The following is a 56,706-nucleotide window of genomic DNA, read 5'->3' on the forward strand; positions in this document are numbered from 1 at the left end:
CGAACCTCGGAATCCTCGTCGGTTACGACGGCTCCGAACTCGCCGCGCGCGCCCTCGAGTACGGGGCAACCGAGGCCACTCGCCGCAGCGCCGCTCTCACCGTCGTCGCCGCTTATACCGTTCCTGCGATGATCTATCCGAATATCGCATCAATGCCGGAGGAGAACGAGGAGCAGGTCTCACTCCGAGCGGTCGAGAAACTCCTCGGTGAAGCGGCCGAACTCCTGCGAGACCATGTAGGCAGGGTCTCCTACCGCGCCGATCGGGGAGACGCGGCCGGGGTGCTGAAGGATCTGAGCGCACACGCACGGACAGTGGTCGTGGGAGCGAGAGGCCGCGGCGGATTCATGGGCCGAATTCTCGGCTCGGTTTCCACAGCACTGCCTGCCCACTCCCACTGCCCGACAATCGTGGTCCCAGGCCACCGATCGGAGGCGGACGATGCACCGGTGGTCGTCGCCGTCGACGGCTCGGATGCCGGACGTCTGGCGATGTTCACCGCCGCCGAGGTGGCCAGCTCGCGAAATGCCGCACTCAACATCATCTGCGTCCTCCCAGCCGGCGAGGAATGGCTCTACTGGTACCCCGAACTGGAGCTGAGCGCCGAGGTCTCCGATCGGAGGAAGAAGCAGCTCGAGGAAGCGCTCGAGGCCGAGGTCGCGGCAGTGGCTCAGCAGTTTCCCGACCTGCAGGTCGAAGCCGAGGTGCCCATCGGAGACCCGACCGAGATTCTCGTCGAAGCCGCAGCGACCGCACAGTTGACCGTCCTCGGTTCCCGCGGACGTGGAGCAGTCCGAAGTGCACTTCTGGGCTCAGTTTCACGTGGAGTCCTCCACCGTGCGGACGGTCCGATCATGGTCGTCCCGAGCTGAGCTGGCGGCGTCAGCGCAGATCGCCGGCGTCCGTCTCTGGAACGTCATTTCCGGCGCGAGTGATCTCAACATCGTCGATCTTCTCGGACGCTGTCTGCGCTTCAGGTTGCTGTGCGCCGCCTGCTGGGACCTCATAGGTCGTTGCCTGCAGCGCTCCGTCACTCACCCGCACTCGGGTGAAGGCTGGGGTGTCGTTGTGGACGCTCTTGGCCTCCCACTCCAACCCCGGAACGTAGTCGTAGAACTTCGAACCCGAGGATGAGGTCAGCGTCAGGTACATCGTCTGCCCTTCCTCCTTCTCATGCTCGAAGCCGGCATCGGAATCTTCGACCTTCTTACCCTCGGAGTCCATGAGGAACGTCCGGTTGTAGATGTGGTCGTGACCAGACACCACGAGGTCGATGTCGTTGCGCGCAGCTACCGGTGGAATCGCATCACGCAGCTTCTTCACATCAGGGTCGCTGCTATGCGTCGCGGTCGAATAGATCGAGTGGTGGAAACCGAGGACCTTCCACCGGGCGTCGTCGCCGTGCTCCTTGACGACTTCGTCGATGAATTCGGCATGCTCGTCGCTGTCGCGACTGTTCGAATTGATGTTGATGAACAGAACCCCGGAATCGATGAACCAGTAGTCCCCGCCGGAGGTGATGGCTCCACCTTCGCCGTGGTCCTGGCTGACGTTGGGTCGGTTGAAGTGCTGCTCATAGGATTTCGAAGCGACATCATGGTTGCCGATCGTCGTCGCCTGCGGAACGGTTGTCGTCGCCTCGGGTGCCAAGTACTCCTCGTACTGGCCCTGATCATCGGCAGAGTTCACCTGATCGCCCAGGGAGTAGATCAGCTGCGGTTCCTGTGCAGTCGCCAGCGCCGAAGTGAGCGTCCTGTTCCAGCCGGTCGCATCGTCAGGGTTGCCGCCACCGGCACCGATCTGCGGATCGCCGAAGACAAGGAATTCGCTGTCCCCGCCTGCTGTCCGTGTAGCGAACCGCGCCACTGATGAGAAGCCGTCCTCCTCACTTCCGACCTGGTAGACGTATTCGGTGTCCGGCTCCAGCCCGGTCATGCTCGCATGATTGTAGTGGCGCTTGAGATCAGTTGAGAGCCCGGACTTCGTGGTCGCGGCGCGCTTCGCGTCGGCGGGAAGGTCCCGACCCTCAAGTTCGGAAGCCTTGGCCCAGCGGACCTCTCCCCCGCCGGAGCTCTCACTCATCCACGACAGGTTGCGCGTTCGCTCGTCGGCTCCGATGTGGAGGACGGGATCGGTGATCGCTGATGTCCGTTCCTGGCCCTTCGCAGTGGAGTCACTGCCGAGCGTCTCGTTCTGGGCACGTGCCGGAATCGGGGCCGACACGAGCGCCGCCAGCAGCGCCAGCGCGGACAGGAAACTCAGTGGCCTGATCAGATGATGTTGTGCTTTCACCCGATCATTCCTCCCCGTCGGTAATGAAGGTTCCACCCCCGACGGGCGGCTGCCGAGTCAACGGCAGGTGAAATTTCGCCACGGGCCGTTGCCGTGAACTGTTGTACAGTTGGCCCTACACGACAGGGGAGCGCCGACAGGGGCGCTGAGAGTGCAGATGAAGCTGCAGACCCTCGAACCTGATGCGGCTAGCACCGCCGAAGGAAGTCGAGACTCTTCTACCCCTCCTTGATATGAGGAGGCACAATGCCAGAAACAGCCGCGCCTGAATCCACTTCGAAGACCGCGCGAAAGCATTCCCACGTACCGGCGACGAAGCAGTGGCGGGTCGTTGACTATGTCGTCACTGCAGTGCTCGGGATCAGCGTCGGGCTCATCTTCTGGGTCCTGGCCCTGAGCTGGAAGGTCCTCGAACTCGGGTTCCAGGCCTTCCCTCCCTCGATCGGCCTCATCGCCGGGCTCTGGGTCCTCGCCGGGCCGTTGGCCGGTGCCATCATCCGCAAACCGGGTGCCGCCCTGCTGTGCGAGATGATCGCCGCCATCGTCGAGGCAGTGCTGGGCTCCCACTTCGGCGCTACCGTCCTGCTGTCCGGATTGGTCCAGGGCCTCGGCGCCGAACTCATCTTCGCAGCCTTCGGCTATCGCAAGTTCACCCTGTGGGTCACGAGCCTGGCCGGCCTCCTGGCCGCCGCGTTCATGTCCGTGAGCGAGAACATCATGTACAACGCCGAATGGCAGTTCGGCTTCCAAGCTGCATACACGGTGTGCGCCATCGTCTCCGGCGTCGTCATCTCCGGCATCGGCGCCTGGTTCGCCTACCGCGCGATCGCGAAGACCGGGGCGCTGAGTTCCTTCGCCTCCGGTCGCCTGCGCTGATGGCCCTGCCGATCGACGCCCACAGCTTCTCGTGGCGCCACGCTGATCGTGAGCAACCTGCATTCGTCCCCCTCGACCTGCACATCGACGCAGGTGAGAAGGTGCTTCTGCTGGGCCCGTCCGGGGCTGGCAAGACCACCCTGCTGCATGCGATCGCCGGGGTCCTGCCCGCCGAATCCGGCGACGCCGCAGGCGAGCTGCTCGTCGGTGATCGACCACCCGATCCTCGCCGAGGTGAGACCGGGCTCGTCCTGCAAGATCCCGATTCGCAGGTGATCTTCTCCCGCGTCGGCGACGATGTCGCCTTCGGAATGGAGAACCTGGGACTGCCTGCGGAGATCATCGATTCCCGCATCTCCACCTCGCTGCGAACGATGGGCCTCGATCTGCCTCATGACCATCCCACCGCAGCGCTGTCCGGGGGTCAGAAGCAACGGCTGGCGCTGGCGGGAGTCCATGCGATGGCACCACAGGTGATCATCCTCGACGAGCCGACTGCGAATATAGATCCGGATTCGGCCGCGTCCGTTCGGGATGCCGTCCTCGATACGCAGGCGGCCACCTCGGCGACGATGGTCATCGTCGAACACCGGGTCGAACTGTGGCTCGATCACGTGGACACAGTGATCGTCCTCGGACCAGATGGGCTGCTCGCTCAGGGCATACCGAGTTCGGTCTTCGGTGACCCCGAACTCGCCGAGGTGCTTCTCGAGTGTGGAATCTGGGTGCCGGGAACGACAGAATCCTTGGCCGGAGACGATCCGAATCCGGTGGAGTCTGTATCAGGCACTGCTGCGGTGTCTACCGGAGAGCTCGTCCTCAGGACCGAGCAGCTCAGCGTTGCACGACCGAGGGTGAAGGCCCCGGCCGCGACCGGTCTCGATCTGTCCATTCGGGCTGGTGAGGCCGTCGGCATCGTCGGCGCCAACGGGGCCGGCAAGTCGACGCTGGCACTGACCTTGGCCGGCCTCATTCCCGAGTTCGCTGGAGAAGTCAGCGCGCTGGGCTCTCTGCGGGCTGGGGCCAAACATGCCCGGCCCTTCCGCTGGCCCTCAGCTTTTCTGGCTCCTCGTATCGGGCTGGTGTTCCAGGAGCCTGAGCATCAGTTCCTGCGCTCGAGCGTCGCCGAAGAGCTGGCGCTGGGTCCACGTCTGGCTGGATGGTCAGAGGATCAGGTCGAGGAGCGTGTCGCCGAGCTGCTGCAGGCGCTTGGCCTTGAGACCCTCGATGAGGCGCATCCGCAGGGGCTTTCAGGAGGCGAGAAGCGGCGCCTGTCGGTGGCGGCCATGATGGCTCCCCGGCCGCAGGTCCTCATCGTCGACGAGCCGACCTTCGGTCAGGACGCCCTGACCTGGGCAGGATTGGTCGAGCAGTTCCTCGATGTCCTCGCACGCGGATCAACGGTAGTCGCCTTCAGCCATGATCATGCCTTCCTCGAAGCGATCGGAGCCAGACGCGTCGTCCTCGGCGGTGCCAAGCAGCCCAGAGTGGAGAAGACCGGAGCTGGAGACACCCGTGAGAGGCGAGAGAATTGAGTGCGGCAACACCGTCACCGGTCGCAGTCCACGACCCTGGTCAGCTCATTCCGCTTAAACGCAGGACGGCGCTGGTCAGGTGCAATCCGCTGACGAAGATCGTGGTGGCGCTCATCCTCATGGTCGGGACACTGCTGAGTATCGACATGGTCTCGGCGGGAATCGTCCTCGGGTTCTGCCTGCTTGCGCTGCCGGCGACGGGACTCGATCTGCGGGCAGCGCTCCTGCGGTTGTGGTTCCTGCCTCTCGGCGCACTGTTGGCCGCGTGGGGCACGGCGATCTTGGCGGAGAAGTCCGGCGCGGTGGTCATCGACGTCGGTCCGATCCTGATGACAACTGGTTCGCTGGGTGCCGCGGGGGCGATCTTCCTGCGAGCTCTGGCTCTGGCGATTCCGCTCATCGTGCTCGCTTCGACCATCGATCCCCGTGACCTGGCAGATGCGCTCGTCCAGCGGCTGCGGCTGCCCGAGGTGGTCGTCGTCTCGGTGCTGGCGGCCAGCAGACTGCTCGGTCTGCTCGTCAGCGAATGGCAGACCCTGGCGATGGCCAGACGAGCCAGGGGCGTAGCCGGCGGTTCGATCATCCGGCGCACGCGCAGTCTGTTCGCCGGCATCTTCGTGCTGCTGGTGCAGTCGATTCGTCGCGGCACCACCTTGGCGATGGCGATGGAGGGCCGTGCGTTCGGTCGTCCTGGGCGGACCTGGCGTCGAGAGTCGACCTTCGGCTCCGGTGACCGTCTGGCGGTGGCGGCGTCTCTGGCAGTCTGTGCTCTTGCCATCGTGGCCGCACACATGCTCGGAACCTGGAATCCGATCGTCGGCGGGAACTAGATCTGGGAGAGAAGTCCCTTCAGGTCTGACCGCCATTCCTCGAGCCTCTCGGCGCTGGGCAGTTTGGAGACTGTGAGGACGAGGAGTGTTCTGTTCTCGTCCTTCGGTTCGGCCGCTGCCTCGAACTTGGTTCCGTCCTCGAGGTTCGCCCGCCAGAAGGAGCGCTTCTCCGTCTTCGACGTGCGCGCCTCACCGTCGAGGGCCAGGCCTGCCAATGTTCCCTCATCGATGAGGAAGGCGAATCGGGTGATGACGTCATCACGCTGACCGGTCACGGTGCGTGAGACCGCCACGTCGAAGGTGCCGTCGGCCCGCTGGCCCGGCACCCGTCTGCCGATCTCCTGCTCGTAGGCCACGACCGCGCCTTGGACCCACCAGCCGTGCTTCTCGACGACACCGTCGAACTGCGGGTAGAGGGCGTCGGCAAGTTCCTTGTGACTCGCCGACGCTCCCCCGGCCGCTTCAAGGCGGGCCCTGGTCTCCGCCCAGGGTTCGCCGAGGGCCTGCTCGATCGCCTGCACATTCATCGCTTTGGTCGCCATGAGTGAAGTCTAGGCAACTATCGCCCAGCCGTGAATGCTCAGCGGGCCGATAATGCCCAGAGCTGCAGAGTGGCCTCAGTCGATCTGCAGTTCGCCCATCTCGTCCCAGCCTTCGCCGTCGATCTTGCGGGAGATGATCTTCGGCGTCGACGCCAGGTGCGGACGCATAGCCTCGAGGCCGGCAGCGAAGTGGTCGCTCTTGACGTGGGGCTCGGCCCCTTCGTCGGTGAATGCTTCGATGAGGACGAACTCGTTGTCCTTCTCCAGGCTCTTGGACCATTCGAACCACAGGTTGCCCGGCTCCTGTCGCACTGCCTCGGTGAAGGTGCGCACCGCCTCGGGGAACTTCTCGACGCTTTCGGGCTTCACGTCATACTTCACAACGATGAAAATCATGCTGACCGCTCCTGTGTTTGTGCGAGTTGAGTCGAACCGTGTCCGTCCGACGCAACCAGCCAATCATGTTTCCCGCGCAGCACCAAGAGCCACCCTGCCTTCACAGCTTCGATGATCGTCCGCGTTCACGCACGTTCGGCAATGAGCACGAGGAAGCCGGAATCAGGCTCGAAGGGGTGGAGTTCCCAGGTCGAGAGCTGGAGGTTGACGAGCATCCCGGTCGACTTCACATCGTCGATGAAGTCCGCGAAGTCGTAGCCGCGGCCGGCCCCGAAGCCGGCGACGAAGCGTCCGCCGGATTTCAGCGTCGATCTGATGTTCGACAGAGTCTGGCGACGTGAGGCGGGATCGAGGAAGGACAGGACGTTGCCGGCGCAGAACGCCACGTCGATGTCGTTGATGCCCGCATCTGCGAAGTCGAATTCGGCCAAGTCGCCGGTGTGCCATTCACCGCTTGGGAAGTCCTCCTCGGCGACTGAGATGAGGAACTCATCGAGGTCGACGCCGTAGACCGTGTGCCCTTCGCTGATGAGCAGGCCACCGGCACGACCGGTGCCGCAGCCGGCGTCGAGGATACGTGCCCCACGCGGTGCCATCGCATTGACGAATCTCGCCTCTCCCCCGATGTCGTGGCCGGAGGCGGCGAGTGTGCGCCACCGCTCGGCATAGTTTGCGGAATGGTCGGGATTGGTCTCACGGATGCGGTTCCACTGATGATCGAAGCTCATGGCCCCATCCTAGGACGAAAGACTTCGGCCACCACCTCGGCGACGGCGGCGACCGGATCTGCCGGGTCCGGGGAGGTCAACACGATGATCTCCCTGCCGCCCGCCTCGTCGATGGGATGGAGGTCGACGTCGGGCCCGCCCAGGGACATCATGTTCGGCGTCGCCAGGGTCAGCCCGAGTCCCGTGCCGGCCAAGGCGAGCGCGACGGCTGTGTCGGTGACGATGTGGGTCTCCTTCGCAGCGATCCCCAGCGCCGAGGTGGCCAGGCGCATAGCTCGGCCGAAGAGCTCTTCGGCCGGCGGCAGAATCCAATCGGCTTCGGCCAAGTCCTGCCGTGTGGGACCCGGCGCGCCCGCGGGCACGACGATGCCGAAGTCCTCACTGGCCACTGTCGTCCACCTCAGGCCCCGCATGGGCGGCAGCGGCACGGCCGGATAGTTGATCCCGATCCCTAAGTCGATGGCTCCATCGATGACGGCCGCCGACATCGTCTCGACATTGATCTCGCGGGCCCGGACCTCGATGTGCGGGTGCTGTTGGCCAAGGAGGCGCACTATGGACGGCAATGCCCTCGTCGATGCCGAACCGAAGACGCCGAGCGTGACGATGGCCTCGCTGCGGAAGTCTCTGCCCAGCATCGCCATCTCTGCCTGCTTCTGGGCGGCGAGGATGCTTCGGGCGCGCGGGAGCAGCGTTCTGCCCGCTTCGGCAAGGACCATCCCCCTGCCTCGGCGAACGAACAGCTCGGAACCGACCGCGCGGCGCAGAGCGCTCATGTGCTGCGAGACCGCCCCGATGCTGTAGCCCAACTGTTCCGCGGCTCGGGTCATCGACCCAAGTTCGGCCACCGCGACGAAGGTGCGCAGCTGCCCCAGAGTCCATGCCATGGCCACAGCCTAGCTGTTTTCAGGTTACCTAAAAACAGTTTTCATAAACTCGCCCTTGTCCTTAAACGTGACTGGAACCACAATGGGCAGTGAGCCGCAATACGCCGACATCGACGTCGGCGCTCCCCGTTGCCGCGACGACCAAGGACGGGCGTTCGCAGCAGAAGACAGTGAGGTGGAAGTTGGAGAGCACATCACCGACAGGTACGGCCCCGACGAGCGCCGAGGTGGTCATCATCGGTGCCGGGGTCATGGGAGCATCCATCGCCTATCACTTGGCCGAACACGGCGTGAAGGACATCGTCCTCGTCGAACGCGACGTCCCCGGTTCGGGGTCGACGTCGAAGGCCGCCGGCGGGGTGCGCTGCCAGTTCTCCGATGAGGTCAACATCGCCCTGTCCACACGCAGCCTTGAGGTGCTGCGCAGCTTTCAGACCGAATTCGGCGTCGACATCGATCTGGTGAGCAATGGGTACCTGTTCCTGCTCGACTCCGCCGAGGATGCCGAGACCTTCGCCGCCAACGTCGCACTCCAGCAGCGGATGGGTCTGGATTCCCGGATGCTCACCGTCGCCGAGGTGGCTGAGTTGGCCCCGTACATCGATACAGGGGGACTCGTTGCCGGTGCCTTCAATCCCGGAGACGGTCATTGCACTCCTGAGGCCGTGGTGTCCGGGTACGTCAATGCCGCACGGAACCTGGGTGTGCAGGTGCTCAAGAACTGCGAGGTCACCGGGTTCGAAACCGCCGGCGGTGACGGTTCGGTGGGCAGCGCCGGTTCGAACAGCGGTCACAGAGTCAGCGCGGTGACGACGAGCAAGGGCAGGATCGAGTGTGCGCAGGTCGTCTGTGCCGCCGGCGCCTGGTCCGGTCTCATCGGTGAGGCGGCCGGGGTCGATCTGCCGGTCAGACCCCTGCGCCGCGAGATCATGGTCAGCGAACCCGTGGATGAAACGCAGCTGGGCATCGACCTGTCGCGGATGCCCTTCACCATCGACTTCTCCACGAGCTTCTACGTCCATCCGGAGGGTCCGAGCCTGCTCTTCGGCTGCCCGGACGAGACGGACGTGTGGGAATTCGATGACAAGCGCAACCCGGACTGGCTGCCCACCCTGGCAGAGCTCATCGAATCTCGGGCTCCGGCCCTAGGCGATGTTGAGGTCAAGCGCGGCTGGGCGGGACTCTACGAGATGACGCCCGATCACAATGCGCTCATCGGTGAAGCGGAGGAACTCACAGGCTTCTTCTATGCCTGCGGATTCTCCGGCCACGGGTTCCTCATGGGCCCGGCAGTCGGGGAGGTCGTCGCCGACCTCATGACCGGCCATCAGCCCTTCGTCGACGTCTCGGGCCTGGACAAACGACGCTTCGCCACCTCCGGTCTGCGCAAGGAGCTCAACATCGTCTGACACCCAGCCCCCACCACTGCGATCGACCGTGACTCACACATCATCAGATTCCCGCTCATCAGAAGCACCAGCGAAAGGACAGCAATGACTGCATTGCCCACCGACCAGACCATCTCCGATCTCCTCACCTCCGGACTCAAGGCCTGCGGAGTAGACGCCTCCGTGCTGAACGCAGGGTCCACTGACTCGGCGAACCTGCCTGCCCGCTCCCCCATCACCGGCCAGAGCCTGGGCACACTGGCTGCGGACACCAAGGAGTCTGCTGCGGACAAGATCGCCGCAGCCGCCGAAGCGTTCGCTGCCTGGCGTGACGTTCCCGCACCAGTGCGCGGCCAATTGGTGCAGCGCTGGGGGCAGCTGTTGGCTGAGCACAAGGAGGATCTTGCGAAGATCATCACGGTCGAGGCGGGCAAAACCCCGTCCGAGGCCGCTGGAGAGGTGCAGGAGATGATCGATATCTGCGAGTTCGCGCTCGGTCAGTCCAGGCAGCTGTGGGGCAAGACCATGCCCAGCGAACGCCCCGGGCACAGGCTTATGGAAACCTGGCATCCGCTCGGCGTCGTCGGAGTCATCTCGGCCTTCAACTTCCCCGTGGCCGTCTACTCCTGGAACACTGCTCTGGCCCTGGTAGCCGGCGATGCCGTGGTGTGGAAGCCCTCGGAGAACGCCGTGCTCGCAGCCCTTGGCGCCCAGTCCCTTCTGGCCCGCGCCGCCACCGAGGTGGGTGCACCGGAGGGACTCGTCCCTGTGCTCGTCGGCGGCAGGGACATCGGCGATGTCATGATCCGCGATGAGCGCGTGGCCCTCGTCTCGGCCACCGGCTCGGTGCGCATGGGTCGTGAGGTCGGTCCTGTCGTGGCCGAGCGCTTCGGTCGAGTCCTCTTGGAACTCGGCGGCAACAATGGAGCGATCGTGGCCCCGAGTGCGGACATCGACTTGGCGCTGCGGGGTGTCGTCTTCGCCGCTGCGGGAACCGCGGGGCAGCGCTGCACCACTCTGCGTCGCCTCATCGTCCATGAATCCATCGCCGATGACTTCGTGGACAAGATCGTCGCCGCCTATAAGACGCTGAGCATCGGGTCTCCCACCGAGGACGGCGTGCTGGTGGGTCCACTCATCAACGAGGCCTCCTACGATGCGATGCAGGCGGCCCTGAAACAGGCCGAGTCTGAAGGCGGCACCGTGCTCTGCGGTGGTAGGCGCGTCCTCGACGATGATCGACCGGACGCTCACTACGTGGAACCGGCTGTCGCGCGGATGCCTGCCCAGACCTCGGTGATGGAGTCGGAGACCTTCGCCCCGATCCTCTACGTCGTGACCTATAACGACCTCGACGAGGCACTCGAAATCCATAATGGGGTACCGCAGGGACTGTCATCAGCGATCTTCACCTCGGAGCTGGCCGAGTCGGAGAAGTTCCTCTCCCGATCCGACTGCGGCATCGCCAATGTCAATATCGGCACCTCCGGTGCAGAAATCGGCGGCGCGTTCGGCGGTGAGAAGGAGACCGGTGGCGGCCGCGAATCCGGCACCGACTCGTGGAAGGCCTACATGCGGCAGGCCACGAACACGGTCAACTATTCGGGTGAGCTCCCGCTGGCCCAGGGAGTGGAGTTCCTCTGAAGTGGAGTTCCTCTGAAGGCAATCTGTCGGGTGCGATAGTCTGCTGACATGTCTGAGACTCCCCTGTTGCCAGCTTGGTACGACTTCGCCTGGACCGCGATCCTTCTCGTCGTCATCGGTCTGGCTGTTTGGTCATTGGTGTCGTTGGCTCAGTCGAAAGTCGATGCGCCCACCAAGCTGGCCTGGGCAGTATTCATCATCGCTGTACCGATTCTCGGTTCGGTCGTCTGGCTCGTCTCTCGCCGCAGAAGTTTGGCGCAGCGCAAGCATTCCGAGGAGTTGGCGTAATAGTCAGCGACCCTGTTCTGCCTGTTGATCAGAATCGCAAGAATCCGGGCGTCGGCTTTGACCCGACGCCCGTTTTCTGTCCTTGAGAAGCAACGATGTCTCTCATGTCGCGGAATCTACCTCGCAACAAGCCTCCTTGCAATCAGATTCGCTCGCAACTGTCTGCTTGATCACGGAATGAAGGTGCGACCGCGACGGAAGGGACCGGAACGACTAAAGTTGCCAATGAGCCCGTGATGATTGAAGGAGAACACCTGTGATTGAGTTGAAGACACCCGCCGAGATCGACAAGATGGCGGTCACCGGTCGATTCGTCGCGAAGACACTGGCCGAATTGTCTTCGATCGCAGAACCGGGCATGAACATCATGCATCTGGAGAAGCGCGCCAGGAAACTCATCGAAGAGGTCGGCGCCGTCTCCTGCTATTGGGACTATGCACCATCATTCGGTGAGGGCCCCTTCCGAAACGTCATCTGCCTCTCGGTCAACGACGGGGTTCTCCACGGCAAGCCCCACGACCACGTGATGAAGGACGGCGACCTTCTGACCTTGGACTTCGCCGTGTCCATCGACGGCTGGGTCGCCGACGCAGCACGGTCCGTCGTCGTCGGGAACGGCAGCGAGGAGGACCAGCGCCTCATCGACTCAACCTGGTCGGGACTCGAAGCCGGCATCTCCGCTGCACAGCCGGGCAACCGCCTCGGCGATATATCGAAGGCCATCGGCGATGTCGCCGATGAGCAGCGCATTCCGGTCAACCTCGATTTCGGCGGTCACGGACTGGGACACACGATGCACGAGGATCCGCACGTGGCCAACCGAGGCAAGGGCGGACGCGGCCTGGTGCTCAAGCCCGGCCTGACACTGGCGATCGAACCATGGTGGTCGTTCACCTCGAAGAAGCTCTCCGTCGACAAGGACGGCTGGACCCTGCGTTTGGCCGACGGATCCAACGGCGCGCATTCGGAGAACACGATCGCCATCACCGAGGATGGCCCAAGGGTCCTCACCACCCTGGACTGATGTCTGCGAACAGCATAATCGGGCTTCCGGCGAATCATTCGTCGGAAGCCCGATTGCATGTGGGGCGGTCCCGCCGGTGGAGGACAATGGTGGGATGAGCGTGACGATCCGGAACATGGTGGACGGTGACTGGTCAGCAGTGGAACGCGTCTATGCGGCCGGGATCGCCGGCGGCAGCGCAACCTTCGCCTCGGAGACTCCGACGAAGCAGGACTTCTTCGCAACGAGACTCGCCGAACTCAGCTTCGTGGCCGAGCTCGACGGCAGCGTCCTCGGTTGGGCAGCGGCCACACCGACCTCGGATCGCGACGTCTATCGCGGTGTCATCGAGCACTCGGTCTACGTCGATCCCCACGCCACAGGTCGAGGACTCGGCTCGGCCCTTCTCGAATCGCTCATAGAGCGGGCGCGTGGCCTGGGTTTCTGGATGCTTCAGGCCTCCATCCTGCCCGAGAACACCGGCAGCCTACGGATCCACGAGAAGGCCGGATTCCGTCGGGTCGGCCGCCGCGAACGCATCGGCTTCATGACCTTCGGCCCGCACGCCGGCACTTGGCGGGACACTGTCCTCATCGAGAAGCGTCTCTGAGTCCTCTGCTGTCCTCCTACCTTCGCGAGGTGCAGCACATAGTCGTGTCAGTAGGGCGTGCCAGAATTGTCCTATGTCTTTCACCTGCACCGAATGCGGCTATTCGACCGTCAAGTGGCTGGGCCGCTGCCCCGAATGCCAGGCCTGGGGCACGCTCGAGGAGAAGGGCGCCGGCAAGTCCTCGGTCAAGACGAAGGTCAAAAAGTCCAGCGGTGCGAAGTCGATCAACCAGATCGACTCCACACTGGCCCAGGCGAAGACCACCTATGTCAGCGAATTCGACCGCGTCCTCGGTGGCGGCATCGTCCCCGGTGCCGTCGTTCTCCTTTCTGGTGAACCGGGTGTCGGCAAGTCGACGCTTCTGCTCGATGTCGCCTCGCGCGTCGCGAAATTCGGAGCCAAAGTTCTCTACGTCACGGGAGAGGAATCGGCTGGGCAGGTACGGCTGAGGGCCGAACGCATCAACGCGCTCGAAGACTCCCTGCTGCTGACCGCGGAGACCGACCTCGGCGCGGTTCTGGGAATGATCGAGGCGGAAGAGCCCGAAATGCTCATCGTCGACTCCATCCAGACCCTCGCCTCATCGGAGATAGACGGGGTTCCGGGCGGGGTCACCCAAGTCAGAGAGGTGGCTGCGGCCCTGATCCGTGAGGCGAAAGCCAGGTCACTGCCCACCGTGCTCGTCGGCCACATCACGAAGGACGGCACGATCGCCGGCCCCCGGCTGCTCGAACACCTTGTCGATGTTGTGTGCAACTTCGAAGGGGAACGTCACTCCCGACTGCGTCTTCTTCGAGCCGTGAAGAACCGGTTCGGTCCGACCGACGATGTCGGCTGCTTCGACATGGAGGAAAACGGCATCAAGAGCCTCGAGGACCCCTCTGGCCTCTTCCTCTCCCGCAGCGGCAGCAATCCCCCAGGGACCTGTCTGACGGTGACGCAGGAGGGCAAACGACCGCTCCTCGTCGAAGTTCAATCACTGATCACAGAATCCGCCGGCGGACAGTCGCGCAGATCCGTCTCCGGAGTGGACTCCTCCCGCGTGGCGATGATGCTCGCCGTGCTCAGCCAGAAGATCGGAAACATCAGTCTGGCCAAGTCCGATGTCTTCACCGCAACTGTCGGAGGCGCGAAGCTGGCAGAACCGGCCAGCGACCTGGCGATCTGCCTCTCACTGGCCTCGGCCGCGATCGGAAAGTCGCTGGCCGCTAAGTTCGTGGCTATCGGTGAGATCAGCCTCTCGGGCGAGATTCGCAATGTTCCCAACTTGGGGCAGAGGCTCAATGAAGCGTCGCGCCTGGGCATCACCCATGCGATCGTGGCCCACGGTGCGCTGCGCAACGTCTCCACACCCCAGGGCATGCGCGTGAAGGAATGTGAACACGTTTCAGAGGCCGTCGAGTTACTTTTGGGAGGTAATCGGTAAAAAATCCGGGACATCTGCATCAAAATGGCGCATCCTGGAAGTATGACCACGACAGTCTTTCCCGCAATGAGGACCACAGATGCGGCCGCCACGACCGCTCTGTTGATCGCGCTCGGTTTCACCGAGAGGCTCATCGTCAGGGACGAGTCTGATTCCGAGATCGTCGTCTACGCCGAATACGCACTGGGCGAGACGGGTGGAATCATGTTCGGCTCCGTCCGCAATGACGGTTCCGCTTTGGACAGCGTCGGCGGGAGCTCTATCTACGTCGTCGTCGACACCGAACGGGAGGTCGACCGGCTCTACGCGAAGATCGTCGACATGGGCCATGCGATCGTTCGCCCCGTGGCAACGCAGCCTCACGGCGGTCGGGAGTTCGACTTCCGTGACCATGACGGCAATTCCTGGGGCGTGGGGTCCTACCGCGGAGCCTGACCAGCAGCCGGCTGTGTCAGCAGGGATCTACTCGTCTGTCGACTTCTCATCCGATGGCTTCTCGTCAGGCGCCTCGGACTCCTTCTCCTCCGACTTCTTGTCCTCGGCTTCTTTCTTCTCTTTGGCCTTGGTGGCGGCGTCCTTCTCCAGTTCGAACTTCGCCGGTTTGCTCTTCTCGTCGCCGAGTTTGACGACGAGCTCGTACTCCCCCGGCCCGAAGGCCTTGTTCGTGCGATTGCAGTTCTTGTCGACCTGCACCCGGTTCCATTCGAACTGAGCAGTCTTCTCAGACTCGGGCGCGAACTCGGTCGAGACTTCAGCGTTCTCGTCCTCATCGGCGGCGCAGAACGTCGATGACCAGACGACGTCACCGTTCTTCTCGACCACGAACTCCTGATCCTTGGTGCCGACCTCGATCAGGCATGTGGCCGTGTGGTTGTTCTCGATCACCATTTCGAACGTGGGCTTGGCCTCTTCTTTGAAGCTCTTCTTGTCGACTTTGGCTTTGAGTCCGACCTTCTCCTCGGGGCACTTCCCACTTGCGGCCTTCTCATCTGGGACCGGTGCTGCCGACGTCGTGCTTGCCGACGGAGTCTCCTCGGCGACAGGATCGTCTTTACTGCCCCCGCCCAGTCCTTTGACGATTCCGAGGACTCCGAGCACCAATAATGCGACCACAACGAGGCTGGCCACCAACAGCGCGTAACGCCGCCGACGGTACACGTGTGCTGGCAGCTTCCCGCTAGACTGGCGGGGCTGCCTGGCGCCGTTCTTCGGCTGCGAACCACGATTGGAAGGAGTCATCGCTTTGAGCCTAGGCCGAAGCGATTGAGCATCCAAATGACACACCGAACCTCTTCCGAATCGAGATCTTCGCGCCGCGACTCTCCGTTCCCCGCAGTCGCGAACGCGGACATCCACCACGTTCGCGAGACGATCATCACCTGGTTCGAAACCGCTGCTCGCCCTCTGCCTTGGAGAGATGCAGACACCAGCGCCTGGGCCGTGCTCGTCAGCGAGATCATGTCGCAGCAGACTCCGGTCTCCAGAGTCGAACCCCGTTGGTGGGAATGGATGCATAAGTGGCCGACGCCTGCAGATCTGGCACAGGCACCCACCGCCGAAGTGCTCCACAGTTGGGACCGCCTCGGCTACCCACGGAGGGCACTGCGACTCCAAGAAGCCGCGCGGGTCATCGCCGAGGAACTCGACGGTCACGTGCCGCAGACTGCGCAGGAGCTCGAGCGTCTCCCCGGCATCGGTTCCTATACCGCAGCGGCAGTGGCCTCATTCGCCCACGGTGAGCGCACCACTGTGCTCGACACAAATGTGCGACGTGTTCTCATCCGGCTCTTTGCCGGCCGCGATCGTCCCTCAGCTTCACCGGGTCGCGCAGAGACCGATTGGGCCAGCCAGTTCGTTCCTGAGACGAACCACGAGAAGTGGAACGCCGGGGTCATGGAATTCGGGGCACTCGTATGCACGGCCAGGAACCCCCGTTGCGAGACCTGCCCGCTCAGCGACATGTGCGCCTGGCAGAAGGCGGGAAGACCAGCTTCGGAGGTGAAACCGAAGACACAGAAGTGGGCGGGCACGGACCGTCAGCTGCGCGGTGCCATTATGGATGTGCTCAAGTCCGCGCACGAACATTCCGCCGGCAGCGACAATTTCGGCTCCGTCTCTTTTGATCTCTTCACCGCATCCATCACCGAGGTGGATCCCGAGCTGCTCGACTTGCTCCCTTCGCACACGTCGACGAAGCTTGCACAGGTACGGGAACTCAGCGCAGATGCCGAACGGATCTCCCGTCTCATCGGTGATCTGATCTCTGATGGTCTGGCAGCTCAGGACGGTGAGATGCTTCGTCTTCCCGGGTGAGCGCCGAGGATACAGCAGACCGGGTTGCTACACTTCGGACATGTCTGGTCGACGCAATGTCCCTTCGGCTGCTTCGTCAGCCGATCACCGCGACGGGGTGGGACGATTCAGGTCAGCAGAGGCGCGCGGACGGTTCCTGGAGCAGCTGAATGCCGTACTCGAGTCATGGCCAGAGCGCACCGACTTGTCAATAGAGACCTCTTTCGGCACGACTGCGTACTCCACCATCTCCCCCTCCGGCCCATCTGCCCTCGGTGAGTCGAGCGTGACGCCGCTGGTGCTCCTCCAAGGCGGCAACAGCACCATTGCCGGCTGGTCGAAGCTCATCGGACCTTGGTCGAGGACGCGCACTGTCGTTGCGATCGACACGGTCTGGGAGGCCGGTCGCAGCGTCCAGCTGGCCCCGATGAACGATGGTGAGCTGGTCGCGCAATGGCTTGAAGAGGTCATCGACGCCTTGGGCCTGGAATCGCTGCACCTGATCGGCTATTCATACGGGGCGTGGGCGGCGCTCAATCACATCCTTCATGCCCCCGATCGTCTGGCGACTGTCACTGCCATCGATCCACCGGGGGCGATCACTGGGATACCCCTGCGTGCTTGGGCCCGACTGATCAGGCTGATGAGAGGCGGCCGAGAAGAAGCACTGGACTTCCTTGCCTGGGTGAGGAACGGTGAGCTGCCGCCCCCGCCGATGAGGGATCTGCTGCTGAGCTCGACGCTGGACTTCGTCAAACGGGGCAGCCCCCTGCCGAGAAGGCTGCGAGCCGACGATTGGGCGGGCATCACAGTCCCGTTGGAGGTCATCGTCGCAGGCAGCAGCCAGTTCGTTCCCCGTCGCGCACTGCGTACGCTTCGCCGCCATGCCCCTGACATCGACGTCCACGTCCTCGATGGGATCGGTCACGCTGTACTCTCAGATGCGCCCGAGGATACGGTCTCCATAGTCGAAGAGTTCATCTCGAGGTTCGAGGCCCAGTGATCTTCACAGGAACTTGATCATCCGGGCGTTGCCCAAGGTATTGGGTTTGACACGGGCCAAGTCCAGGAACTCTGCCACACCTTCGTCGGCGGAGTGCAGGAGTTCGACGTAGACCTCTGGGGAAACTGGAATGCCCTTGATCGGCTCGAATCCGAGTGCACCGAAGAATCCGGTCTCGAAGGTCAGGCAGAAGACCCTGTCGACGCCGATCGCCACGGCGTCTGCCAGGAGCTGCCGGATGAGGGCCTTGCCCACTCCACGCCCCCGATAGGCCGGCGAGGTGGCAACGGTGCGCGCCTCCGCAAGGTCTGCCCAGATGATGTGCAGTGCCGCACATCCGGCCAGAACTTCGGTTCCGTCCGGCTGCGGATCCACCACCAGCCAGAATTCCTGCAGGGTCTCGAAGTAGGTGACGGTGTCCTTGGCCAGCAGGATGCGCTGTTCGGCCAGCGGTGCGACCAATGCCTCAATCCCCTTGACGTCGCTCGTCCGAGCCCTGCGCAGGTAGAGCCCGCCGGGAAGGGAATGGTTGAAGTGGTGGTCTGCGGAGACCTGTTGATGGTCGAAATCGACTGGGGCTGAGGTCATATCTTCATTCAACACCATTGGCTGCGGGCATGAAAAAGCCCGGGAACTCAGCGGCTGCTGTGATCCCGGGCTTCTTCAGCGCACTAGGAGGAGATCAGGAAGCGGAACTTCCCGATCCGCTGCCACCGGACGAACCGGCACCAGCGAGTTCTCCACCGGAACCGGAATCATCCGGACCGCTGGCGGCAATGCTCTCGGTCTCCGCGCCTTCAAACGTGAATTCCGCTATCTTGCCTTCTCCCTTGACGTCGACCTTGATGGTCTGACCGCTGCCGATCTCCTTGAACAGGATCTTCTCGGACAGGTGGTCTTCGATCTCGAGCTGAATCGTCCGACGCAGCGGACGAGCGCCCAAGACCGGATCGTAGCCACGGTCGGCCAGCAGGCTCTTGGCCGCATCGCTGACGTCGACCTTCATGCCCTGATCGGCCAGACGGGCGTCCAGACGTGCCAGGAACTGATCGACGATCTGCAGAATCTCTTCCTTGTTCAGCTGAGGGAAGACGATCGTGTCATCGACACGGTTGAGGAACTCGGGGCGGAAGTGCTGCTTGAGCTCCTCATTGACTTTCTGCTTCATGCGCTCGTAGTTGTTGTTCGTGTTGCCCTCAACTTGGAAGCCCAGCTGCAGGCCACTCGAGATGTCACGAGTACCAAGGTTGGTGGTCATGATGATGATGGTGTTCTTGAAGTCCACCTCACGACCCTGCGAGTCGGTCAGACGGCCATCTTCGAGGATCTGCAGCAGCGAGTTGAAGATATCCGAGTGAGCCTTCTCCACCTCGTCGAAGAGGACCACTGAGAACGGTTTGCGACGGACCTTCTCCGTCAGCTGGCCGCCCTCTTCGTAGCCCACATAGCCGGGAGGAGAACCGAAGAGCCGGGACACGGTGTGCTTCTCCGAGTACTCCGACATGTCCAGGCTGATGAGCGAATCCTCATCACCGAACAGGAACTCCGACAGAGCCTTCGCCAACTCGGTCTTGCCGACACCTGTGGGGCCAGCGAAAATGAACGAGCCGGAGGGGCGCTTCGGATCCTTCAGACCCGCACGGGTCCGGCGGATGGCGCGGGAGATCGACTTGACCGCGTCGTTCTGCCCGACGATGCGCTTGTGCAATTCGTCTTCCATCCGCAGCAGACGCGAGGACTCTTCCTCGGTGAGCTTGAAGATCGGAATACCGGTGGCTGCCGCCAGCACCTCGGCGATCAGCTCCGCGTCGACGACTGCAGAGGTGTCCTTGCCGCTCTTGCGCCAGGCTTCGGTCTGTTCGTCCTTGTCCTGCTGCAGCTTCATCTCCGAGTCACGCTCAGATGCCGCGAGCTCAAAGTCCTGAGCGTCGATGGCGGCTTCCTTGCGGTGACGGGCCTCGAGGATCTGCTCCTCCAGGTCGCGGATCTCCTGCGGCACCGACAGACGCGAGATGCGCAGCTTGGCACCTGCTTCGTCGATGAGGTCGATCGCCTTGTCCGGCAGGTACCTGTCGTTGACATAGCGATCCGACATGTTCACAGCGGCCGAGAGCGCACCTTCCGTGATCGTGACCTTGTGGTGCGCCTCGTACTTGTCGCGCAGACCCTTAAGGATCTCGATCGAATGCGCCAGCGATGGTTCGGGAACCTGAATCGGCTGGAAGCGACGTTCGAGAGCGGCGTCCTTCTCGATGTGCTTGCGGTACTCATCGAGAGTTGTCGCACCGATCGTCTGCAGCTCGCCTCGCGCCAGCATGGGCTTGAGAATCGAAGCAGCGTCGATGGCACCTTCAGCGGCACCCGCACCCACCAGAGTGTGGATCTCGTCGATGAAGAGGATGATGTCGCCGCGTGTGCGGATCTCCTTGAGGACCTTCTTCAGGCGTTCCTCGAAGTCACCGCGGTAGCGGGAGCCTGCCACCAGTGAACCGAGGTCCAAGGTGTAGAGCTGCTTGTCCTCGAGAATTTCCGGAACTTCACCGTTGACGATCGCCAAGGCGAGTCCCTCGACCACTGCGGTCTTGCCGACACCCGGTTCACCGATGAGGACAGGATTGTTCTTGGTTCTGCGGGACAGGATCTGCATCACGCGCTGCATCTGCTCGTGTCGGCCGATGACCGGATCGAGGTTGCCTTCGCGCGCGGCTGCGGTCAGGTTCGTTCCGAACTGGTCGAGGACGAGCGACCCGGATGGGGTTCCCTCCTCGCGTCCACCTGCGGAGACGGGCTCCTTGCCCTGGTAGCCCGACAGAAGTTTGATGACTTCCTGGCGGACTCGTCCCAGATCGGCGCCCAGCTTGACGAGCACCTGTGCGGCAACGCCTTCGCCCTCGCGGATCAGACCGAGCAGGATGTGCTCGGTTCCGATGTAGCTGTGTCCCAGCTGCAGCGCTTCACGAAGGCTGAGCTCGAGGACCTTCTTGGCACGCGGGGTGAACGGGATGTGCCCGCTCGGTGCCTGCTGCCCCTGTCCGATGATCTCCTGGACTTGGTCGCGCACCTGCTCGAGGGAGATGTCCATTCCCTCGAGTGCTTTGGCTGCCAGGCCCTCACCCTCGTGGATCAGGCCGAGCAGGATGTGCTCGGTTCCGATGTAGTTATGTTTGAGTAGTTTGGCTTCTTCCTGGGCAAGCACTACCACTCGGCGTGCTCGGTCAGTGAACCGCTCGAACATATTCACCCTCCTCGGTCTTGTTATTCTTTAGAGCCTAACGACCATTGGCCACGATCTATTGCTCGTTTCGCCATCAGCCGAAACCGTTTGGCTGTGGGCGAAATTCGGTGTTCGTCCCTTCGTCACCCTTCTGCACGACAGACTGCCGCCCCGTCCTGGGCAGAGTCCGGTCCTCTGTGTCGCTGAGGTGTGTCGACTCCGTACTTCGCAACGGGAGATCGAGATACTCCATAAATCGCTGCGGACACAGATTACCGCGGACAGAAATTGAGTAAAACGTCTTACTTTACCGTCGGCGATCAAGTGACAACTTGTTTGCAGTCAACCGTCATTCGACAACTGTGCTGAGGCGTCATCTGGTCTAACGTCATTCGCGGGGTGGATATTCCGGTGCCGACTCAGAAAGCCCGGCCTGCGAAACTCATAAGCGAAAACACTGAAGGACCAACGGTTCAACCGTTGGTCCTTCAGGAAGCGATTATCGAATCAGTCGCTATCAATCGATTCGCTATACCGCTTCAGTTATCGGCAGTGACTGGATTCAGTCGGATCAGCTGTCTGCAGCTTCGTATGCCTGGACGATCTCAAGCGGAATACGTCCGCGATCGCCCAGCTGGTAACCGTTTGCCTGCGCCCATTCGCGGATCTTGGCGGTGTCGCGCTTCGGACCCGCGGTGGAGCCGGCCCCTGCGCGACGTCCACGGCCTCCAGGGTTGGCTACCCTACGAGCCTTGGCGATGAACGGGGCGAACGTTTCACGGAGCTTTTCGGCGTTCTCTGTCGACAGCTCGAGTTCGTAGGTACCTTGGTCGAGGCTGAAGCGAACGGTTTCCGACGCCTCCGAGCCATCGAAATCATCCGTGAGAACGAGTCGCATCTCCCTTGCCATGTTCACTCTTTTCATAATCAGAAGTATTTGTCGCAGTCATCTTAACATCTGATTCATGATTATCGCCTGATTCGCTAACTTCATGCTCTGAATAGAATTTATCTATCTGCTCTCGTTCTGTCCGATCTGCACGCAGGATGTTTCTCATCACGTACCAGAACAGCAAACCAACACAGATCGAAGGTAATAGTGCCTTCATCAGATCCATCATGTGCTCAACCTTCCTCAGCCATTTCCGAATTACCGGGTGCAATTGGCTTCGTGAATGGGAAGAGAATGGTTTCTCGAATTCCCAGGCCAGTCAAAGCCATGAGCAGACGATCAAGTCCCATTCCCATACCGCCGGTCGGCGGCATTCCGTGTTCCATCGCGGTGAGGAATTCCTCGTCGAGCCCCATCGCCTCTTCATCACCCTTGGCTGCGTCGGCCGCCTGAGCCTCGAACCGTTCACGCTGAATGACCGGGTCGACGAGCTCGGAATAGCCTGTGGCCAATTCGAAGCCGCGAACATAGAGGTCCCACTTCTCCACGACGCCCTTCTTGGTCCGGTGTTCACGGACCAGAGGTGAGGTGTCGACGGGGAAGTCGGTGACGAATGTCGGCACCCACAGCTTGTCCTGGTAGAAGTGCTCCCACAGCTCCTCGACATATTTGCCGTGTGAGCGGAATACTCCACCCAGTTCGACGTTGTTGTCGGCTGCGATCTTGTCGAGGACATCGAGTCCGGTCTCCGGGGTGACTTCGACTCCGGATTCCGCGGACAAGGTCTCGTACATGCTGACGACTGGCCAGTCACCACCGAAGTCGTAGTCCTCACCGTCTCCCAACTTCACCACGAGAGATCCGGTGGCGTCCTGTGCCGCGTTCTGGACCAGCGTCTTCGTCAGTTCGGCGATCGAGTGGTAGTCGCCGTAGGACTGGTAGGCCTCGAGCATCGCGAACTCCGGTGAGTGCGTGGAGTCGGCACCCTCATTGCGGAAATTGCGATTGATCTCGAAGACGTTCTCGATGCCGCCGACGATCGCCCGCTTGAGGAAGAGCTCCGGCGCGATGCGCAGGAACATATCGATGTCATAGGCATTCATATGCGTCTTGAATGGACGCGCTGCAGCACCACCGTGCATGAACTGGAGCATCGGAGTCTCGATCTCGATGAACTCCTGTTCAGCGAACGTCCGACGCAGGGATGACATGACCTCTGCTCGGGCGAGCATGTTCTTCCGCGCGTCTTCGCGGGTGATCAAGTCGAGGTAGCGCTGGCGCACACGAGTATCCTCGGCCAGCTCGGTGTGCAGGCCCGGCAGAGGACGCAGCGCCTTGCTCGCCATCGACCAGGAATCGGCGAGCACCGAAAGTTCGCCGCGTTTGGACTTGATGACCTTGCCGTGGACGAACAGGAAGTCGCCCAGATCGACGTCGGTCTTGAAGTCGCCGAGTCGTTCCTCCCCTACCTCACGCAGAGACAGCATGCCCTGAAGGCGCGTCCCATCTCCCGACTGCAGTGTCACGAAGCAGAGTTTGCCCGTTGTCCGGACGAACACGACACGGCCGACGACGCCGACGATGTCCTCGGTCTCGTCACCGGCTTCCAGCCCGTCATGCGCGGCATGAACCTCGGCGAGGGTGTGCGTGCGAGGAATTCCGACCGGATAGGCATCGGTGTCGGAGTCTAAGAGCCGCTGGCGCTTTTCCTTTCGGATCCGGATCTGTTCGGGATCGAGATGCTCGGGTGAAAGATCTGCGTTTTCGGGCGTGTTCGACTCGGTATCTGCCATACCCTCCAGGCTACCGTGAGCGCGGCCCCAGGGGGAATTCGGAACGACCACCGGCCCCGGCCGCCAGTTCCAGCACGTCGTTCAGTCCAGCCGGGACAGGATCTCCTGCGCCTGCGACTCCGTGATCCGCCCCAAGCTCAGCGCCTTGGCGGTCGTCGATCTGGCCAGCGCTATATAGCTGTTGCGTGCCGCGGGGCTGGAGACGTTGAGACTGAACTCACTGAGCGCTGCCAGGTGCGCGGAGACCGTGCCCACGTCTCCGCGGCTGACGGGTCCGGTCAGGGCCTTCGGACCGTTCTGCAGGGTGTTCGTCACGCTCGCGTCGACGAGGGCGGTGAGCACACGTGAAGGGTCACTGACTCCCGCCTCGGCGAGCATCTCCATCGCTTCGCTGATGATCGTTATCGAGTGGTTGGAGGCGTGGGTGATGGCTGCATGGTAGAGCGGACGGTCGGCCTCGGCCACGTCAATCGGCTCGGCGCCCATTTCGACGACGAGCGCCTGACCCACCGGACGGATCGGTGCAGGTGCGGTGACGGCGATCGTCGACTGCCGCAGGCGTGGAAGATCGACTGCGGTGCCGGTGAAAGACAGCGATGGGTGCAATGCGATCGCCAGCGCGCCGAGGCTGGTCCCGGCTTCGAGGACGTCCGTTCCGTACCGGCCCGAGCAGTGGACAAGGATCTGCCCCGAATGGATTCGTGATACCTTCGCTAGGCCGCTGACGAGGGATTCGATCTCATCGTCGGGGACGGTCAGGAGAAGAAGCTCCGCGCGGTCTGCGACATCGTCCGGTGGCAGTACCGGTACTCCTGGCAGCATCTCCTCGGCCCGTTGCAGGCTGGTCGCCGAGGTGGCACTGACACCGATGATGGCATGACCGGCTTCGCGCCAGGCTGCTCCGATGGTCGCGCCGACCTTCCCACAGCCGATGATTCCGATTCCGAGACGAGGGGCCCCGTCCTGGCCCATTCCTGCGTGGCTCATGGCCTGCCTTCCTTGGCCCTGCGGGCTTCCTCGTCGTAACGCTGCCGAGCGAGTCGCGTCCGGTCGGAGTGCTCGCTGAAGAACCGCTTCGCGTCGTCGACACTCTGATGGGTGACGCGGGGATCGATGGGACCAGCAGTGGAGTGCACGGCGACCGTGCCCAGACCCAGCGCGCGCATCAGCGGACCCTGGTGATAGCTCATCGACTGCACGCGCACATGCGGCACGAAGTCGACTCGACGGTCAAGGACACCCATTCTCAGCACGAGCAGGGAACCGGTCACGACATAGGCCCGCCGCTTCCACACCAAGGGGTCGACAAGCCGGGAGGAACGGGGCTGACCGTGGAAGAGAGTTTCTGCGGATTCGGCCTGCGGGTCCTCGGACTTGCGGTCGTACATGGCCGATCGCACCAGGCTCGCAGCGCTGACCCCGTCTGGCATCTGCGGATCCGGGAGCGCGAGGCCGACCATGAGCAGTGCCTGGTCGATGTCGCCGACGGGCAGCAGAATGTTCGTCTCGCCCGAACCTCCTGCGCTGGCGATGTTGTATTCGACCTTCCACCAGCCGGCCCACCGCCACAGCAGCGGCTGATGGAGGCACACGGCCTGCAGTCGGTCGAGTGGGATCACCTTGCGGGAGGTGGAGACGAGCCCGTGGTTGACTGCCAGTCCGTTCTCTCCCAGCTTGACCACGAAATTCGCGTTGTCAAGGTTCTTCCTGAAGGCGGAGAAAGCAGCCAAGAGGCCGGGGATGACTGCGACGAGCACCGGGATGAAGGCCTCGGTCAGCCCCATAGACAGGAGAACGATGGCTGCGGCGATGACAATGAGTACGGCCAAGACAGAGATGATCGTCTCTGTCTTCAACAGCGAGGAGACCACGACCCGGTGGACGGGCACGCGGACGATCTCGCCTTCGTCACTGACGTCGGCGGAGACATTGTACGGAGCCAGAAGTTCGTTGATGCTGAACTCCGCCTCTGCCGAGGCCCCTTCGGCCAGCGAGCCGAGGCGTTTGCTCAGGCGTACGCCGATGCTGTCATCGCGACGTTCGGGTACGCTGCGATCGATGGCGGGCTCGGCGCCGGAATCGCCCGGTGCACCCGTGGCTTCGGCCTCGCCGGGAGCTCCGGGTTCAGTTCCGGCGGGCGCACCGACGGCGTTCGAAGGTGTGCCAGGCACCGCGGCGGCGGATACTCCCGAGGTCGGGGTTCGCTCACCCTGGTGAGCTCCTTGCTTCTTCTCGCGGACAGCGGCGAGAAGCTCGTCCCGCAGTCCTTCGGCACGCTTCTTCGACAGGTACTTCAGGGAGATGTTGGAGTCGGTGCCTCCGGCGACGTCGAAGACGAGTTCCGCCATTCCCAGCAGTCGGGGCAGCAGCTTCTGCTGCAGGTCGATCGACTGCACGCGATCGAGCCTGGCTTTGCGCAGCTTCTTCGACAGCAGTCCGCGCCGATAGTAGATCGATTCGGAATCGATCCGATAGCCCATCACCCTCCAAGCCAGCCAGCTGAAGAGTGCGGTGATGAGGAGGATGAGAACGAGGCCTCCGACGCCGCTGAGGATGACGAGGGGGTGGGTGCGCAGCCACCCGGCGAATCCCAGATCGACGTCATCGCCCCTAGCCAGGTTTTCGATGGCGGCCTGAGCAAAGTTCTGCAGACCGTAGGCGGCCGCGATGAATATACCCACGAGCACGCCGAAGCTTTCGAGAATCGGTGTCAGGGGGTGGACCCTGTGCCACACCTCGGGAGCCGCCACGTCCTGGTCTGCGGGCTCAGCTGCCGGCTCGGTCGTGGGTTCGGCTACGGGACCACCCGCTGGTTCGGGAGCTTGGCCCTTCGGTCCGTCCTCGGTCATGCTCACAGCCCTGCCAAGTTGGCCTGGCCCAGACCAGCGAGGCTGTCGCGCAGACGATCGGCCTCGGCACGTGGCAACCCCGGAATGGTGGCATCTGTGGCCGCCGAGGCAGTATGAAGTTTGACACTGGCCAGGCCGAACATGCGGTCGATGGGGCCGGCATCCACGTCGACGAACTGCAAGCGTCCGTAAGGGACGACCGTGGCCTTGTGGAACATGATGCCGCGCCGAATGAGGAGGTCGTCGGCCCTCTCTGCATAGCCGATGGCTTTGGCCTGACGGATGATGATGACGATGAGGAAGACGGTGAACGCCACAAGGCCGGCCCAGATCGCGTGCAGCCAAGGAACGTCGGAGGTGAAGATGATGGCGAAGACGAGAGCCACGATGATCATCGGGACGAGCATCGTCAGAGTCGCGATCGTCTCCTTGAGTCCGTACTTGGGACTGACCCGGTTGAAGTCGGCGTCTGTTCCGGACAGATAGTTGAATTCGCGGCTCATGCTGCTTCAGCTCCTGGGGGATCTTGAGGGGGCAGCTCGCAGAAGCCTTCGACGATCAAGCCGACGATCATCAACGCTGCGGCTGCGATCATAGCGAAAAGCATACCTGCCGCCAAATCATTGCGGATGCCGGGTGCGGACAGGAAGTAGTAGGCGGCGTTGCCCATATACCAACCGGCCAGTCCGGCCCCTGTCAGGGCACTGGCCTTGGCCATGACGGCTACGCGCGCTGCTTGGAGAGGGTCGATCTCCTTGGTCCGGTCACCGTCATTCCATTTCTTGATCGGCCACCCCAGGACCAGCAGGACTGCAGCGAGTATGAGCATACCGATGATGGCGAACCAGGGCAGCCCCGGCAGAGCAAAGCCCTGACTCTCCAGCAGCACGTCGACCGTCGGCGCCACCACGGCACCGATGACGGCCCAGATGACGAGAGTCCCCGACGATGTTCGCTGCATAGCTCCAAGTCTCTCAAACCCTGGCCCCTTATGGGGCCGGGATTCGCTTGATTTCCTGGTCGCCCAGCTCGCTCAGGACGGCGGTGATCGATCGCGGACCGGTGGGTGTGCGGATTTCTGCGGCTTCATCGAGCTCGGCCCATGGTGCGAGGACGAATGCACGTTCGTGCGCCCGTGGGTGGGGCAGGGTCAGTGCGTCGGTGTCGAGGATGAGCTCTGCCTGCGCAGTGCCGAAGCGGATCAGGTCGATGTCGAGGGTGCGTGGTCCCCAGCGCAGTTCCCGGGTCCGGCCGCAGGCGACTTCGATTCCCTGCGCCACTGCTAGGAGCTGTGGGGCGGGCAGGCTGGTGGCCACGATGATGCCCAGATTGAGGAAATCGTTCTGGTCGACTCCGCCCCAGGGCGCGGTGCGATACAGGGAGGATCGCCTGAGCACGGTGATCTTGGGATGTCGATCGAGTGCGGCAACGGCTTGCTCGAGTGTGTCCGTCGCATCGCCGAGGTTGGCCCCGAGATTGAGGTAGGCCTCTGTCTCGGCAGGCTCGGTCCCTGCAGGCTGATCATCGACCGTGTTGGCCGCAGCAGCGTCGGTGGTGTCGCGGGAACGGACGACGGTGACGCTGACGTCGTTGAAGCTGCGTTGGATCGGTGCTCCGGGCTTATGGACGACGACCTCGACATGTTCGGCCAGGCCCAGGCAATGCTCGGCGATCCGGGCGGCCAGGGTCTCGATGAGGTCGAAGATGTTGTCTTCGACGATGTGTGCGACGTCTTCGGCCAGTTCGCCGTAGTGGACGGTGTCGGCGATGTCGTCAGTGGCCGCTGCCCGCGATACGGAGGTGTGCAGGGTGACGTCGATGACGAAATCCTGGCCCTCACGCTTTTCGAAGTCGAAGACTCCGTGGTTGCCGCGCACTCTCAGCCCGCGCAGTTCGATCCGATCCGAATCGGCACTCATGCCTCTCCCTCCGCTGCACGCTCATCCGGAGTGGCTGCCGGGGCATGTGCGTTCACTGCGTGAATGACCTTGGCCGCGATCGCCGAGGTGGAAGGTTCGTGGACGCGCACCGCCCACGCTCCTGCCCTGGCCGACAGGGCCGAGATCGCAGCTGTGGCCTGATCCTTCGCCGACTCCTCGGCGAGTTTCGGGTCCTCCGGTGAGAGCAGGGTGGAGATGAAGCGTTTGCGGCTGGCCGCGACGAGGAGCCGATGATCCAGATCCGCAAACTCGTCGAGGGCACCGAGGATCTGCCAGTTGTGTTCGGCGTTCTTCGAGAAGCCCAGGCCCGGATCGAGGATGATGTTCTCATGTTTCACACCCACAGCCGTCGCTTCGTCGATTCTCGTCTTCAGCTCCGTGATCACCTCGGTGACGACATCGTCGTAATGGAAGGACGCCGACGCACGGTCGAGGTAGCCTCGCCAGTGCATGAGCACGACCGGGGCTGCGGTCTCGGCGGCGACGGTCAGCATCGCCGGATCGGAGAGTCCCGCGGAGACGTCGTTGATGATGTGGGCGCCGACGTCCAGTGATGCCTCTGCGACCTTGGCTCGCATGGTGTCGACGCTGATGAGGGCACCTGCGGCGGCCAACTCTCTGATCACTGGGACGACGCGGCGCAGCTCCTCCGCTTCATCGACTCTAACCGAGCCGGGGCGAGTGGACTCCCCTCCGACATCGATGATGTCTGCGCCCGAGCGCAGCAGTTCGAAACCGTGGGCGATCGCGGCGTCGTGGTCGAAGTAGCGACCGCCGTCCGAGAAGGAGTCGGGCGTGACGTTGAGGACGCCCATGATCTTCGTTCGTTCCGGTGTGGGCATGTGCGACCTCTATCTCCGGATGATCAGACTCATGGCTTCTGCTCGGGATGCCGTTTCGCGCAGCTGCCCGCGCACCGCCGAGGTGATGGTCGAGGCACCCGGTTTCCGGACTCCCCGCATGGTCATGCACAGATGTTCGGCCTCGACGACGACGATCGCGCCCTGAGGCTCGAGGTGTTCGACGAGTGCGTCGGCGATCTGAGTCGTCAGCCGTTCTTGGACCTGGGGGCGACGAGCATAGATCTCGACGAGGCGGGCCAACTTAGACAGTCCAGTGACTTTGCCGTTCTTACTCGGGATGTAGCCGATGTGGGCGACTCCGTGGAACGGCACCAGATGATGTTCGCACATCGAATACAGGTCGATGTCTCGGACGAGGACCATTTCCTCGTGGCTGATGTCGAAGGTCACGCCCAGAACGTCGGCCGGGTCGCGGTGGATGCCGGCGAAGACCTCTTCGTAGGCACGAGCGACCCTGGCCGGGGTCTCCAGCAGTCCTTCTCGATCAGGATCTTCACCGACGGCGATGAGGATCTCACGCACGGCGGCGGCGATCCGTGGCTGGTCGACCTTGTTGCCGGTGCCGGCGGGCGCCTTGCCGAGGACCTCCGTCACCTCTTCGAGCTCTGACATCAGTAGCCGCTCTCCCCGCTGCCGTCGATATTGCGTGGACCTGTCGGTCCGGATGGACCAGTCGGATCGTTGGGATTGATCGGACCCGTAGGGTTATGGGGCACGTGAGGTCCGCTCGCACCCGTCGGTCCCGCGCCGGGAACGTCGGTGGTGTCGACCTCCGAGCTGCCGTTGCTCTTGCCGTTGCGGTCCCCGCTCAATGGTGCAGGCGGATCGATGGGTCCGCGTTCGGAGACCGGGCGCTCGTCGTTGGCCAGCCACACATCGCGTGTGGGGCGTTTGACGATGGGGGTGAAGATCTCTGCCAGTGCCGCCTGATCAAGAGTCTCCCGCTCGAGCAGCTGGTAGGCGAGGTCGTCGAGGACGTCGCGGTTGTGCGTCAGCGCCCAGTAGGCATCAGCATGGGCGGCGTCGATGATGTCGCGAACCTCGCCGTCGATCGAGGACAGGGTCGCATCGCCGTACTCGTCGCCCCCGCCGTAACCGCGACCTGCGAAGGGCTCGCCCTGATCGTCGCCGATCTTGACCATGCCGAGCTTGTCGCTCATGCCGTACTGCGTGACCATCTTCCGGGCGATGTTCGTCGCCTTCTCGATGTCGTTGCTGGCACCGGTGGTGGGATCGTGGAAGACGACTTCCTCGGCCACGCGGCCGCCCATGGCGTAAGCCATCTGGTCGAGCAGCTCGTTGCGGGTCGTGGAGTACTTGTCCTCATTCGGCAGGACCATGGTGTAGCCCAGGGCGCGGCCACGGGGCAGGATAGTGACCTTGGTGACCGGGTCAGTCTGGTTCATCGCCGCGGCAACGAGTGCGTGTCCGCCCTCGTGATACGCGGTGATCAGGCGTTCCTTGTCGTTCATCAGTCGGGTCCGCTTCTGCGGTCCGGCGATGACGCGATCGATCGCCTCGTCGAGGATCCTGTTGTCGAGGACCTCCGCGCCCTCACGAGCGGTCAGCAGAGCTGCCTCGTTGAGGACGTTGGCCAGGTCCGCGCCTGAGAATCCGGGGGTGCGCTTGGCGATCTGGGCCAGATCGACGTCATCTGCTAAAGGCTTGCCCTCTGCGTGGACCTCGAGGATGTGCTGACGGCCCTTCATGTCCGGGGCCTCAACCGGGATCTGCCGATCGAAGCGACCGGGGCGCAGAAGCGCCGGGTCGAGAACATCGGGTCGGTTGGTGGCGGCGATGAGGATGACGTTGGTCTTCACGTCGAAGCCGTCCATCTCGACGAGCAGCTGGTTGAGCGTCTGTTCGCGCTCATCATGGCCGCCGCCCATGCCGGCTCCGCGCTGACGGCCGACAGCGTCGATCTCATCGATGAAGATGATGCAGGGAGCGTTCGTCTTAGCCTGCTCGAACAGGTCGCGCACACGGGAGGCGCCCACGCCGACGTACATCTCGACGAAGTCGGAGCCTGAGATCGAGTAGAAGGGCACACCGGCTTCACCGGCCACGGCCTTCGCCAACAGGGTCTTACCGGTACCGGGCTGACCGTAGAGGAGGACGCCCTTGGGGATCTTGGCTCCCACGGCCTTGAACTTCTCCGGTTCGGCCAGGAACTCCTTGATCTCCTCGAGCTCTTCGAGTGCCTCGTCGACACCGGCGACGTCCTTGAACGTGACGTCCGGGTTCTCCTTGTTGACCAGCTTCGCCTTGGACTTGCCGAAGTTCATCATCTTCCCGCCCGACATCTGCGAGATGAGGAACCAGAAGACGACGAAGATGATGACGAACGGGATGAGAGTTCCCAACAGGGACATCAGCCAGCTCTGCTTGGGCACCTCGTCGGTGTATCCCTTGCTGGGCTCGGACGAGTCCACGGCCTTGACGATCTGTTCCCCACGCTGCTCCACGTAGAAGAACTGAACCTTCTTGCCGAAGTCCTCGCCCTCGATCTTGAGATCGTCTTTCAAGGTCAGGTCGACGCGCTGATCCTTGTCGACGATCTTGGCCTGTTCGACCTTGTCGTCCTGGAGCAGTTCGAGGCCTTGCTGGGTGTCAATCTGGCTGAATCCGACTCGGCTGAAGAGCAGAGCACCGATAGACACTACGAGGAGTGCCAGAACGATCCAGACCAATGGGCCCTTCGTCGCCTTGTTGAGCAGTGGGCGACGCTTATTCGACTCGGCCATAAGTCCTCTCAGGAAAAAGATGTGGGCAACCTGTTCAGGCTACCGAGGCTGCCTGGGAACATCCCCCACAGCCTAATACCTCGCACTGACATAGCTCGAATGCACCTGGTTTTGTTCCCGGGTGCGGTAGGCACTCAGTCAATGCGCGGAACGCTCATGCGCAACGCTCAGCTGTAGACGTGCTGAGCCAGGGTCGCGACGAACGGAACGTTGCGGTACTTCTCGGCATAGTCGAGTCCGTAGCCGATGACGAATTCGTTCGGAACGTCGAAGCCGATGTATTTGACGTCGATGTCGACCTTGACTGCTTCGGGCTTGCGCAGCATCGTGCAGATCTCGACGGTCGCCGCTCCACGCGAGCGCAGGTTCTGGACCAGCCAGGACAGAGTCAGGCCCGAATCGATGATGTCCTCGACGATCAGTACGTGACGGTCGGAGAGGTCAGTGTCGAGATCCTTGAGGATGCGGACGACACCGGACGATTTGGTGCCCGAACCGTAGGAGGAGACGGCCATCCAGTCCATGGTCACTGGCGAATGGATTGCGCGAGCCAGATCCGCCATGACCATGACGGCACCCTTGAGGACACCGACGAGCAGAATGTCCTTGCCCTTGTAGTCTTCATCGATGGCGGCTGCCAGTTCAACGAGTCGTGCGGCTATCTGTTCTTCCGAGACAAGTACTTTTTCGATGTCATTGCCGAGATCGTTGATGTCCACAGGTGTCGAATCTCCTCGCTTGGGGTGGGGTGTGTCTCCATTATGATTCACTTCTGCCCTGGCGTGCCACCAAGGAAGTCGTTCGTGCCACCACGGAGGTTCTTCGTGCCACCACCGAGGTCTGATGTTGCACCGCGGGTGCCAGGTACGGCCAGCTCATCATCGACTGTCCCCGGGGCGGCAGCAAGGTACCCGGTCACGCCCATGAGCGCCGAAACGCAGATCATGAACCCCAGCGGCACCGACCAGCCGCCGCTGAGTCCGAGGAGTCCACCGACGGCCAAGGGGCCGATTGCCGCCAGCACATAGCCGCTGGACTGCACGAATGCTGAAGTCCTTGCAGTGATGGACACAGCATGGGTGCGGCCCGTAATGAGGGCGAGCGCGGCGGGGAAGGCGAAGCCGCCGTAGCCTAGAAGGACTGCCCACAGCACCGGCACGGTGGTGGGCATGAGGAGCAGTCCGAGGTAGCCGCACACAGCGCTGACGGAGAAACTGACGAGGAAGAAGCGAGGCAGGATGCTACGCATGATGATCTGCGGGGCAAAGAAGCCGCCGGGGATCCCCCCGAGTGTGACGACGGTGAGCATGAGTCCGGCGAGGACCGGATCGATGCCCGCGTCACGGTAGATCTGCGGCAGCCATCCGAACTGGACATAGGCGTTGACCGACTGCAGACCGAAGAACATCGCCATGTATCTGGCCTTGGCGGAGGTGAAGATATGTCGCCGAGGCGGGCCAGCCTCGTGCGTGTCCTGCTCGGGCTGATCCAGGCGGGGTAAGGATCGGACGAGCTTGAGGATGATCCAGGTGATAAGTGCGCAGGCAGGCACGAGCGCCCAGATGCCCAGTCCCACCCGCCAGTTGTCGAAGTGGCCGGTGAGCGGTGCGGTGAGGAAGGCGGGGAACATCGCGCCCAGTCCCAGGGACACCGTGAAGGCGGTGGCGCCGAGGTTGGCTCGGTGGGGGAAGCGCGTTTTCACGTACACCGGCAGAATGACGTTTCCTATGGACATTCCGGCCAGCGCGACCACGGTCAGCCCGGCGAAGCCGAACCAGTTGTCGACGAGGACCCGGGCGCCTACTCCGACCGCGACCAGAACGCAGGTCATCGCCAGCGAGCTGAAGAGTCCGATCTTCTTGAGCACGGGAACGGCGATGAACCCGCAGAGTGCGAAGATCAGGCCGGGAAGTGCTGTGAGCAGGCCCGTCTGCCATTCGACTAAGGCGTAGGCGCCTTGGACTTCGGAGAGGACGGGTCCCAGAGACGATGCGGCCGGTCGCAGGGAGCAGGCGATGAGGATGAGGCCCACGAGTGCCAGCACGTCGAGTCCCCGACCCGTACGATGGCCGTATTCGGGCTGAGAGGTCATTGGCTCATCCTTTCAGACGCTGTGCTCGTTCGGTCCGGGGCCCTCATTCGGTGTGGACCCGTGCTCGTTGTCGGTCCGCACCCGAGCCCCACAACGGTATACCATTTGGAGATCAAGTGCCCTCCTACTCTCAAGGACGACGATGACCACTCTGAGAAATATTCGCCTCTTCCCCCGCACTGCCGATGCCCAGACTGTCGATGTCGAGATCGAAAACGGACGTTTCACCTCATTCACGCCGACTCCCTCGGCGCAGGCGATCGGCCGTACCGATGCAGCCAGCGCCGAAGACATCGATGGGCCCGACATCATCGATGGGGCTGGGCGAGCGCTGCTGCCCAGCCTCGGCGACGTCCATGCCCACCTCGATTCGAACCGGATGGGCCAGACTTTCCGTCCCCACACTGCAGACGGAACGCTGCACGGCTACATCATGAACGATCGGGAGAACTGGCGGCAGGGCGAGCGCAGCGTCCGTGACCAGGCTGCCTTCGTGATCGCAGAGATCGTCTCCTCCGGCGGTACGCGCATCCGCTCACATACCCAGATCGATGCCGACTGCGGTCTCGAGCGCTTCATCGGCGTCCGGGATGCACTGGCCGATCACGCTGCGATCCTCGACTCTCAGATCGTAGCCTTCCCGCAGGCCGGCATCGTACGCGAAAAGGGCGTCAGAGATCTTCTCGACGCGGCCTTGAGCGAGGGCGCTGATCTGGTCGGAGGACTCGATCCGCTCCAATACGACCGCGATCCGGTCGCTCATCTCGACGTTGTCTTCGGGCTTGCGGAGAAGCACGGCAAAGGCGTCGACATCCATCTGCATGAGCGCGGCAGCGCAGGCGTGTTCACGTTCGAGGAGATCGCCCACCGCACGAAGGCTCTCGGAATGGAGGGGAAGGTGACGATCTCCCACGCCTTCGCCCTGAGTTCCAACCCTGCACCAGAGGTCGAACGGATCATCGAGCTCGTCGCCGAGGCGGGCATCTCGCTGACGACTGTGGCACCGCAGAGCGGCGTCCTGCCGCGGCGCAGCCTGCGTGAGAATCGGGTAGCTTTGGGGCTTGGCGAGGACGGTCAGCGCGACTACTGGAGTCCCTACGGTGACGGTGACCTGCTGCGGCGGACCTGGCAGCTGGCATTCACGAATGGGCATCGCCAGGATGAGGACATCGAGGCGTGCCTGGACATCGCCTCCCGAGGTGGGGCACAGGTGATGGCCGGTGCCCGACCGGACGGAACCGCACTGGTCGATGATGTCCGCTTCGGTCTGGGCGTCGGTGCGCCGGCGGACTTCATGCTGCTCGAGGCCGATACGGTCACCTCGGCGATCATGGACTGCCCTGCCGATCGCGACGTCTTCAAGAATGGAGAGCTGGTGGCCACCGGCGGCCACCCGGTCGACGGCAGGGCCTGAGCCAAGGACCGGAGGTTGCAGTCACCTCGTCTTCGCGTCGCGACGAAAGCACAGGAGCTGCCTGGTGATGATCACTTCGGTGTCACCGGGAAGCGACAGACGAGCATGTGGGCGCCCCGTGGCCCCAGGTTCGCGAATCTGGGCGCACAGTTGCGCCACGCGGGCGGCGCCGAAGCTCTGTGCGGGCACGCCGAGGGAGATCAGCCACTCGCGGACGACGCGGGAGAGGATCGCATCCTCCATTCCCGCCAATTCGGCCAACGGCACCTCGGTGCGGCCGCGCACGGCGGCGGCCGAGGTCTCGGCGAGCCCGTCGAGGAGGTCAGCATCGGCACGGCACAGCTCGGCGGTGCGGGCCAGGTTCGCGGTGACAGGCTGGCCCAGGTCGGCCTCCAGAGTGGCCAGCAGGGTGCGGGCGCGCACCCTGGCGAAGGAATCATCGGCGTTCATCGGGTCATCCCAGACCTCGATGTCCTGAGCCCGGCACGAGGCGACGTTGGTCGCCCGTTCGATGTCGAGCAGGGGGCGCACCACTGTGCCGGTGCGCAGAGCCATTCCAGCCAGTGACCTCGTGCCCGAACCACGCATCAGTCCCAGCAGCACCGTCTCCGCCTGGTCACTGCGGGTGTGTGCGGTCAGCACCCACTCGGCCCCATGCACTTCCCGGGCGGCTTCGAGTGCGCCGTAGCGGGCATCCCGGGCGGCGGCTTCGAGGCCCTCGTCACCGGCTGCGACGGTGACGGTGGCGACCTCGGCGGGCAGACCCCAGGATTCGGCGATGGAGACGACCCGGCGGGCCACCTCGGCGGTTGAGGACTGCAGACCATGGTCGACGGTCACGGCATGCGCATGCAGCTCCCCACGACGGTGGAGGAAGGCGCAGGCGTGCAGCAGCGCCATTGAGTCCGCTCCCCCGGAGACCGCGATGATGACCGTGGGCCGGAAGCTGCCCAACCGGGCCAACGTTTCACGAACACTGCTGCGGATCGCTCCGCTGGCCGGATCGAGGCTCGGTCGCCGAGGTGGTCGCGCCTCAGCCGTGGACACGGTCCAACCACAGGCTCGGGGTGTGGATCTCCTCGCTCCTCGGCAGGTTCTCCGGTTTGGCATAGATGGCGGAGAAACCGGTCTGGCCGACTTCCTTGCGGATGGCGCGTACGAACGTGGCGCCGTCACGGTACTGAGCGAGTTTGAGGTTCATGCCCAGCAGGTTCGACAGGAATCCGCCCTGACCCGCGTCGCGGCGAGCTTCGAACTTGCGTCGCAGCTTCCGCACGCTCGGGATCACTTCGATGCCGACCTCGTCCATGACCACGTCGGCGTGCCCTTCGAGCAGGCTGAGGATCGCCGTGGCCTCGTCGAGGGCGCTGCGCATCCCCTCGTCCCTGATCAGATCGACCATGCTCGCATCGCCCTTGATGATCCGGCCCACAGTGGAGAAGACGTCAGCGAGACCGCTGATGCCAGGTGCCTTGAGCGGGGTCGCGACGACCTGAGACAGGAGAGAGCGCATGTGCTCACGCAACCAGGGCGCGGTGGCGAACTGCACCTGGTGCGTGGCCTCGTGCAGGGCCACCCACATGCGAAAGTCGCGCGGCTTGACGTTCATCGCCGCTTCGGCGTTGAGGATAGCGGGTGCGACGAACATCAGCCGGCCCGTGTCCACAGCAAAGGGGTCGAATTGGCCCAGAACTCGAGTCGACAGCAGCGAGAGCACGCCTGCCAATTCCACGGCGGCCGCTTTCGCTGCTCCCGGACCGACCGGGGCGGGCAGGGAATCCGCGTCGACCATGCCGTTGAGCGACTGCGCATTGGCCTTGATCCAGCCGATCTGATCGAGCACGAGCACGGAACCGGCGCCCAGGCGACTGCGCACGTCATCGGCATGGGCAGGGTCGAGGAGGAATGAGTCGACGACGAGTTCCTGCGCCGTCAGCGCATTGTCTTTGAGCCCGGCGACCAGCGCGTCGAGTTCATCGGTGTCGGGCATACGCGCTGCGGGGACGAGTTCCCGGGCCGTGCGGGCGGCGAACTTCTCATCGACGATCATCGGCAGCCGCAATTCGCGAGTGCTGCGACGATATCGTCAACCGTCTTCCTGGCTTCCAAAATCTTGTCCTTGTCCACGTCGTCGATCTGCAGGGTGAAGACGAGATAGCGTCCATCGGCATCGAGCACCCCTCCTGCCAGTGAGGTCACGGTCGACAGGGTCCCCGTCTTCGCGTGCACCGTCCCGGCTGCAGTCCTATCTTTGGTGAAACGTTCGGTCAGTGTGCCGGTCAGTCCTCCGACGGGCATGTAGCTGATGAGGCTGGAGAGCGAATCATCGGCGACGACTGATGCCTGCAGGATCGTCGTCAGATCGTGCGGACTGATCCGGTTGTCATAGGACAGGCCCGAGGTGTCCTCGAGGTGGGTCTTACCCAGGTCCACGGAATCGGACAGGGCCGCCAACACGGCTTCGGGGCCGGATTTCAAGCTTCCCGACTCGCCCTGGGCGATGGCGACTTCGTTGCCGAGGACCTCGGCCACGACGTTGTCGCTGTGCACGAGCGCGTATTCGACGATCTCGGAGATCGTGGCCGATTCCACCCCCGCCAGCTCGGTGGTTTCGGAGTCTCCGTGAGACTTCGCGTCGTCACCTGTCTCAGCGGCAGGTGCAGGCTTGTCGGTGACCGTGACTCCGGCTGCCTTGAGCTCTTTGGCAAAGACTGCGAAGGCGTCCTTGGCCGGGTGCTCGCTGCGGCCTCGCCATTCCTTGTCTTTGCTGCCGACATACCCGGTGTCGATCATCAGCGGCTGGATCGGCGTGATGACGCCCTTGGCGATATCGGCACGCTCCCATCCAGGACTGAAGTCCTCGCCCGTGTATCGGGAGGTGTCCAAGTCCAGGGCCACCTCGGCGACGTTCCGGCTCTTGAGTGATTCGGCGGTCTGCTGAGCCAGCGTCGTCAGGCCCGCGTGACCGTTCACGGCACCCGGCTGGGACTCCCCCGCACCCAGCAGCGAGTCTCCGCCGCCTGTCAGCGTCACCGTCGAGGTGGACGGGTCGAATTCCGTGGTCGTGCTCAGCCGCTTCTCGCCGCCGATGCTCAACAGCGCCGCCGAGGCGGTGAGGACCTTGGTCACCGAGGCCGGCGTGCGAGGTTTGTTCTCGTTCTCGGCGTAGAGGATGTCATCGCTGAGCCCGTCGCGGATCTCGATCCCGAAGCCCTTGACCTTGGCATCGGAGAGGACCCTATCCACCGTGTCGGGGACCTTGGTGGGCACAGGTGCGGAATCATCCAGCGCCGAGGCGGGGGCGGGCATGTCCTTCCCCTGTGCGTGAGGAGCGGGGACCGCCTGGACCTCGACGGCGGGGTCGGTGGTCAGGATTCCCGGGAGCTCGGGAAAGACATCGTAGGCGTCGATTGCAGCAACCGCGCCCAGCACGATGGCGAGGCTGCCTGCGGTGATGCCGGCGACAGCCTTCTTCGACCGCTTCCGCCTCTTCCGCTCCGGGGTCTGGTTCAAGCGCGGGCTCTCATTCTCATTGCCATCGTCCTCGCCGTAGCCGTTGTGGTTGTCGTTCGTGGGGACTTGTAAGCTCTATTCTAGTGATGCAACCCTAGCTTGAAGGAGCACTATGGAACTCTTGGCCACAATCGAGATCCCGCGCGGATCGCGCAACAAGTACGAGGTCGATCATGAGACAGGTCGAGTCAAGCTCGACCGCTACCTCTACACCTCGATGCAGTACCCCGCTGACTACGGCTTCTTCGAGGACACACTGGGCAATGACGGGGACCCGCTCGACGTTCTCGTGCTGCTGCCCGAACCCCTCTTCCCGGGCGTCCTCATCGACGTCCGCCCCATCGGCATGTTCAAGATGGAAGATGAAGCAGGCGGCGACGACAAGGTCCTCGGCGTCACGGCCGGCGATCCCCGCTGGGAGAGCTACCAGGACATCGGCGACGTCGATCAGTTCACCCTCGACTCGATTGAGCACTTCTTCACCCGCTACAAGGATCTTGAGCCCGGCAAGTTCGTCAAGGGCTCCAGCTGGGTCGGCCGCGCTGAGGCTGAGGCCGAGGTCGAGGCTTCGATCAAGCGCTTCAAAGACTCTCACTGAGTTCACCCTCACCGAGGTGGTGTGAAGCATCGCCTCACCCGTGATCCGAGACCGTCCGGACCTCGCCGTCCGGGCGGTCTCTGCATTCATCAGACGAGCGGCTGCCGCACCTGGAACGACCCGCTACTTAGGTGAACCTAATGAGAAGTGTGAGCCAGGTTATGCGATTGTCGAGACATGAAACTCGATCATGTGTCATTCGCCAGCGAACCAGACGGGTACAAAGCCACTGCCGAGCGCATCTCGGAGAAGCTCGGCGTGGTTCCCTACGACGGTGGTGTGCATCCTCGATTCGGTACCAGAAATCTGATCTTCCCTCTCGCGAACGGTCATTACCTCGAAGTCGTCGAAGCCTTGGAGCACCCGGCCGCGTTGTCAACACCCTTCGGCCAGGCAGTGCGAGCTCGTTCCGAGCTCGGCGGCGGCTGGATGGGCTGGTGCGTTTCGGTCGATGACCTCGCCGGAGTGGAGACCCGCCTCGAACGCAAAGCCGTCGACGGAAACCGCACCCCGGAATCAGGCCTGGAACTCAAGTGGCTGCAGATCGGAATCAAGGGGCTCATCGCCGACCCTCAGCTTCCGTTCTTCATCAAGTGGGCAGCCGACTCGTCTCAGCATCCTTCGTCCTACAAGACCAATGGCGATGTCGCCATCGACACCCTGCAGATCGCCGGGGATCGTGATCGACTCCGCGACTGGTTGGGAACCCAGGATCCCAAGCCCATCCCAGAGATCCACATCGACTGGTCGGCGCCGCACGGCACCCCCGGCATCATGTCGATCAGCTTCGACTCCGCCAAGAACGGCCTCGTCACCATCTGAGTCGCCGTTGTGGCCGTTGCCGGGCGACCGGCTGCGCACAGCCCAGAGGGCATCACACCAACGCGGTGTGATGCCCTCTGCGCTTCGTCGGCCCCCTCCCTGTCCGGTCTCAGAGGAGGCACTCGGTCCACCGTGGTTCGCCGCGACACGTAGCCAGACAGCCGAAGAGTGGGCATTCAGCACGAATGCCCACTCTCAAGCGGATTGGCACAAGGTCAGACCTCGACGCGGTCTTCGGTGCCTAGATCAGTTGTCCCGACCGTTGCCATTGCCCCGACCGTTGCCGTTATTGCCGTTGGAATCCTTCTTCGGCGGTTTGCCGTTGTCCTTGCCCTTGCCCCGCAGGACCTGGACGACGGATGGGCGCGGCATCGCGGCGACTCCCGCGTCGACATCGGTGGCATCGACGAAGTCCGGGAACTGCGAGTGCTGGTTGGCCCAGCTTCCGTCCTCACCTGGATGCTGGACGGCGACGAAGGCTGACTTGTCGTCGTCGTGGATCAGCGGTCCGCAGACCTCTCCCTCACGCGGGACGGAGAGGAACTGCTCGACGCGGCCCCTCTGTTTGCCTTCGATCGTGACCTTGAACAGCCCGTCGCAGTACCCGATTCCATCGGGGGCGCCATCGGTGGAGATCCACAGATTGCCGGCGCTGTCGAAGGTGACGTTGTCGGGACACGAGATCGGCGAGACCTGGTCGACAGGGAAGCCGGAGAAGTACGTCTTGTCTCCCTGCTTCGGATCGCCGCAGACCATCAGCAGAGACCAGTCGAACTCGGTGCCGGTGTGGTCACCCCCGCGTTCGGTCAGCTCCACAATGTGACCGTCACGGTTCTCAGTCCGTGGGTTGGCCTCATCGGCTGCTGCTTTGCCGTCTGTGCCGCGGTCAGAGTTGTTGGTGCAGGCGACGTAGATCTTCCCGTTGACCGGGTTCGGCTCGACGTCCTCGCAGCGGTCCATCTTCGTGGGCCCGACCTTGTCCGCTGCCAGCCTGGTGTTGACCAGCACCTCGTCGATCGCCATTCCGGAGACTTGGGACTTGCCGTCCGTGATCAGCGGCAGCCACTGCCCGCTGCCGTCGAACTCTCCGTCAGCAGGCACTGCGCCGCTGCCGTCGATTTCGCTCTTCGGTGAGTTGCCGGTGAACTTCGCAACGAAGAGGTCTCCCTCGGACAGGAGGGTGAGGTTATGGGGCAGGTCGCCTTCAATGTATTTGCCCTTGGACACGAACTTGTAGAGGTAATCGAACTTCTCGTCATCACCCATGTAGGCGACAGCGTGCCCGGATTCCGCGATCGTGATGTTTGCGCCCTCGTGCTTGAACCGGCCGAGGCTGGTGTGCTTGAGCGGCGTCGATTCCGGGTCCCGAGGGTCGACCTCGACGATCCATCCGAAGCGGTTCGCTTCGTTGCCGTAACCGGACTTGTTCGTATCGAAACGCTGCAGATCGTCTTCCCACCCGTAGGCCGAGGCGTCATTGGTCAGTCCGTAGCGCTTATCTGCTTCGGATTTGCCCTGCGCCCTGAAATAGGAGTTGAAGTTCTCTTCACCGGAGACCAGTGTTCCCCACGGGGTCAGGCCGCCGGAGCAGTTGCCCAGTGTGCCCTGGACCTTGTCACCCTTGGGATAGTCTCGAGTCCGGAGCAGATCGGATCCGGCGGCGGGCCCGGTGAACTCGTATTCTGTGCCGATGAGGAAGCGACGGTTGTTCGCACCGTTGACGTCGACGGCCCACGGAGTCTTCGCGTTCCTGCGCTCGAGCTCGACGACGGTGAGTCCGTGTGCTTCGCGGCTGATGGCGCGCTTGGTCTTCTCGTCCATGGAGTCGGGGTACATGATGGCATCGTTGCTGTACTCATGGTTGGCGAAGAGCAGGGCCCGATTGCCGTCTCCGCTGCGATCGACCTGAATCTCGAGGAAGTCGTTGTTGTACCCGAACTGGCGTCGCTGCTTCTTCACCGACTGGTTCTCCGGATCGAACGGCTCCGAGTCGGGGAAGAGTGCGTCACCCCAGCGCACGATCGGGTGCCAGGAGTAGCCATTGGGTACGACGAACTCGTCGATTTCGTGGTGCACCGGGTCGATGGCCTTGAACGCGAGGCTCTTCCCCTTGGCTGCTGCACTGCTCGCGCTTGGGCTGGGCGCCGTCGTCACTGCGATCGCCAGGGCTCCGGCGGCTGAAGCGCCGAGTGCGGCCCGTCGGGTCAGCTGGGTTCCGACGATGTCGCGGAAGTAGCTGTTCGATGACGTGTTGCAGATTGCCTTGCTGCACGCGTTGTCGCATTTGAGTGCGCAGGTGACGGGGCTTCGCTTGCCACGGACATGTCCGGCCATGGGCAGAAGTTCACGTAGGGGTGCCATCGGTTGTCTCCTCGGATCGGGTCTTTCGGTTCCCTCCTCACCAGGCGAAGGGGAACTCACCCGATCGAGAATTCCACCGTGACTTGGCCCCAGTCCTACCGCTTGGTGAACTGGGAATGAACCCACGAACAGCAGTGCATTACGTCAAGCGAAACTTACCTAAAAGGATCTCGCACGCTCAGATGGGAGATTCTGCTCAGCCGACGTCGACGAGACTGAGGATCCCCGGTGCCAGGAAGCCCACGGCATCGATGATGAAATGCGCCCACACCAGCGGCATCAGCCTGCCCCGACGCATGAAGTACCACCCGAGGATGATGCCCATGGCGAGGTTGCCGATGAATGGCCCGATGCCCTGGTACAGGTGGTAGCTGGCACGGAAGACTGCCAGGCTGATGATGATCGGCCACATCCCGTAGCCCAAGCGCTGGAGCCGTTCGGCCCCGAAGCCGAAGATGATGACCTCTTCGACGATGCCGTTCTTCGCCGCTGCCAGAATGAGCACGGGAATGGTCCACCAATGATCGCCGAGGTTGGCCGGCTGAATCTCGGCCGTGATCCCCAATGCCCTGCCGCCCGCGTAGACGGCGAGAGTGCCGATGCCGATGATGGTGAAGATGAGCGTTCCGCGGCCGAGGTCCTTTCCGCACTGGCCGTTCACACCCAACCGTGTACTCAGGGGCGGGGCATTCGGGTCGCGAGTCAGCAGATAGAGGGCCATGAGCACTGGTACGAGGGTGAACCCGATGTCGAGGATCTGGTAGACGAGGTCGAAACCGGGTCGCGGCGACATCGAGGTGTTGAGCTTCGCCTGGGCGTCGCTGATCGGACCACGGGTGGTGATGTCGACCAAACGCACGATCGCATAGACCGCCGATTGGCCCAGCGAGAGCGCCGCAATGAGACCGAGCTCGAACCACAGGCGCTTCTTCTCCTGTGGCTCGAGCTCGTCTCTCATGGACCCCACTGTAGTGGGCGAGGCCTCAGTGCTTCGGTTCCTCTCCCGTGTCGGGGCGCTCACCCTGGTCAGGACGCTCAACCGCGGTGTCCGACCCCGCCTCGGCGGTGGTGTCCGCCTGAACTTCTGAGCGCGCACGATCCGCAGAGTCCGGAGGCTGCGCGGCCCTCGCCTCGGCGACGTCGAGAACCTGGCCGCGGGCCATGTTCTTCACGTACTTCTTCTCTCCGCGACTTTCCTTCGCCCCTTCGAGCAGGAGGTAGAGTACCGGCACGAGGATGAGCGTGAGCAGAGTCGAGCTGACGAGACCGCCGATGACGACGATCGCCAGCGGCTTCGAGATGAACACTCCCCCGCCGGTCAGGCCCAGCGCCATCGGCACGAGCGCGAAGATCGTCGCTGCCGCGGTCATGAGGATCGGGCGATAGCGCAGTCTGGCGCCGTGGACGATGGCCGCGCGCAGATCGACGCCTCGCGCCCTGAAGTGGTTGATCAGGTCGATGAGCACGATCGCGTTGGTGACCACGATGCCGATGAGCATGAGCAGACCGATCATTGAGGTCAGGCCCAGCGGAGTATCCGTCAGCAGTGACAGCGCGATGGACCCGGTGGCCGCGAACGGGATCGAAACCAGGAGGATCAACGGCTGCAGCAGCGACTTGAACGTGGCGACCATGATGACGAACACGATGAGGATCGCTGCGAGCATGGCCAGTCCCAGTTGGGAGAACGCTTCGTTCTGCTCCTGGGTGGCTCCACCGGTGTCGACGCTGACCGAGTCGGGGATGTCGACCTCGCCCAGCGCTGACTGCACATCGGCGGAGACGGTTCCCAGGTCGTCGCCGGCAGGGGTCACCGACACCGTGGTCGAGCGCTGCGAATCCGTGTGACGGATCGTCGGCGCGGTCTTGACCTCCTTCACCTCGGCGACGTCACTGAGATCGATGAACCGAGGCTCAGACGTCGGCGCTGGAGCGCCTGCCATGGCGCCCGGGTCACCAGCGGCACCGGCGCCACCACCAGCACCCGCTCCACCGGCTGCACCTGCGCTGCCTTCGGCCCCTCCGGCCTCACCGGCTCCGCCCGCAGCACCAGCACCACCGTCGCCTGCACCAGCAGCGCCTGCCGCGCCAGCGCCACCGGCGGGAGCGGTCTCCTCCGGCTTGCCGGGGATCTTGAGGTCGCGCAGTTCGTCGACCGTGTCGGCGTTGCGGTCGAAGAGCAGCACCGAATGCGACACGTTGTCGATGACGACCTCACCGATGTTCTGGCCGTGCATCGCCCGCTGCACGTACTGGCCGATGGTGGCCTCCGTGAGATTCTCCTCGGCGGCCTTCTCATGATCGACATTGACCTCGATCACGGGCTGGACGGCTTCGAGATCGCTGGTCACCGACTGGGTGCCCGAGACGCCCTCGAGCTTGTCCGTGACTGCCTTCGTCACTTTGTCGAGCTCTTCGACATCCGAAGCGGAGAGCGTGACGTCGATGGTCTGAGCGCCGGGCATCGAGCTCTGACTCTGCACCTCGACCGTTCCCACATCCCCCAGATCGTCGAACTCCTTCTGCAGCTCGTCGGAGATCGACTGGGCAGAGACGCCCGATGTGGAGTTGACGGTGTAGGTGCCGGTCAGCGCCGAATCATCGGTGAACCCGAAGTTCGAGCCCCCGACGGAGAGCTGATAGGACTCGACATCGCTGTTGTCTCTGAGGACCTTCTCGACCGGTTCTGCCTGCCTCGAGGCCTCATCGAGGTCCGTGCCGGGATCGAAGGTCTGAGAGACCTGCAGGCTGTCCTGGCCGGTGTCGCCGAAGAGCTCGGTCTTCAGCTGCGGGACCATCGCTCCCGTTCCGATGAGGAGGAGGACCGCCACGAGGATCATCACGACCGGGTGCTTGGTGGAGAAGGAGATCACCGGCATATAGGTCTTCTGCAGTCGTGTCACCGGAGAATGCATGCCGGCGAGCTCATCGACCTCGCTTCTCCCCTCCGCGGCGGAGTCAATGCCTGACCCCGCCGAGGTGGTGGCAGCACTCGCAGTCGTGGACTCCGTGCCGGGCTCATCATGGCGTCCAGCGGTGAGGATGTCCTGCTTCTTGGACGCCTTCTTCGCGGCCCTGGTCTCGCTCTTCCATTCGGAGAGCATGCCCTTGCGATTGCGGCGGATCTCCTTCTTCTCCGCGCGGGTGAGTTTGACCTTCGCCTCACGCTGCCTCAGGAACCAGTAGGCGAGGACGGGCACGATCGTCAACGCCACGAACAGACTCGAGAGGAGTGCGATGGTGGCTGTCAGGGCGAAGGGTCGGAACATCTCTCCGGTCTGGCCGGAGACAAAGGCCAGCGGCAGGAATACGGCGACGGTCGTCAGCGTGGAGGCGGTGATGGCCCCGGAGACTTCGGAGACCGCGGCGAGGATGTTCGCGAACTTCTCACCACCGGCAGCGTGTCGTCGTCGGATCGCCTCGATGACGACGATCGAATCATCGACGACGCGTCCCACGGAGATCGTCAGAGCACCCAGTGTCAGCATGTTCAGGGTCTCACCACCCATCCACAGACCGACCATGGCGATGAGCAGTGAGAGCGGAATCGAGATCGCCGTGATGATCGTGGCGCGCACCGAGAGCAGGAACACGAGGATGACGAGGACCGCGAAGAACAGGCCCAGTCCGCCTTCGACGAGCAGATCGTGGATCGACTGCTCGATGAATGGCGCCTGGTCGAAGGCGGAGACGAACTCCGTGTTCTCCCCCATCGACTTCTCAAGATCGGGCAGCTTCTGGGCTACAGCGTCGGAAACGTCAACGGTGTTGGCATCGGATTCCTTCATGATCGACACCGACAGTGAGGGCTGTCCGTTGGTGCGGGAGATCGATTCCACGGGCTGGTTCTCGATCGTGACGTCGGCGACGTCTGAGAGCTTGATCGGCTCGTCCTTGCCGCTGATGACGAGATCCTTGATGGCATCCACGGAGCGGATGCGGGTGCCGACCTCGACCGGCGCGGTGCCATCATCGCTCTTCAGCTCGCCCGCCGAGGTGGGGATTCCGTTGGACTGGAGGATGCCGGCGATCTCGTCGAGGTTGGCTCCCTCGTCCTCGAGGTCGTCACGCCGGATGGTGACCTCAACCTGTTTGGTCTTCGCACCGGCGATCATGACCTGGGAGACGCCGTCGATCTTCTTCAGTTCGGGTTCGGCGATGTCATTGAGGTTGGCAGCGAGCTTGTCCTCTTGCGCGTCCGAGGTCACGGACAGGGCAAGGACGGGGATGTCATCGGTTCCGGTCGTATTCACGGTGGGTTCGACACCGTCTGGCAGAGTGGCCTGGACCTGTGAGACCGCACGTTGGAGGGACTTGACGACATCGTCGGAGTCCTCACCGTACTCGGTGCTCACGGTGATCGAGGAGCTGCCTGCCGAGGAGGTCGAGGTCATGTCCTCAACCTCAGGCAGGGCCGTCAGCGCACCTTCGAGAGGATCGGTGACCTCTTGTTCGACGGCCTCGGGAGTCGCACCCTCATACGAGGCGGTGACCGTGGCCTGCGGGTTCTCCAGAGAAGGGAACAGCTCCTGTTTGAGAGCTCCCGCTCCGATGATGCCGAATATGATGGCGACGACCGAGATGAGCGCAATGAGCGCGCGGTTCTTCAGGCTCAAACGGGTCAGAAAACTCAAGTGGTGACTCTCTTGTCGGTGTCGCATGCGCAGGGATCGTCTGCAGGGGATGGTGCTCCGTGAACCAATACTAGTGATTCACACTATCCAAATCACGTGAGCAGATCCTGAGCGCCCGGGCACTGCCGAGCTCAGCTCAGATCGTCCTCAATCCGCTCGTTCTGCTCCACTGTGCGCACCACGCGTGGCCGGGTCTCACGACCGGTGATCCAGTACGCAGCGGCCAGGATGCCGAGGACACCTGTGAGCATGAATGCCCAGGAGTAGTCGAAGTGGTCGACGACGGCACCGGCGATGACGGGACCGAGGATTGCTCCCGCGTCGAGTGCCATCTGGTACTTCGCCAGGACGCGGCCGCCCTTGCGATCGCGTCCGATGACATCGGCAACTGTGGCCTGCTGGGCGGGATTGGCCAGTCCTGAGCCGATTCCGGCGAAGACGGAGAGGAGGAAGAACAGCCAGATCGAGTCTGTGAAAGCCAGCGCCGAGGTGGTCACGCCGAGGACGAGCAGGCCCCATTGGATGAAGGGTTTGCGTCCATAGGTATCGGCGTATCTGCCGACGACGGTGACCGCCGAAGCATTGCCGATCGCGAACATCGTCAGGGCCAGACCGGCGACCGCGGTGTCGGCCTTGAGCGCTTGGATCGCGAAGAGCGGGTAGATGGCCACACGGATGCCCATGGCCGACCAGCCTTGGACGAAGGCAGAGATCAGGGCGGCGCGGTAGGCAGAGTCCTCCCACGCCTGTCTGAACGTCATCACCTCCATCTGCGTCTCGTCCTTCGTTGCTTCCAGGCGAGCGCGCCCGAGCTTGGTCGAGGAGCCTTCTGAGGCGGTGGAGGCGAGGAAAATGCGAACGACGATGGCGGCGATGAGGAGCCCGACGGCGTAGATGATGAACGGGATGCGCATGCCCCATCCGGCCATCGCACCGCCGAGGACGGGGCCGGCAATATTGCCGACGAGGAAGGCCGTGGCATAGGTGCTCGAGGCCTTGGCGCGGGCATTGATCGGGGCCAGCCGGATGATCAGGGCCATCGCTGAGACGGTGAACATCGTGGAGCCGATGCCTCCCAGACCGCGGAAGATCAGCAGCTGCCAGTAGTTCTGGGCGAAGGCGACTGCCGCGGTGGAGGCCGCGACGATGAGGAGACCGGAGATGTAGATGCGTCGCTCACCGAAGGCGTCGACGAGGCGCCCAGAGGACGGTGAGAACACGAACCGGAAGAAGGCGAAGGAGGAGACCACGATCGTGGCGGCGGTGACGCCGAAGTTGAAGCTCGCCGCGAACTGCGGAAGCACGGGGGCGATGATGCCGTATCCAAGAGCCACGATGAAGGCCGCCGCGACGAGGACGTAGATTTCCTTGGGGAGTCGGCGCGAGGCCGCAGTCGACTCTGCCTGTTCGTCGTCGTGGTTCGTCGAGCTGTCGTTGTTCGTCACAGGGTATCGAGGAACTGCTCGGGCTCCGGCAGCGGTCGAGTGCTGTTCGCCATGCGCTGTCGGTAGCGTTCGGGGACCGCTCCGATGTAGAGCCAACCCATGAGCAGTTCCTTGTCCTTGAGCCTGTGGAGTCTGCGCACGGCAGGTTCGTTCGTGAGGTTTCCGCTGCGCCACATGACGCCCCAACCTGCCTGCCACAGAGCGAGTTCGAGCAGGTGACCTACTCCGGCCGCTGTGGCGTGCTGTTCCCATTCGGGGACCTTCGGGTTGTCCCGCGGTGCGGCTACGAGTGCCAGGAGGAGTTCTGCCCGCAGCGGCTTTTCGTTGATCTCACCGGACTTCCGGTGCACTCCACCCGCTTCGTCGAGGGCCGCGCCGAGGCGGATCCTGTCGTCACCGCGGATGATGATGAACCGCCAGGGCTTGAGCCCCTTGTGATCGGCGACCGAGGAGACCGCGTGGATGAGTTCACGCAGATCGGAGTCGTTCGGCGTCTCCGGGTCGAGTTTTGAGATCGAACGTCGGGTGGAGATCGCGTGCAGGACAGGGTCGGCGACGATGTCGATGGAACTCGGGGCCGAATAGTCCGGGCCCAGTCGGCGCGCAGGATGCACCGTCTGCTCGTCCGCTGCCGTTGCCTCTGCTGATGTCGTGGCAGCGGACGAACCTGCGGCCAGCTTCTTCGCCCAGGGACCTGTCTCGCCCTCGAGGAAGTGGGCGCGCACGCGCCCCTTCGTCACCTCGCAGGCACCGTCGTCCTTCGGCTTCTTCTTCTTCTTCGAGCCGCGACGCTCAGACGAGTCCTTGTGTTTCGACATTCAGCTCACCCAATCCGCAAAGGCCTCCCGTGCATGGGACAGCTTCGGATCAATGATGACACGGCAGTACCCGTTGTTGCGGTTCTCGGTGTAGAAGTCCTGGTGGACAGCCTCGGCGGTGTGGAAGATGCCCAAGGGCTCAAGCGTCGTGACGATCGGAGCCTCGAAGATTTCCTGTGCCTCGGCGATGGCGGCCTCGAAGCGCGCCTTCTCCTCTTCGTCGGCGTAGAACATGGCCGACCGGTACTGGGTGCCGACGTCGTAGCCCTGAGCATTGAGGCTCGTGGGGTCGTGTCCGGTGAAGAAGAGGCCCAGGATGACGCTGTCCGGGACGATCTCCGGATCGAATGTCACCTGCAGCGCCTCAGCATGACCCGAGGCGCCTGAACAGACTTCACGGTAGTGCGGATTCGGGGTATGCCCTCCGGTGTATCCGGAGATCACCGAGGTGACTCCTGTGGTCCGCTGGTAGACGGCATCGAGGCACCAGAAGCATCCGGCGCCCAAGGTCAGGGTACGAAGTTCGCTCATACTCCGTACAACGATGAGACGCGCAGGTTATTCCCTGTCGGTACGGAACGTCAGATCGGCTGCGTCGGGCCATTCCGACAACAGTACGAACTCGTCTTCTGTCTCCGTGATGTCGAGGCTGCTCCAATACCCGACTCCTTCTGCGCCGACGTCCACGCCGTCCGGGTGGAGAGTTCCGATGCCAGAATCGGCCGGGAGATCGTCGGAGAGCAGAGGAATCGACTCGGCGTCCCGTTCCGAGAATTCGAGCCGACTGAGATATCCGTCGATGAACTCGAGCCGCAACTCCATCGTCGGCTGCGACTCCTTCGTCCTCACGCCGATGACCGGGTACGTCTGAGTCGCGGGAACTGCCTTGGGACTCGCTGCGCTCGGATAGACGTCGATGCTCGTGATGTCTTCATCGTCGAACAGATGGGCCAGTTGTCCGGAATTCACGGTCACCGGATCAGTACCCGAATGAAGTGCGCTCGGATAGGTGACTCCGACGAAGAATCGGGCCGAATCGAATTGTGCTCGTGCAGCCTCGGCGGCCTGCCCCGACATGGGGTGAGGTTGAGACAGCAGCCGTAGGATGCAAGCGCGGATATGGTCCGGAAGGTCGATTTCGACCTGGCCGTAGTTCAATTGCTCACGGTCTTCGCAGGCCCAGCTTTCGAGCTTGTCGATGACAGCTGCACTGAGTGCGACGAGTGATCCGCTGGCGACGGCGCTCAGCCCTCGCCCCATTCCCGCGGGCAGCCGTGCGTCGATGGCTTCTGTGATCTTCTGAGTCGAGCCCCACAGGCTCCAGCTGATCACCCCGGAGGCTGCGGCAGTCGTGGCGTTGAGGAAGGCCTGCGACCTCGCCGTCGCGTTCTCGTCGAAGTGTTCGTCTGCGGTCGAGTAGCGGACCGGCTCACCTGCATTCTTCCCGAACGGGCCGAACACCGCTCCTCGATCGAACTCGTCACCCGCCCGGCCGAGGAAAGCCTGCGTACCGGTGATCCACGTCAGGCCGGCTGAAGCGAGTGCGTTGCCGAACCTTGCTGTCGATTCATGTTCGGGGGCGAAGTCACGTCGCCGGACGAGCGCGAGAGCACCCGTTCCCGCCGCAGCGATGATGCGAGTGAGTCGGCGATGTCGTTCGGGAATATCGGGAAGACGCATGGAAGCAATTGTCACATGAGCATGCCGCTGGGCAGGGTGAACCCGAGCTCGGCGGCGGCTTTCTGCGTGGACGGTTGGCTCCAGAACCTCGCGACCGAGGTGTTCGTCGACAGGGATCGCATCTCTGCCTTGTCCAGGAACATGATGCCTTCGAGGTGATCGGTCTCGTGAGCGACGATGCGTGCCGACCAACCGGAGACCACCTCGGCGATGGGCGTGCCCTTGAGGTCCTGGCCTCTCAGCTCGATCTCGCGGGGCCGGGCCACGACCGCTTGGTAGCCGGGGATCGAGAGGCAGCCTTCGAAGAACGCGACGTCCTCGGAGGTGGCGGGGGTGTAGTCGGCGTTGAGGACGACGCGCAGGGGCATCGGGGTCCGCTGCCGCACCTCGGCGGTCTCAGGGTCAAGACTTCCGGGGTCTTCGGCCACGAACATCGACAGACCGATGCCCACCTGCGGACCAGCCAATCCCACGCCTGGGGCGGCGAGCATGGTTGCCCGCATCACCTCGGCGAGCTGGGCCAGTTCCGCATCATCGACCTGCCCATCGAAGGGGCGCGTCACCGAGCGGAGGATCGGGTCGCCGGCTTCGACGATCGGGGCCACTCCCCCGCTTGCCTCTGCCGCGGCGAGCACGGAGCGGATCTGAGTGGCGATGAGCGCATCGGCATCATTCATGGTCATGGCCCTTTCGACCGGCTCACACGTCCCGAGCGACGATGAGCTCGGCGTGTTTGAGTAAGGGTGCGTCGATCATCTTGCCTTCGTAGGCGAAGGCGCCCTTCTCGGTCTTCGCGAGTTCGAGCACGGCCTTCGCCCAGGTCAGCTGCTCCTCACTTGGGCGGAACGCATCGCGGACGACGGGAACGTGATTGGGGTGGATGGAGACCTTGCCGCTGAAACCGGACTGCACGGCGTCTTCGGCTTCCTCCCCCAGCCCGTCGAGGTCGGGGATGTTCGCCCAGATCGAGTCGAGGGCGAATCTTCCGTGTGCGCGGGCGGCCAGCAGGGTCGAGTTGCGCACGTGTTTGGCCACGTCGCGGTAACCGCCGTCGGCAGTGCGCGACGATCCACCGCCGAGGTCGGCGATGAGGTCCTCGGATCCCCACATGAGTGCGTAGGCGTTGGGTGCGGCGGCGATCTCGGCGACGTTGACTGCGCCCAGGGCCGTCTCAATCAGTGCGATGACCTGGTAGTCGCCGAGGACCGTGAGGTCGGAGGCGTGCTCGGACTTCGGCAGCATCACGGCCGTGTACTCGGTCTTGGCGAGCATCCTCAGGTCCTCGCCGAGGTGCTCCGAATCCCGGGCATTGATGCGGACCACTGTGCGTGTGGGGTCGAGCGGGTAGTCGATGATCGCTTCGCGGGCGGTGGCCTTGTCGGCGTCGTTGACCGCGTCCTCGAGGTCGAGGATGACGATATCTGAGCGTTCGGCTGCCTTCGTATAGCGGTCGGGGCGGTCGCCGGGGACGAAGAGCCAGGCGGGCTTGAATTCGAGTGCCATCGTGGTGCTCACTTTCCGGTTTCGGGCTGGGTGTTCTTCTCGACTGCTTCGTCGGCGTGACTGGAGTCGAACATCATGGTCTGGCGCACGGCCTTGGCGACGAGGGTCCCGTCCTGGTTGTAGCCGCGGTGCTCCAGGGTCACGATGCCCTGGCCGGGCCTGGACTTCGAGTTGCGCTTGTCGAGGATCGTCGTCTCCGCATACAGGGTGTCGCCGTGGAAGAGCGGAGCAGGGAAGGAGACCTCGGAGAAGCCGAGGTTGCCCACGATCGTGCCCTGAGTCAGCTGTGTGACCGAGAGTCCGATGAGGGTGGAGAGGGTGAACATCGAGTTGACGAGTCGCTGGCCGAAGGGCTCGGTCGCCGCAAAGGCTGCGTCAAGATGCAGAGCCTGCGTGTTCATGGTCACGGCGGTGAACCAGGTGTTGTCCGCCTCGGTGATGGTCCGGCCGGGCGCGTGCTTGTAGATCGCGCCGACTTCCATCTCGTCCAGCCACAGGCCTCGTTGTTCGATGACTTTCTGCTCACTCATGCGTCACTCCTCTGTGTCACTGCTGATCGCCGTGTGTCACTGACCACTTGTCGTGATTTGAGCTTATCGCCTGGGGCCGAACGACAAGTGACCCGGGTCCGCCTGCCGGAACCCGGGTCACCATCCGTCGGAGTCTCACCCAGCGATCTCGGCTTCCAAGACGTTGAAAGCGGAAGTCCACCCGTCGAAGACGCTGTCGACGGCGCCGGAGTCGCTCGGGAGCCCTGTGAGCGTAAAGGTCATCCGCGTCGTCGTCTCGTCGATCTCCTCGAACTCGAGGCTCACAAGCGGAGAAATGTCCTCGTCACCCTGCTTCCCCCAGGTGAAGTCCAATCGCCGAGGTGGCTCGACGTGGCGGTACCTCCCGCCGGTGGGAAACTCCTCACCGGTCTCGTCGACGATCATCGTGTAGGCGTAGATTCCGCCCTCTCTGAGATCGACGCTCACCGATTCCCGCGGGGTGTGCAGTCCCTCCGGGTGATACCAGCGAGCCATGACATCGGGGCTGGTCCAGGCATCCCAGACCCGTTCGCGTGATGCCGCGAAGTCGCGGACGATGGTGAAACCCGGTTCGTCGGTGGCGGATGGGGTGCTGTTGGCGGACATGCTGTTCTTGTTCATGATGGTTCTCCTCCTTGAGTTGATCAATCATCTGTCTGCTCGGTCCGCCCCTCGGAATGCTGATCCCCAACCAGCACCTGGTCGAGGTAGTCGAATCGCTGCCCCCAGTCCTCGCGTGCGGCTAGCAGCCAGTCAGTTGCGCCTGACAGCCGTTCGGCGTTGAGATGCACGATTCTCTGTTGTGCGCTCTTGGCCCTGGTGATCAACCCAGCGTTCTCGAGCACTTTGAGATGCTGCGACACCGCCGGCCTGCTGATGGTCAGCGGTTCAGCCAACTCTCCTGCACTGAGGTCGCCTGCTCGCAGACGATCGATCATCGCCCTCCGAGTCGGATCAGCCAGAGCACCGAACACAGAATCCAAATTCATTTCAGCAATCCCTTAATTAAGTAATTACTACAATACGCCGATGCAATCGACTGTCAAGGGTTTTCTGCGGAACCGGACCGGACGCGTCGACCCGCTAGGCTGGTGGCATCGGCTCAACGACTATCTTCAGGAGAGACATGGATCGCGATTCGATCGAATGCTGGTTGACCGACATGGACGGTGTCCTGGTCAAGGAGAACAATCCCCTACCGGGCGCGGCCGAGCTTCTCGCACAGTGGCGACAGGCAGAGATCCCCTATCTCGTGCTGACGAACAATTCGATCTACACCGCTCGGGACCTCTCTGCCAGGCTCCGGTCGAACGGCCTCGACGTTCCCGAATCGAAGATCTGGACCTCCGCGATGGCCACTGCCGACTTCCTGTCCAATCAGGTCGAGCACGGCACCGCCTACGTCGTCGGCGAGGCGGGACTGACCACGGCGATCCATGAAGCTGGGTTCATCATGACCGAGAAGGATCCGGATTTCGTCGTCGTCGGCGAGACCCACTCCTATTCCTTCGAAGCGATCACCAAGGCGATCCGCCTCATCGACGGCGGTTCACGCTTCATCGTGACCAACCCTGATGCCACCGGCCCCAGCCCCGAGGGCGTCCTCCCTGCCACCGGCGCCATCGCCGCGCTGATCACGAAGGCCACGAACCGAGACCCCTATGTGGTGGGCAAACCCAATCCCATGATGTTTCGTTCCGCGCTCAACCAGATCGGCGCTCACTCGATGAGCACCGCGATGATCGGCGACCGGATGGACACCGACATCATCGCCGGGATGGAAGCCGGCATGCACACGGTTCTCGTCCTCTCGGGGATCTCCACCGCCGAGGATGTGCGCCGCTTCCCATTCCGCCCCAATGAGATCGTCAACGGCGTTCACGATCTCCTTGACGTCCCACTGGATCAGCGAGGGACGCTGGGACCAGACGTCACCGGCTCCGCCTGAGGCCGCCTGCCGACCGAGAAACGGCCCCAGCGTCGAAACACAGGCTCGCGATCAGAGACCTCCGGCGAACAACGGGCTGAGTGTCGAAAAACTCATGTGCACATATGGTTTTCGACGTACAGCCCGATTTTCAACGAGAACCTTCCCCGCACGCAACTGTGCAGTTTAAGACTGTTTGATGATGTTTGATTGCACTTAGAGCAGTTCGAGCGCATACTGACTCCATGTTTCAAGTGCTGACTGCCCAGCAGCTCCGCGAACTCGGCATGACTCGAGCCCAGTTAGCTGAGTCCGCACGGTGCTGCCTGCGCAAGGTCAGGAGAGGCCGCTATGTGATTACTCGCAAATGCGATCAGGAGCACCAGAAGGCAGCAGCGCACCTGTCTGAGGCTGAGGAGACGACGTTCCCCAGAGCCTACGGCGACATCAGGGACCATGCCGAGACACTGCGGCTGCAGATCGCCTGCCGTCGTGATTCGGTTCAACCAGGTGATGTGTTCTCGCATATCTCGGCTGCGCTCATCCACGGCCTCGACCCGATCCTCACGGCAACGCCGAAGGTCGAGATCTCGAGGCGGTCTCCTACCCGCAACTACAACAGCCTCTACATCTACTCTCGTGATCTCTCAGCCGAGGAGACCGCCGATAGTTTCGCCTATCCGGTCACCACGTTGGCGCGCACACTCGCCGACCTTGCTCTCGACCATTCACTCGAAGTCTCAGTGCCACTCATCTCCCAAGCATTGCGCGCCGGATCGGCGTCTCTCCAGGACATAGAAGAACAGCTGGTCAAAGGCCAGCGCGGTCGCAGGAGAGCCCAACTGGCGCTCAAGCTCTCCGACGCTGATTACGAGTCGTCGGCTGAGGCCTTCTGTGCGGTGAAGTTCCATCGACACGGCATCACGGGGATGGTGCCTCAGCTCGACGCTTTCACTGATTCCGGGGAGTTCATCGGTCGCAATGACTTCCGCAACGAGAAGGCACCGGTGGTCGTGGAAGTGCACGGAGTCGGAAAATACTACCTCGATCCCAATGGCCCCGATGAAGCTGCGAAAAGGAATCACCAGCGCAATATGAACCTGCTCAACGCCGGATTCACTGTGTTCAACCTGACCTTCGGCGACCTGTTCCGGCCCCGGATATTCTCCGAGATCAAACGAAGCATCGAGAAGACAGTGCAGTCCATCACTCGCGGCAAAACGGGTTAAGCGTCGAAACACGCACGTGCACAACCGCTATTCGACGCGCAGCCCGCGTATCGCCGGGGGCTGGGGGCTGGGGGCTGGGGGCATGTGATTCGGGCTGACGCGGCC

At 63.1% G+C, this 56,706-nt stretch carries 54 protein-coding genes and 1 riboswitch (1 of these 55 cut by a window edge); of the genes, 18 read left to right on the forward strand and 36 right to left on the reverse strand.

Translation table 11 applies throughout. The features are described 5' to 3' along the window. Positions 1-872, forward strand: partial view of a universal stress protein gene (locus ACE03M_RS17945; RefSeq protein WP_485935394.1) — the 3' portion only. 37 nt of this gene lie to the left of the window's left edge; only the last 872 of its 909 coding nucleotides appear in the window; its start codon lies off the left edge, out of view; the stop codon is at positions 870-872. A gap of 10 nt (positions 873-882) precedes the next feature. Here the strand turns inward: ACE03M_RS17945 and ACE03M_RS17950 are convergent, their stop codons facing one another. Then, positions 883-2,292, reverse strand: a complete 1,410-nt coding sequence (locus ACE03M_RS17950; protein WP_485935395.1) for a purple acid phosphatase family protein — start codon at positions 2,290-2,292, stop codon at positions 883-885. A gap of 114 nt (positions 2,293-2,406) precedes the next feature. Further along, positions 2,407-2,515, forward strand: a riboswitch (TPP riboswitch). 23 nt (positions 2,516-2,538) lie between these two features. On the opposite strand from ACE03M_RS17950, the gene ACE03M_RS17955 reads away from it, so the two are divergent. The 3 genes from ACE03M_RS17955 to ACE03M_RS17965 are packed head-to-tail and all read left to right on the forward strand — an operon-like array spanning position 2,539 to position 5,533. Beyond that, positions 2,539-3,168: an ECF transporter S component gene (locus tag ACE03M_RS17955; protein ID WP_485935396.1), complete on the forward strand. Its 630-nt coding sequence runs from the start codon at positions 2,539-2,541 to the stop codon at positions 3,166-3,168. Further along, entirely contained in the window at positions 3,168-4,703 is a 1,536-nt protein-coding gene (locus ACE03M_RS17960) for an ABC transporter ATP-binding protein (RefSeq protein WP_485935397.1), read from the forward strand. Before ACE03M_RS17955 ends, ACE03M_RS17960 begins: the two co-directional genes overlap by 1 nt. Further along, a complete protein-coding gene (locus ACE03M_RS17965) occupies positions 4,700-5,533 on the forward strand; it encodes an energy-coupling factor transporter transmembrane component T family protein (protein WP_485935398.1) in 834 nt (277 codons plus the stop codon). The genes ACE03M_RS17960 and ACE03M_RS17965 overlap by 4 nt, the downstream gene beginning before the upstream one ends. Here ACE03M_RS17965 and ACE03M_RS17970 read toward each other — a convergent pair. The 4 genes from ACE03M_RS17970 to ACE03M_RS17985 form a co-directional block, all read right to left on the reverse strand. Next, on the reverse strand, positions 5,530-6,075 hold the full coding sequence (locus ACE03M_RS17970; RefSeq protein ID WP_143922039.1) for a hypothetical protein: 546 nt from the start codon (positions 6,073-6,075) through the stop codon (positions 5,530-5,532). The two genes, ACE03M_RS17965 and ACE03M_RS17970, sit on opposite strands and share 4 nt — an antisense overlap. Before the next feature lie 75 nt (positions 6,076-6,150). Continuing rightward, complete coding sequence (locus ACE03M_RS17975) at positions 6,151-6,471, reverse strand: putative quinol monooxygenase (RefSeq protein ID WP_204234828.1); 321 nt, start codon at positions 6,469-6,471, stop codon at positions 6,151-6,153. A 125-nt stretch (positions 6,472-6,596) separates the two neighbouring features. Then, positions 6,597-7,199, reverse strand: coding sequence for a class I SAM-dependent methyltransferase (locus ACE03M_RS17980; protein WP_143922041.1), 603 nt, complete (start codon positions 7,197-7,199; stop codon positions 6,597-6,599). Then, the gene (locus tag ACE03M_RS17985; protein WP_485935399.1) at positions 7,196-8,086 is read right to left on the reverse strand and encodes a LysR family transcriptional regulator; all 891 of its coding nucleotides are present in this window, start codon (positions 8,084-8,086) and stop codon (positions 7,196-7,198) included. Before ACE03M_RS17985 ends, ACE03M_RS17980 begins: the two co-directional genes overlap by 4 nt. 89 nt (positions 8,087-8,175) lie before the next feature. On the opposite strand from ACE03M_RS17985, the gene ACE03M_RS17990 reads away from it, so the two are divergent. The 7 genes from ACE03M_RS17990 (at position 8,176) to ACE03M_RS18020 (ending at position 14,880) form a co-directional block, all read left to right on the forward strand. Further along, on the forward strand, positions 8,176-9,495 hold the full coding sequence (locus ACE03M_RS17990; protein ID WP_485935400.1) for an NAD(P)/FAD-dependent oxidoreductase: 1,320 nt from the start codon (positions 8,176-8,178) through the stop codon (positions 9,493-9,495). An 84-nt stretch (positions 9,496-9,579) separates the two neighbouring features. Next, positions 9,580-11,118, forward strand: a complete 1,539-nt coding sequence (gene amaB / locus ACE03M_RS17995; protein WP_485935401.1) for an L-piperidine-6-carboxylate dehydrogenase — start codon at positions 9,580-9,582, stop codon at positions 11,116-11,118. Positions 11,119-11,166: 48 nt separating this feature from the next. Next, positions 11,167-11,406: a PLD nuclease N-terminal domain-containing protein gene (locus ACE03M_RS18000; protein WP_143922044.1), complete on the forward strand. Its 240-nt coding sequence runs from the start codon at positions 11,167-11,169 to the stop codon at positions 11,404-11,406. Positions 11,407-11,662: 256 nt separating this feature from the next. Then, entirely contained in the window at positions 11,663-12,430 is a 768-nt protein-coding gene (map, locus tag ACE03M_RS18005) for a type I methionyl aminopeptidase (protein ID WP_485935402.1), read from the forward strand. 94 nt (positions 12,431-12,524) lie between these two features. Continuing rightward, positions 12,525-13,019, forward strand: a complete 495-nt coding sequence (locus tag ACE03M_RS18010; RefSeq protein ID WP_143922046.1) for a GNAT family N-acetyltransferase — start codon at positions 12,525-12,527, stop codon at positions 13,017-13,019. Positions 13,020-13,092: 73 nt separating this feature from the next. Beyond that, positions 13,093-14,445, forward strand: coding sequence for a DNA repair protein RadA (gene radA / locus ACE03M_RS18015; protein WP_485935403.1), 1,353 nt, complete (start codon positions 13,093-13,095; stop codon positions 14,443-14,445). A gap of 42 nt (positions 14,446-14,487) precedes the next feature. Then, positions 14,488-14,880, forward strand: a complete 393-nt coding sequence (locus ACE03M_RS18020; RefSeq protein ID WP_485935404.1) for a VOC family protein — start codon at positions 14,488-14,490, stop codon at positions 14,878-14,880. Between the two features lie 27 nt (positions 14,881-14,907). Here the strand turns inward: ACE03M_RS18020 and ACE03M_RS18025 are convergent, their stop codons facing one another. Beyond that, entirely contained in the window at positions 14,908-15,684 is a 777-nt protein-coding gene (locus ACE03M_RS18025; protein ID WP_485935405.1) for a hypothetical protein, read from the reverse strand. Between the two features lie 36 nt (positions 15,685-15,720). On the opposite strand from ACE03M_RS18025, the gene ACE03M_RS18030 reads away from it, so the two are divergent. Further along, complete coding sequence (locus tag ACE03M_RS18030; RefSeq protein WP_485935406.1) at positions 15,721-16,758, forward strand: HhH-GPD family protein; 1,038 nt, start codon at positions 15,721-15,723, stop codon at positions 16,756-16,758. 40 nt (positions 16,759-16,798) lie between these two features. After that, the gene (locus tag ACE03M_RS18035) at positions 16,799-17,740 is read left to right on the forward strand and encodes an alpha/beta fold hydrolase (RefSeq protein ID WP_186293022.1); all 942 of its coding nucleotides are present in this window, start codon (positions 16,799-16,801) and stop codon (positions 17,738-17,740) included. Positions 17,741-17,743: 3 nt separating this feature from the next. Here ACE03M_RS18035 and ACE03M_RS18040 read toward each other — a convergent pair whose 3' ends face one another. From ACE03M_RS18040 to ACE03M_RS18110, 15 genes are all read right to left on the reverse strand, one after another. Continuing rightward, positions 17,744-18,328, reverse strand: coding sequence for an amino-acid N-acetyltransferase (locus ACE03M_RS18040; RefSeq protein WP_485935407.1), 585 nt, complete (start codon positions 18,326-18,328; stop codon positions 17,744-17,746). A gap of 94 nt (positions 18,329-18,422) precedes the next feature. Further along, positions 18,423-20,975: an ATP-dependent Clp protease ATP-binding subunit gene (locus ACE03M_RS18045; RefSeq protein ID WP_485935408.1), complete on the reverse strand. Its 2,553-nt coding sequence runs from the start codon at positions 20,973-20,975 to the stop codon at positions 18,423-18,425. A gap of 550 nt (positions 20,976-21,525) precedes the next feature. After that, a complete protein-coding gene (locus ACE03M_RS18050) occupies positions 21,526-21,864 on the reverse strand; it encodes a histone-like nucleoid-structuring protein Lsr2 (RefSeq protein ID WP_143922051.1) in 339 nt (112 codons plus the stop codon). Beyond that, positions 21,830-22,075 (reverse strand): hypothetical protein, encoded by a 246-nt coding sequence (locus ACE03M_RS18055; protein WP_143922052.1) that lies wholly within the window; start codon positions 22,073-22,075, stop codon positions 21,830-21,832. The genes ACE03M_RS18050 and ACE03M_RS18055 overlap by 35 nt, the downstream gene beginning before the upstream one ends. A 4-nt stretch (positions 22,076-22,079) precedes the next feature. Then, on the reverse strand, positions 22,080-23,639 hold the full coding sequence (gene lysS / locus ACE03M_RS18060; RefSeq protein ID WP_143922053.1) for a lysine--tRNA ligase: 1,560 nt from the start codon (positions 23,637-23,639) through the stop codon (positions 22,080-22,082). Between the two features lie 81 nt (positions 23,640-23,720). After that, complete coding sequence (locus ACE03M_RS18065) at positions 23,721-24,626, reverse strand: Rossmann-like and DUF2520 domain-containing protein (RefSeq protein ID WP_143922054.1); 906 nt, start codon at positions 24,624-24,626, stop codon at positions 23,721-23,723. Continuing rightward, positions 24,623-26,488, reverse strand: coding sequence for a PH domain-containing protein (locus ACE03M_RS18070; RefSeq protein ID WP_485935409.1), 1,866 nt, complete (start codon positions 26,486-26,488; stop codon positions 24,623-24,625). Before ACE03M_RS18070 ends, ACE03M_RS18065 begins: the two co-directional genes overlap by 4 nt. A gap of 2 nt (positions 26,489-26,490) precedes the next feature. Next, the gene (locus ACE03M_RS18075; RefSeq protein WP_143922056.1) at positions 26,491-26,991 is read right to left on the reverse strand and encodes a PH domain-containing protein; all 501 of its coding nucleotides are present in this window, start codon (positions 26,989-26,991) and stop codon (positions 26,491-26,493) included. After that, positions 26,988-27,449: a DUF3180 domain-containing protein gene (locus ACE03M_RS18080; protein WP_143922057.1), complete on the reverse strand. Its 462-nt coding sequence runs from the start codon at positions 27,447-27,449 to the stop codon at positions 26,988-26,990. Before ACE03M_RS18080 ends, ACE03M_RS18075 begins: the two co-directional genes overlap by 4 nt. Before the next feature lie 28 nt (positions 27,450-27,477). Continuing rightward, positions 27,478-28,407, reverse strand: a complete 930-nt coding sequence (gene folK / locus ACE03M_RS18085; RefSeq protein WP_143922058.1) for a 2-amino-4-hydroxy-6-hydroxymethyldihydropteridine diphosphokinase — start codon at positions 28,405-28,407, stop codon at positions 27,478-27,480. Continuing rightward, positions 28,404-29,270 (reverse strand): dihydropteroate synthase, encoded by an 867-nt coding sequence (gene folP / locus ACE03M_RS18090; RefSeq protein WP_143922059.1) that lies wholly within the window; start codon positions 29,268-29,270, stop codon positions 28,404-28,406. The genes folK and folP overlap by 4 nt, the downstream gene beginning before the upstream one ends. A gap of 9 nt (positions 29,271-29,279) precedes the next feature. Next, positions 29,280-29,903: a GTP cyclohydrolase I FolE gene (gene folE / locus ACE03M_RS18095; protein ID WP_143922060.1), complete on the reverse strand. Its 624-nt coding sequence runs from the start codon at positions 29,901-29,903 to the stop codon at positions 29,280-29,282. Continuing rightward, the gene (gene ftsH / locus ACE03M_RS18100) at positions 29,903-32,035 is read right to left on the reverse strand and encodes an ATP-dependent zinc metalloprotease FtsH (RefSeq protein WP_485935410.1); all 2,133 of its coding nucleotides are present in this window, start codon (positions 32,033-32,035) and stop codon (positions 29,903-29,905) included. Before ftsH ends, folE begins: the two co-directional genes overlap by 1 nt. Before the next feature lie 167 nt (positions 32,036-32,202). Then, positions 32,203-32,754: a hypoxanthine phosphoribosyltransferase gene (gene hpt, locus ACE03M_RS18105; RefSeq protein WP_092103277.1), complete on the reverse strand. Its 552-nt coding sequence runs from the start codon at positions 32,752-32,754 to the stop codon at positions 32,203-32,205. A 47-nt stretch (positions 32,755-32,801) separates the two neighbouring features. Next, complete coding sequence (locus ACE03M_RS18110; RefSeq protein ID WP_485935411.1) at positions 32,802-34,127, reverse strand: MFS transporter; 1,326 nt, start codon at positions 34,125-34,127, stop codon at positions 32,802-32,804. 142 nt (positions 34,128-34,269) lie between these two features. Between ACE03M_RS18110 and ACE03M_RS18115 the strand changes: the two genes are divergently transcribed. Next, entirely contained in the window at positions 34,270-35,541 is a 1,272-nt protein-coding gene (locus tag ACE03M_RS18115) for an amidohydrolase family protein (RefSeq protein WP_485935412.1), read from the forward strand. Positions 35,542-35,562: 21 nt separating this feature from the next. Here the strand turns inward: ACE03M_RS18115 and tilS are convergent, their stop codons facing one another. Genes tilS through dacB form a run of 3 tightly spaced genes read right to left on the reverse strand, consistent with a single transcriptional unit; the run spans position 35,563 to position 39,054 of the window. Next, the gene (gene tilS / locus ACE03M_RS18120; protein WP_485935413.1) at positions 35,563-36,588 is read right to left on the reverse strand and encodes a tRNA lysidine(34) synthetase TilS; all 1,026 of its coding nucleotides are present in this window, start codon (positions 36,586-36,588) and stop codon (positions 35,563-35,565) included. Beyond that, entirely contained in the window at positions 36,575-37,591 is a 1,017-nt protein-coding gene (locus tag ACE03M_RS18125) for a zinc-dependent metalloprotease (RefSeq protein WP_485935414.1), read from the reverse strand. The genes tilS and ACE03M_RS18125 overlap by 14 nt, the downstream gene beginning before the upstream one ends. Further along, positions 37,588-39,054, reverse strand: a complete 1,467-nt coding sequence (gene dacB, locus ACE03M_RS18130) for a D-alanyl-D-alanine carboxypeptidase/D-alanyl-D-alanine endopeptidase (protein WP_485935415.1) — start codon at positions 39,052-39,054, stop codon at positions 37,588-37,590. Before dacB ends, ACE03M_RS18125 begins: the two co-directional genes overlap by 4 nt. Before the next feature lie 112 nt (positions 39,055-39,166). Between dacB and ACE03M_RS18135 the strand changes: the two genes are divergently transcribed. Both ACE03M_RS18135 and ACE03M_RS18140 read left to right on the forward strand, forming a co-directional pair. Continuing rightward, entirely contained in the window at positions 39,167-39,652 is a 486-nt protein-coding gene (locus ACE03M_RS18135) for an inorganic diphosphatase (protein WP_143922067.1), read from the forward strand. A 177-nt stretch (positions 39,653-39,829) separates the two neighbouring features. Further along, a complete protein-coding gene (locus ACE03M_RS18140) occupies positions 39,830-40,474 on the forward strand; it encodes a VOC family protein (protein WP_143922068.1) in 645 nt (214 codons plus the stop codon). A gap of 246 nt (positions 40,475-40,720) precedes the next feature. Here the strand turns inward: ACE03M_RS18140 and ACE03M_RS18145 are convergent, their stop codons facing one another. From ACE03M_RS18145 to ACE03M_RS18200, 12 genes are all read right to left on the reverse strand, one after another. Next, positions 40,721-42,835 (reverse strand): PhoX family protein, encoded by a 2,115-nt coding sequence (locus tag ACE03M_RS18145; protein ID WP_485935416.1) that lies wholly within the window; start codon positions 42,833-42,835, stop codon positions 40,721-40,723. A gap of 196 nt (positions 42,836-43,031) precedes the next feature. Continuing rightward, the gene (locus ACE03M_RS18150) at positions 43,032-43,793 is read right to left on the reverse strand and encodes a CPBP family intramembrane glutamic endopeptidase (RefSeq protein WP_485935417.1); all 762 of its coding nucleotides are present in this window, start codon (positions 43,791-43,793) and stop codon (positions 43,032-43,034) included. A gap of 25 nt (positions 43,794-43,818) precedes the next feature. Next, positions 43,819-47,469, reverse strand: a complete 3,651-nt coding sequence (locus tag ACE03M_RS18155; protein WP_485935418.1) for an efflux RND transporter permease subunit — start codon at positions 47,467-47,469, stop codon at positions 43,819-43,821. Positions 47,470-47,600: 131 nt separating this feature from the next. After that, complete coding sequence (locus ACE03M_RS18160; RefSeq protein WP_485935419.1) at positions 47,601-48,914, reverse strand: MFS transporter; 1,314 nt, start codon at positions 48,912-48,914, stop codon at positions 47,601-47,603. Further along, a complete protein-coding gene (locus ACE03M_RS18165) occupies positions 48,911-49,732 on the reverse strand; it encodes a nitroreductase family protein (RefSeq protein ID WP_485935420.1) in 822 nt (273 codons plus the stop codon). The genes ACE03M_RS18160 and ACE03M_RS18165 overlap by 4 nt, the downstream gene beginning before the upstream one ends. Then, complete coding sequence (gene msrA / locus ACE03M_RS18170; RefSeq protein ID WP_485935421.1) at positions 49,733-50,263, reverse strand: peptide-methionine (S)-S-oxide reductase MsrA; 531 nt, start codon at positions 50,261-50,263, stop codon at positions 49,733-49,735. Between the two features lie 27 nt (positions 50,264-50,290). After that, positions 50,291-51,412 (reverse strand): hypothetical protein, encoded by a 1,122-nt coding sequence (locus ACE03M_RS18175; protein ID WP_485935422.1) that lies wholly within the window; start codon positions 51,410-51,412, stop codon positions 50,291-50,293. An 11-nt stretch (positions 51,413-51,423) separates the two neighbouring features. Next, complete coding sequence (locus ACE03M_RS18180; RefSeq protein WP_485935423.1) at positions 51,424-52,095, reverse strand: peptide deformylase; 672 nt, start codon at positions 52,093-52,095, stop codon at positions 51,424-51,426. A gap of 16 nt (positions 52,096-52,111) precedes the next feature. Beyond that, positions 52,112-52,915, reverse strand: coding sequence for an HpcH/HpaI aldolase/citrate lyase family protein (locus ACE03M_RS18185; protein WP_485935424.1), 804 nt, complete (start codon positions 52,913-52,915; stop codon positions 52,112-52,114). 8 nt (positions 52,916-52,923) lie between these two features. Next, positions 52,924-53,445: a MaoC family dehydratase gene (locus tag ACE03M_RS18190; RefSeq protein ID WP_143922075.1), complete on the reverse strand. Its 522-nt coding sequence runs from the start codon at positions 53,443-53,445 to the stop codon at positions 52,924-52,926. Between the two features lie 135 nt (positions 53,446-53,580). Next, positions 53,581-54,066 (reverse strand): SRPBCC family protein, encoded by a 486-nt coding sequence (locus tag ACE03M_RS18195; RefSeq protein ID WP_485935425.1) that lies wholly within the window; start codon positions 54,064-54,066, stop codon positions 53,581-53,583. Between the two features lie 23 nt (positions 54,067-54,089). Beyond that, positions 54,090-54,434 (reverse strand): ArsR/SmtB family transcription factor, encoded by a 345-nt coding sequence (locus ACE03M_RS18200; protein WP_485935426.1) that lies wholly within the window; start codon positions 54,432-54,434, stop codon positions 54,090-54,092. Between the two features lie 137 nt (positions 54,435-54,571). Between ACE03M_RS18200 and ACE03M_RS18205 the strand changes: the two genes are divergently transcribed. After that, positions 54,572-55,393, forward strand: coding sequence for an HAD-IIA family hydrolase (locus ACE03M_RS18205; protein WP_143922078.1), 822 nt, complete (start codon positions 54,572-54,574; stop codon positions 55,391-55,393). 224 nt (positions 55,394-55,617) lie between these two features. Further along, positions 55,618-56,601, forward strand: coding sequence for a hypothetical protein (locus ACE03M_RS18210; RefSeq protein ID WP_485935427.1), 984 nt, complete (start codon positions 55,618-55,620; stop codon positions 56,599-56,601). The last annotated feature ends 105 nt before the right edge of the window (positions 56,602-56,706 follow it).

The organism is Brevibacterium sp. AGC70 (genome assembly GCF_057334195.1).

Bases quoted from the DNA above. Each gene is read 5' to 3' on its own strand.
- ACE03M_RS17955 (WP_485935396.1), top strand. From the start codon at position 2,539: ATGCCAGAAACAGCCGCGCCTGAATCCACTTCGAAGACCGCGCGAAAG.
- ACE03M_RS17960 (WP_485935397.1), top strand. From the start codon at position 3,168: ATGGCCCTGCCGATCGACGCCCACAGCTTCTCGTGGCGCCACGCTGAT.
- ACE03M_RS17970 (WP_143922039.1), bottom strand. From the start codon at position 6,075: ATGGCGACCAAAGCGATGAATGTGCAGGCGATCGAGCAGGCCCTCGGC.
- ACE03M_RS17975 (WP_204234828.1), bottom strand. From the start codon at position 6,471: ATGATTTTCATCGTTGTGAAGTATGACGTGAAGCCCGAAAGCGTCGAG.
- ACE03M_RS17980 (WP_143922041.1), bottom strand. From the start codon at position 7,199: ATGAGCTTCGATCATCAGTGGAACCGCATCCGTGAGACCAATCCCGAC.
- ACE03M_RS17985 (WP_485935399.1), bottom strand. From the start codon at position 8,086: ATGGCATGGACTCTGGGGCAGCTGCGCACCTTCGTCGCGGTGGCCGAA.
- amaB (WP_485935401.1), top strand. From the start codon at position 9,580: ATGACTGCATTGCCCACCGACCAGACCATCTCCGATCTCCTCACCTCC.
- ACE03M_RS18000 (WP_143922044.1), top strand. From the start codon at position 11,167: ATGTCTGAGACTCCCCTGTTGCCAGCTTGGTACGACTTCGCCTGGACC.
- ACE03M_RS18010 (WP_143922046.1), top strand. From the start codon at position 12,525: ATGAGCGTGACGATCCGGAACATGGTGGACGGTGACTGGTCAGCAGTG.
- radA (WP_485935403.1), top strand. From the start codon at position 13,093: ATGTCTTTCACCTGCACCGAATGCGGCTATTCGACCGTCAAGTGGCTG.
- ACE03M_RS18020 (WP_485935404.1), top strand. From the start codon at position 14,488: ATGACCACGACAGTCTTTCCCGCAATGAGGACCACAGATGCGGCCGCC.
- ACE03M_RS18025 (WP_485935405.1), bottom strand. From the start codon at position 15,684: ATGACTCCTTCCAATCGTGGTTCGCAGCCGAAGAACGGCGCCAGGCAG.
- ACE03M_RS18030 (WP_485935406.1), top strand. From the start codon at position 15,721: ATGACACACCGAACCTCTTCCGAATCGAGATCTTCGCGCCGCGACTCT.
- ACE03M_RS18035 (WP_186293022.1), top strand. From the start codon at position 16,799: ATGTCTGGTCGACGCAATGTCCCTTCGGCTGCTTCGTCAGCCGATCAC.
- ACE03M_RS18040 (WP_485935407.1), bottom strand. From the start codon at position 18,328: ATGACCTCAGCCCCAGTCGATTTCGACCATCAACAGGTCTCCGCAGAC.
- ACE03M_RS18045 (WP_485935408.1), bottom strand. From the start codon at position 20,975: ATGTTCGAGCGGTTCACTGACCGAGCACGCCGAGTGGTAGTGCTTGCC.
- ACE03M_RS18050 (WP_143922051.1), bottom strand. From the start codon at position 21,864: ATGGCAAGGGAGATGCGACTCGTTCTCACGGATGATTTCGATGGCTCG.
- ACE03M_RS18055 (WP_143922052.1), bottom strand. From the start codon at position 22,075: ATGATGGATCTGATGAAGGCACTATTACCTTCGATCTGTGTTGGTTTG.
- lysS (WP_143922053.1), bottom strand. From the start codon at position 23,639: ATGGCAGATACCGAGTCGAACACGCCCGAAAACGCAGATCTTTCACCC.
- ACE03M_RS18065 (WP_143922054.1), bottom strand. From the start codon at position 24,626: ATGAGCCACGCAGGAATGGGCCAGGACGGGGCCCCTCGTCTCGGAATC.
- ACE03M_RS18070 (WP_485935409.1), bottom strand. From the start codon at position 26,488: ATGACCGAGGACGGACCGAAGGGCCAAGCTCCCGAACCAGCGGGTGGT.
- ACE03M_RS18075 (WP_143922056.1), bottom strand. From the start codon at position 26,991: ATGAGCCGCGAATTCAACTATCTGTCCGGAACAGACGCCGACTTCAAC.
- ACE03M_RS18080 (WP_143922057.1), bottom strand. From the start codon at position 27,449: ATGCAGCGAACATCGTCGGGGACTCTCGTCATCTGGGCCGTCATCGGT.
- folK (WP_143922058.1), bottom strand. From the start codon at position 28,407: ATGAGTGCCGATTCGGATCGGATCGAACTGCGCGGGCTGAGAGTGCGC.
- folP (WP_143922059.1), bottom strand. From the start codon at position 29,270: ATGCCCACACCGGAACGAACGAAGATCATGGGCGTCCTCAACGTCACG.
- folE (WP_143922060.1), bottom strand. From the start codon at position 29,903: ATGTCAGAGCTCGAAGAGGTGACGGAGGTCCTCGGCAAGGCGCCCGCC.
- ftsH (WP_485935410.1), bottom strand. From the start codon at position 32,035: ATGGCCGAGTCGAATAAGCGTCGCCCACTGCTCAACAAGGCGACGAAG.
- ACE03M_RS18110 (WP_485935411.1), bottom strand. From the start codon at position 34,127: ATGACCTCTCAGCCCGAATACGGCCATCGTACGGGTCGGGGACTCGAC.
- ACE03M_RS18115 (WP_485935412.1), top strand. From the start codon at position 34,270: ATGACCACTCTGAGAAATATTCGCCTCTTCCCCCGCACTGCCGATGCC.
- ACE03M_RS18125 (WP_485935414.1), bottom strand. From the start codon at position 37,591: ATGATCGTCGATGAGAAGTTCGCCGCCCGCACGGCCCGGGAACTCGTC.
- ACE03M_RS18135 (WP_143922067.1), top strand. From the start codon at position 39,167: ATGGAACTCTTGGCCACAATCGAGATCCCGCGCGGATCGCGCAACAAG.
- ACE03M_RS18140 (WP_143922068.1), top strand. From the start codon at position 39,830: ATGAAACTCGATCATGTGTCATTCGCCAGCGAACCAGACGGGTACAAA.
- ACE03M_RS18145 (WP_485935416.1), bottom strand. From the start codon at position 42,835: ATGGCACCCCTACGTGAACTTCTGCCCATGGCCGGACATGTCCGTGGC.
- ACE03M_RS18150 (WP_485935417.1), bottom strand. From the start codon at position 43,793: ATGAGAGACGAGCTCGAGCCACAGGAGAAGAAGCGCCTGTGGTTCGAG.
- ACE03M_RS18165 (WP_485935420.1), bottom strand. From the start codon at position 49,732: ATGTCGAAACACAAGGACTCGTCTGAGCGTCGCGGCTCGAAGAAGAAG.
- msrA (WP_485935421.1), bottom strand. From the start codon at position 50,263: ATGAGCGAACTTCGTACCCTGACCTTGGGCGCCGGATGCTTCTGGTGC.
- ACE03M_RS18175 (WP_485935422.1), bottom strand. From the start codon at position 51,412: ATGCGTCTTCCCGATATTCCCGAACGACATCGCCGACTCACTCGCATC.
- ACE03M_RS18180 (WP_485935423.1), bottom strand. From the start codon at position 52,095: ATGACCATGAATGATGCCGATGCGCTCATCGCCACTCAGATCCGCTCC.
- ACE03M_RS18185 (WP_485935424.1), bottom strand. From the start codon at position 52,915: ATGGCACTCGAATTCAAGCCCGCCTGGCTCTTCGTCCCCGGCGACCGC.
- ACE03M_RS18190 (WP_143922075.1), bottom strand. From the start codon at position 53,445: ATGAGTGAGCAGAAAGTCATCGAACAACGAGGCCTGTGGCTGGACGAG.
- ACE03M_RS18195 (WP_485935425.1), bottom strand. From the start codon at position 54,066: ATGAACAAGAACAGCATGTCCGCCAACAGCACCCCATCCGCCACCGAC.
- ACE03M_RS18200 (WP_485935426.1), bottom strand. From the start codon at position 54,434: ATGAATTTGGATTCTGTGTTCGGTGCTCTGGCTGATCCGACTCGGAGG.
- ACE03M_RS18205 (WP_143922078.1), top strand. From the start codon at position 54,572: ATGGATCGCGATTCGATCGAATGCTGGTTGACCGACATGGACGGTGTC.
- ACE03M_RS18210 (WP_485935427.1), top strand. From the start codon at position 55,618: ATGTTTCAAGTGCTGACTGCCCAGCAGCTCCGCGAACTCGGCATGACT.